The 55,271-nt window shown below is 69.2% G+C and carries 50 protein-coding genes and 1 riboswitch (1 of these 51 running past the window's edge); of the genes, 29 read left to right on the top strand and 21 right to left on the bottom strand.

Going from position 1 to position 55,271, the window contains the following annotated elements:
- Positions 1–251: 251 nt before the first annotated feature.
- Entirely contained in the window at positions 252–1,568 is a 1,317-nt protein-coding gene (locus EDC29_RS14770; protein ID WP_123139794.1) for a TRZ/ATZ family hydrolase, read from the bottom strand.
- Between the two features lie 70 nt (positions 1,569–1,638).
- On the opposite strand from EDC29_RS14770, the gene mtnA reads away from it, so the two are divergent.
- From mtnA to EDC29_RS14815, 8 genes are all read left to right on the top strand, one after another.
- Positions 1,639–2,694 carry an S-methyl-5-thioribose-1-phosphate isomerase gene (mtnA, locus tag EDC29_RS14775; RefSeq protein ID WP_132230513.1) on the top strand — a complete coding sequence of 352 codons (1,056 nt, stop codon included), beginning with the start codon at positions 1,639–1,641 and terminating at the stop codon, positions 2,692–2,694.
- A gap of 109 nt (positions 2,695–2,803) precedes the next feature.
- A complete protein-coding gene (locus EDC29_RS14780) occupies positions 2,804–3,853 on the top strand; it encodes an EAL domain-containing protein (RefSeq protein WP_123139792.1) in 1,050 nt (349 codons plus the stop codon).
- Between the two features lie 651 nt (positions 3,854–4,504).
- Complete coding sequence (gene gyrA, locus EDC29_RS14790; protein WP_123142545.1) at positions 4,505–7,117, top strand: DNA gyrase subunit A; 2,613 nt, start codon at positions 4,505–4,507, stop codon at positions 7,115–7,117.
- Between the two features lie 33 nt (positions 7,118–7,150).
- Positions 7,151–8,236 (top strand): 3-phosphoserine/phosphohydroxythreonine transaminase, encoded by a 1,086-nt coding sequence (gene serC, locus EDC29_RS14795; RefSeq protein ID WP_123142546.1) that lies wholly within the window; start codon positions 7,151–7,153, stop codon positions 8,234–8,236.
- A gap of 53 nt (positions 8,237–8,289) precedes the next feature.
- Entirely contained in the window at positions 8,290–9,474 is a 1,185-nt protein-coding gene (locus EDC29_RS14800) for a 3-phosphoglycerate dehydrogenase family protein (RefSeq protein ID WP_123139789.1), read from the top strand.
- A gap of 2 nt (positions 9,475–9,476) precedes the next feature.
- Positions 9,477–10,577 (top strand): prephenate dehydratase, encoded by a 1,101-nt coding sequence (gene pheA, locus EDC29_RS14805; RefSeq protein WP_123139788.1) that lies wholly within the window; start codon positions 9,477–9,479, stop codon positions 10,575–10,577.
- A 141-nt stretch (positions 10,578–10,718) separates the two neighbouring features.
- Positions 10,719–11,831 carry a histidinol-phosphate transaminase gene (hisC, locus tag EDC29_RS14810; protein WP_132230515.1) on the top strand — a complete coding sequence of 371 codons (1,113 nt, stop codon included), beginning with the start codon at positions 10,719–10,721 and terminating at the stop codon, positions 11,829–11,831.
- Positions 11,828–12,694, top strand: a complete 867-nt coding sequence (locus EDC29_RS14815) for a prephenate dehydrogenase (protein WP_132230517.1) — start codon at positions 11,828–11,830, stop codon at positions 12,692–12,694. Before hisC ends, EDC29_RS14815 begins: the two co-directional genes overlap by 4 nt.
- On the opposite strand, the gene EDC29_RS14820 is transcribed toward EDC29_RS14815, so the two are convergent.
- The 3 genes from EDC29_RS14820 to EDC29_RS17325 form a co-directional block, all read right to left on the bottom strand.
- Positions 12,673–13,371, bottom strand: a complete 699-nt coding sequence (locus EDC29_RS14820; protein ID WP_123139785.1) for a hypothetical protein — start codon at positions 13,369–13,371, stop codon at positions 12,673–12,675. The two genes, EDC29_RS14815 and EDC29_RS14820, sit on opposite strands and share 22 nt — an antisense overlap.
- Before the next feature lie 20 nt (positions 13,372–13,391).
- Positions 13,392–13,763 (bottom strand): Mth938-like domain-containing protein, encoded by a 372-nt coding sequence (locus tag EDC29_RS14825; RefSeq protein ID WP_223806088.1) that lies wholly within the window; start codon positions 13,761–13,763, stop codon positions 13,392–13,394.
- A gap of 69 nt (positions 13,764–13,832) precedes the next feature.
- Entirely contained in the window at positions 13,833–13,997 is a 165-nt protein-coding gene (locus tag EDC29_RS17325) for a phosphotransferase (RefSeq protein ID WP_165913548.1), read from the bottom strand.
- Between the two features lie 107 nt (positions 13,998–14,104).
- On the opposite strand from EDC29_RS17325, the gene gltX reads away from it, so the two are divergent.
- The gene (gene gltX, locus EDC29_RS14830) at positions 14,105–15,520 is read left to right on the top strand and encodes a glutamate--tRNA ligase (protein ID WP_132230519.1); all 1,416 of its coding nucleotides are present in this window, start codon (positions 14,105–14,107) and stop codon (positions 15,518–15,520) included.
- 71 nt (positions 15,521–15,591) lie between these two features.
- On the opposite strand, the gene EDC29_RS14835 is transcribed toward gltX, so the two are convergent.
- The gene (locus EDC29_RS14835; RefSeq protein ID WP_132230521.1) at positions 15,592–16,344 is read right to left on the bottom strand and encodes a PEP-CTERM sorting domain-containing protein; all 753 of its coding nucleotides are present in this window, start codon (positions 16,342–16,344) and stop codon (positions 15,592–15,594) included.
- 138 nt (positions 16,345–16,482) lie between these two features.
- Positions 16,483–16,791 (bottom strand): DUF1840 domain-containing protein, encoded by a 309-nt coding sequence (locus EDC29_RS14840; RefSeq protein WP_123139782.1) that lies wholly within the window; start codon positions 16,789–16,791, stop codon positions 16,483–16,485.
- Positions 16,792–17,312: 521 nt separating this feature from the next.
- Between EDC29_RS14840 and EDC29_RS14850 the strand changes: the two genes are divergently transcribed.
- The 3 genes from EDC29_RS14850 (at position 17,313) to EDC29_RS14860 (ending at position 20,257) form a co-directional block, all read left to right on the top strand.
- Positions 17,313–18,986 carry a glutamine--tRNA ligase/YqeY domain fusion protein gene (locus EDC29_RS14850; protein WP_123139781.1) on the top strand — a complete coding sequence of 558 codons (1,674 nt, stop codon included), beginning with the start codon at positions 17,313–17,315 and terminating at the stop codon, positions 18,984–18,986.
- 62 nt (positions 18,987–19,048) lie between these two features.
- Complete coding sequence (locus tag EDC29_RS14855) at positions 19,049–19,564, top strand: DinB family protein (RefSeq protein WP_243695655.1); 516 nt, start codon at positions 19,049–19,051, stop codon at positions 19,562–19,564.
- Positions 19,565–19,582: 18 nt separating this feature from the next.
- The gene (locus EDC29_RS14860) at positions 19,583–20,257 is read left to right on the top strand and encodes a uracil-DNA glycosylase family protein (RefSeq protein WP_123139779.1); all 675 of its coding nucleotides are present in this window, start codon (positions 19,583–19,585) and stop codon (positions 20,255–20,257) included.
- On the opposite strand, the gene EDC29_RS14865 is transcribed toward EDC29_RS14860, so the two are convergent.
- The gene (locus EDC29_RS14865) at positions 20,236–20,868 is read right to left on the bottom strand and encodes a trimeric intracellular cation channel family protein (protein WP_005220290.1); all 633 of its coding nucleotides are present in this window, start codon (positions 20,866–20,868) and stop codon (positions 20,236–20,238) included. The two genes, EDC29_RS14860 and EDC29_RS14865, sit on opposite strands and share 22 nt — an antisense overlap.
- Positions 20,869–20,905: 37 nt before the next feature.
- On the bottom strand, positions 20,906–21,946 hold the full coding sequence (ruvB, locus tag EDC29_RS14870) for a Holliday junction branch migration DNA helicase RuvB (RefSeq protein WP_123139778.1): 1,041 nt from the start codon (positions 21,944–21,946) through the stop codon (positions 20,906–20,908).
- 170 nt (positions 21,947–22,116) lie between these two features.
- Here ruvB and EDC29_RS14875 point away from each other — a divergent pair, with 170 nt between their 5' ends.
- Positions 22,117–22,434, top strand: a complete 318-nt coding sequence (locus tag EDC29_RS14875) for a hypothetical protein (RefSeq protein WP_123139777.1) — start codon at positions 22,117–22,119, stop codon at positions 22,432–22,434.
- A 26-nt stretch (positions 22,435–22,460) separates the two neighbouring features.
- Here the strand turns inward: EDC29_RS14875 and EDC29_RS14880 are convergent, their stop codons facing one another.
- The 4 genes from EDC29_RS14880 to EDC29_RS14895 form a co-directional block, all read right to left on the bottom strand.
- Positions 22,461–22,886, bottom strand: coding sequence for a type II toxin-antitoxin system VapC family toxin (locus EDC29_RS14880; RefSeq protein ID WP_123139776.1), 426 nt, complete (start codon positions 22,884–22,886; stop codon positions 22,461–22,463).
- Between the two features lie 186 nt (positions 22,887–23,072).
- Positions 23,073–25,586, bottom strand: coding sequence for a glycogen/starch/alpha-glucan phosphorylase (locus tag EDC29_RS14885; RefSeq protein WP_132230525.1), 2,514 nt, complete (start codon positions 25,584–25,586; stop codon positions 23,073–23,075).
- A 74-nt stretch (positions 25,587–25,660) separates the two neighbouring features.
- Positions 25,661–28,045, bottom strand: coding sequence for a phosphoketolase family protein (locus EDC29_RS14890; RefSeq protein ID WP_123139774.1), 2,385 nt, complete (start codon positions 28,043–28,045; stop codon positions 25,661–25,663).
- A gap of 218 nt (positions 28,046–28,263) precedes the next feature.
- Positions 28,264–28,767: an HMA2 domain-containing protein gene (locus tag EDC29_RS14895; RefSeq protein WP_132230527.1), complete on the bottom strand. Its 504-nt coding sequence runs from the start codon at positions 28,765–28,767 to the stop codon at positions 28,264–28,266.
- A gap of 266 nt (positions 28,768–29,033) precedes the next feature.
- Between EDC29_RS14895 and EDC29_RS14900 the strand changes: the two genes are divergently transcribed.
- The 5 genes from EDC29_RS14900 to EDC29_RS14920 all read left to right on the top strand — a co-directional run bounded on the left by EDC29_RS14900 (position 29,034) and on the right by EDC29_RS14920 (position 32,921).
- On the top strand, positions 29,034–29,774 hold the full coding sequence (locus EDC29_RS14900) for a hypothetical protein (protein WP_132230529.1): 741 nt from the start codon (positions 29,034–29,036) through the stop codon (positions 29,772–29,774).
- A complete protein-coding gene (locus EDC29_RS14905) occupies positions 29,771–30,118 on the top strand; it encodes a magnetosome protein MamC family protein (protein ID WP_132230531.1) in 348 nt (115 codons plus the stop codon). Before EDC29_RS14900 ends, EDC29_RS14905 begins: the two co-directional genes overlap by 4 nt.
- The gene (locus EDC29_RS14910; RefSeq protein WP_062276597.1) at positions 30,111–30,287 is read left to right on the top strand and encodes a hypothetical protein; all 177 of its coding nucleotides are present in this window, start codon (positions 30,111–30,113) and stop codon (positions 30,285–30,287) included. Before EDC29_RS14905 ends, EDC29_RS14910 begins: the two co-directional genes overlap by 8 nt.
- Positions 30,284–30,709: a hypothetical protein gene (locus tag EDC29_RS14915; protein ID WP_123139771.1), complete on the top strand. Its 426-nt coding sequence runs from the start codon at positions 30,284–30,286 to the stop codon at positions 30,707–30,709. Before EDC29_RS14910 ends, EDC29_RS14915 begins: the two co-directional genes overlap by 4 nt.
- 73 nt (positions 30,710–30,782) lie before the next feature.
- Positions 30,783–32,921, top strand: coding sequence for a heavy metal translocating P-type ATPase (locus EDC29_RS14920; protein ID WP_132230532.1), 2,139 nt, complete (start codon positions 30,783–30,785; stop codon positions 32,919–32,921).
- 8 nt (positions 32,922–32,929) lie between these two features.
- Here EDC29_RS14920 and EDC29_RS14925 read toward each other — a convergent pair whose 3' ends face one another.
- Positions 32,930–33,280 (bottom strand): cupin domain-containing protein, encoded by a 351-nt coding sequence (locus EDC29_RS14925; protein WP_005220313.1) that lies wholly within the window; start codon positions 33,278–33,280, stop codon positions 32,930–32,932.
- 310 nt (positions 33,281–33,590) lie between these two features.
- On the opposite strand from EDC29_RS14925, the gene EDC29_RS14930 reads away from it, so the two are divergent.
- A complete protein-coding gene (locus EDC29_RS14930) occupies positions 33,591–33,944 on the top strand; it encodes an HMA2 domain-containing protein (RefSeq protein WP_123139769.1) in 354 nt (117 codons plus the stop codon).
- 105 nt (positions 33,945–34,049) lie between these two features.
- Here EDC29_RS14930 and EDC29_RS14935 read toward each other — a convergent pair whose 3' ends face one another.
- Genes EDC29_RS14935 through EDC29_RS14945 form a run of 3 tightly spaced genes read right to left on the bottom strand, consistent with a single transcriptional unit; the run spans position 34,050 to position 36,564 of the window.
- On the bottom strand, positions 34,050–34,982 hold the full coding sequence (locus tag EDC29_RS14935) for a DUF3298 domain-containing protein (RefSeq protein ID WP_165913549.1): 933 nt from the start codon (positions 34,980–34,982) through the stop codon (positions 34,050–34,052).
- Between the two features lie 11 nt (positions 34,983–34,993).
- Entirely contained in the window at positions 34,994–36,226 is a 1,233-nt protein-coding gene (locus EDC29_RS14940; RefSeq protein ID WP_123142559.1) for an EAL and HDOD domain-containing protein, read from the bottom strand.
- Entirely contained in the window at positions 36,226–36,564 is a 339-nt protein-coding gene (locus EDC29_RS14945) for an Hpt domain-containing protein (protein WP_123142562.1), read from the bottom strand. The genes EDC29_RS14940 and EDC29_RS14945 overlap by 1 nt, the downstream gene beginning before the upstream one ends.
- 115 nt (positions 36,565–36,679) lie before the next feature.
- Here EDC29_RS14945 and EDC29_RS14950 point away from each other — a divergent pair, with 115 nt between their 5' ends.
- Positions 36,680–38,773 carry a putative bifunctional diguanylate cyclase/phosphodiesterase gene (locus EDC29_RS14950; RefSeq protein ID WP_123142560.1) on the top strand — a complete coding sequence of 698 codons (2,094 nt, stop codon included), beginning with the start codon at positions 36,680–36,682 and terminating at the stop codon, positions 38,771–38,773.
- Positions 38,773–41,181 carry a hybrid sensor histidine kinase/response regulator gene (locus EDC29_RS14955; RefSeq protein WP_132230533.1) on the top strand — a complete coding sequence of 803 codons (2,409 nt, stop codon included), beginning with the start codon at positions 38,773–38,775 and terminating at the stop codon, positions 41,179–41,181. Before EDC29_RS14950 ends, EDC29_RS14955 begins: the two co-directional genes overlap by 1 nt.
- A gap of 34 nt (positions 41,182–41,215) precedes the next feature.
- On the opposite strand, the gene EDC29_RS14960 is transcribed toward EDC29_RS14955, so the two are convergent.
- A complete protein-coding gene (locus EDC29_RS14960) occupies positions 41,216–41,872 on the bottom strand; it encodes a thiol:disulfide interchange protein DsbA/DsbL (protein ID WP_132230534.1) in 657 nt (218 codons plus the stop codon).
- Positions 41,873–41,956: 84 nt separating this feature from the next.
- On the bottom strand, positions 41,957–42,466 hold the full coding sequence (locus EDC29_RS14965; RefSeq protein ID WP_123141723.1) for a disulfide bond formation protein B: 510 nt from the start codon (positions 42,464–42,466) through the stop codon (positions 41,957–41,959).
- 154 nt (positions 42,467–42,620) lie between these two features.
- On the opposite strand from EDC29_RS14965, the gene EDC29_RS14970 reads away from it, so the two are divergent.
- Positions 42,621–43,601 (top strand): calcium/sodium antiporter, encoded by a 981-nt coding sequence (locus EDC29_RS14970; protein ID WP_123141724.1) that lies wholly within the window; start codon positions 42,621–42,623, stop codon positions 43,599–43,601.
- Positions 43,602–43,703: 102 nt separating this feature from the next.
- On the top strand, positions 43,704–45,617 hold the full coding sequence (locus EDC29_RS14975) for a methyl-accepting chemotaxis protein (RefSeq protein ID WP_123143063.1): 1,914 nt from the start codon (positions 43,704–43,706) through the stop codon (positions 45,615–45,617).
- A gap of 3 nt (positions 45,618–45,620) precedes the next feature.
- Here EDC29_RS14975 and EDC29_RS14980 read toward each other — a convergent pair whose 3' ends face one another.
- Positions 45,621–47,354, bottom strand: a complete 1,734-nt coding sequence (locus EDC29_RS14980) for an OPT/YSL family transporter (protein WP_132230535.1) — start codon at positions 47,352–47,354, stop codon at positions 45,621–45,623.
- 294 nt (positions 47,355–47,648) lie between these two features.
- On the opposite strand from EDC29_RS14980, the gene EDC29_RS14985 reads away from it, so the two are divergent.
- The 5 genes from EDC29_RS14985 to EDC29_RS15005 all read left to right on the top strand — a co-directional run bounded on the left by EDC29_RS14985 (position 47,649) and on the right by EDC29_RS15005 (position 54,019).
- On the top strand, positions 47,649–49,073 hold the full coding sequence (locus EDC29_RS14985) for a KamA family radical SAM protein (protein WP_123143065.1): 1,425 nt from the start codon (positions 47,649–47,651) through the stop codon (positions 49,071–49,073).
- Positions 49,074–49,200: 127 nt separating this feature from the next.
- Positions 49,201–49,426: riboswitch (cobalamin riboswitch) on the top strand.
- A 178-nt stretch (positions 49,427–49,604) separates the two neighbouring features.
- Positions 49,605–51,476: a TonB-dependent vitamin B12 receptor gene (btuB, locus tag EDC29_RS14990; RefSeq protein ID WP_123143066.1), complete on the top strand. Its 1,872-nt coding sequence runs from the start codon at positions 49,605–49,607 to the stop codon at positions 51,474–51,476.
- A 151-nt stretch (positions 51,477–51,627) separates the two neighbouring features.
- Entirely contained in the window at positions 51,628–52,686 is a 1,059-nt protein-coding gene (gene cobT / locus EDC29_RS14995) for a nicotinate-nucleotide--dimethylbenzimidazole phosphoribosyltransferase (protein ID WP_123141729.1), read from the top strand.
- Entirely contained in the window at positions 52,680–53,270 is a 591-nt protein-coding gene (locus EDC29_RS15000; protein WP_123141730.1) for a histidine phosphatase family protein, read from the top strand. The genes cobT and EDC29_RS15000 overlap by 7 nt, the downstream gene beginning before the upstream one ends.
- Entirely contained in the window at positions 53,270–54,019 is a 750-nt protein-coding gene (locus EDC29_RS15005) for an adenosylcobinamide-GDP ribazoletransferase (RefSeq protein ID WP_062276559.1), read from the top strand. Before EDC29_RS15000 ends, EDC29_RS15005 begins: the two co-directional genes overlap by 1 nt.
- A 15-nt stretch (positions 54,020–54,034) precedes the next feature.
- Here EDC29_RS15005 and EDC29_RS15010 read toward each other — a convergent pair whose 3' ends face one another.
- Positions 54,035–54,436, bottom strand: a complete 402-nt coding sequence (locus tag EDC29_RS15010; RefSeq protein WP_132230536.1) for a hypothetical protein — start codon at positions 54,434–54,436, stop codon at positions 54,035–54,037.
- A gap of 184 nt (positions 54,437–54,620) precedes the next feature.
- On the opposite strand from EDC29_RS15010, the gene EDC29_RS15015 reads away from it, so the two are divergent.
- A complete protein-coding gene (locus EDC29_RS15015; RefSeq protein ID WP_132230537.1) occupies positions 54,621–55,160 on the top strand; it encodes a hypothetical protein in 540 nt (179 codons plus the stop codon).
- Here EDC29_RS15015 and EDC29_RS15020 read toward each other — a convergent pair.
- Positions 55,148–55,271: the 3' end of a hypothetical protein gene (locus EDC29_RS15020; protein ID WP_132230538.1), read on the bottom strand. Its footprint extends 1,121 nt past the window's final position; the window shows 124 of its 1,245 coding nt (coding positions 1,122–1,245); its start codon lies off the right edge, out of view; the stop codon is at positions 55,148–55,150. The genes EDC29_RS15015 and EDC29_RS15020 overlap by 13 nt on opposite strands.

Raw genomic sequence — 55,271 nt, forward strand, 5'->3', positions numbered from 1 at the left:
GAATCTTTGCGGCAAGGTCCAGGCCTTCAGTCGCAATCGAGCTGCCTCAATCTCGCGCGGTGGGAGCTAACCACCACGGGGTGGCAAGATACAAGACGCGAAGCGCACGAAGGGATGAAAGGCTGCTGGAGGAGAGGCGATCTGGTGATGATCACAACGCTTGAATACAGGCCCCCAGGCCAAACGGTCGCTTTCTTTGCGTCCTTCGCGTCTTTGCGGTTCAACAGCTTGCAACGGTTCTCCGGCAGCACTCAATCGCTCGCGGCCAGGCGCTCGCCCCAGGTGCGGGCGCGGGCGAAGGTGTCGGCGGTGTCGATCAGGGTCGGGGCACCGTCGCGCAGTACCTGGCGGCCGTTGATCCAGACCTGGCGCACCTGATGGCTGCTGGCGGCGTAGACCAGCTGCGAGGTGGGGTGATAGACCGGCTGGGTGTGGGCATCGCCGAGGTCGACGGCGACGATGTCGGCGGCCTTGCCGGTCTCGAGCGAGCCGATCTCGTCATCGAGCCCGAGGGCGCGCGCGCCGTTGATGGTGGCCATGCGCAGCGCGGCGCTCGCCGGGACGGCGGCGGCCGAGCCGGAGACGCCCTTGGCGAGCAGCGCGGCGGTGCGCATCTCGCCGAGCATGCTGAGATCATTGTTGCTGGCCGCGCCGTCGGTGCCGAGGGCGACGTTGACCCCGGCCTCGAGCAGTCTGGCGAGCGGACAGAAGCCGCTGGCGAGCTTGAGGTTGGACTCGGGGCAGTGGACGACATGGGCGCCGGTGGCGGCGAGACGCTCGATCTCGGCGTCCTCGAGCTGGGTCATGTGCACCGCCAGCAGCGCCGGGTCGAGCAGCCCGAGCCCGTCGAGCCGCGCCAGCGGGCGCTGGCCGTGATCGCGCAGCGACTGCGCGACCTCGTCGCGGGTCTCGTGGACATGGATGTGGATCGGGATCTCGAGCTGATCGGCGAGGGTGCGCACTCGGCCCAGCGGCGCGTCGGAGACGGTATAGGGCGAGTGCGGGGCGAAGGCGACCTGGATCAGCGGATGATCGCGATAGCGTTCGTGCAGCGCCAGCCCCTTGGCGATATAGCCGTCGGCGTCGGCGGCATAGCCGGTGGGAAAATCGATCACGATCATGCCGATGACCGCGCGCATCCCGGCCTCGGCGGTGACCTGGGCGCTGACCTCGGGGTGGAAGTACATGTCGTTGTAGCAGGTCACGCCGCCGCGCAGCATCTCGAGCACCGCCAGGCGGGTGCCGTCGCCGACGAAGGCGGGATCGACCCAGCGCTGCTCGGCCGGCCAGATGTGCTCGTGCAGCCAGGTCATCAGCGGCAGGTCGTCGGCGAGCCCGCGCATCAGACTCATCGCCGCGTGGGTGTGAGCGTTGATCAGCCCGGGGATGAGCACGTGCCCTGGGAGCTCGATCTCGCGTTGCGCCTCGATGCTGGCGCGCGCCTCGGTCGAGGGCAGCAGCGCCTGGATACGCCCCTCGGACACCGCGATCGCATGGTCGTCGAGCTGGCTGTCGGCGGCGTCGACCGGGAGAATCCACGGGGCATGAATGAGGAGCTCGGCTTGCATCGATAGGGGTCCTTTGGTGACGGCGGCAAAATCGGGGACAATGCGCGCAAAATGCCACAAGGAGCCTTTGATGGAAACTGCAACCCCGTTCGTCCCCACCCCCGATGACGCCGTGCGCTGGCAGGACGATCGTCTCTATCTGCTCGACCAGCGGGTGCTGCCCGCGCGCATCGAGGTGCTGGCCTACGATGACGCCGCCGCCGTCGCCGAGGCGATCCGCGACATGGTGGTGCGGGGCGCGCCGGCGATCGGTGTGGCCGCGGCCTATGGCGTGGCGCTTGCCGGGCGCACCGCCTTCGCCGCCGCCGGGACGGACTGGAAGCAGGCCATCGAAGGTGATCTGGAGCGGCTCGCCGGGTCGCGTCCGACGGCGGTCAACCTGTTCTGGGCGATTCGGCGGATGCGCGCGCTGATCGCCACCCTGGGTGCCGACGACCCCTTCGCCGCGCTGCTCGCCGAGGCGCGCGCGGTGCACGAGGAGGACCGCGCGGCCAACCGGCGTATCGGTGAGCTGGGCGCGGCGCTGATCACCGCGCCGACCGAGATCATCACCCACTGCAACGCCGGCGCCCTGGCCACCGGCGGTTATGGCACCGCGCTCGGCGTGGTGCGCGCCGCGCACGCCGCGGGCAAGGTCGAGCGGGTCTACGCCGACGAGACCCGGCCGTGGATGCAGGGCGCGCGGCTGACCGCCTGGGAGCTGATGCAGGACGACATCCCGGTCACCCTCCAGGCCGACTGTGCGGCCGCCAGCCTGATGGCGCAGGGGCGGGTCGGCTGGGTGGTGGTCGGCGCCGATCGCATCACCGCCAACGGCGACGTCGCCAACAAGATCGGTACCTATGGTCTGGCGGTGATGGCGCGTCATCACGGCATCCGCTTCATGGTCGCGGCGCCGACCTCGACCATCGACATGGGGCTGGCCACCGGCGCCGAGATCCCGATCGAGGAGCGCGATCCGGCCGAGCTGCTCGGCTGCGGCGGCAACCCGGTGGCGCCGGCGGGCTGCGCGGCGCGCAACCCGGTGTTCGACGTCACCCCGGCGGCGCTGGTCGATGCCATCGTCACCGAGCGCGGGGTGGTGCTCGAGCCGACCCCTGAACGGATGCGCGCGCTGATGGGCTGAGGTGGGCGTCGGGTTGGACCTTGGGCCGCGCGCCTGTTATCCATAGATCAAGGGGTCGGGCCTGTGCGGTCCGGCCCTTGACCCGCGGTCCTCACAGATGGAGATCCTCATGGCCTGTCCGCGTTGTCAGACACTGCCCCTGACGTCCTCGGCGCGGGGCGAGCTGTTGTTGACCTTTGCGGTGCGCGAGCTGCGCGACAAGTGTCTCGGCTATCTCGAGCAGGCGTTGCTGGTCCACCGGGTCGAGGAGATGGTGGTGCGCCTGCCCGACACCTGCCTGCTCGACTTCCTCGAGCGACTGCGGGTCGATCAACCGTTCAACGCCCTCGAGCGCGAGGGCATCCTGGCACTGTTGCTCGCTCCGGGAGAGGGCCTGGATTTTCACGCCTTCACCCGCGCCCATTCGCTGGAGCGTTGGTTCGCCCTGCTGGCGGCGCGCCCGCTGCTCGAGATCCTCGAATACCAGCGCTTCGTCAGTTGGTTCCAGCCGATCGTCTCGATCGCCGATGGTGCGGTGGTCGGGCACGAGGCGCTGCTGCGCGGACGGTTGCCGGAGGGCGGGCTGATGTTCCCGGGCGAGATCTTCTCGCTGGCTGCGGCCAACGACCTGTTGTTCCAGGTCGATCGTCAGGCGCGTGCCGCGGCGCTGCACTGCGCCGCCGCCCAGGGGCTCGACGGGCTGCTGTTCATCAACTTCCTGCCGACGGCGATCTACGATCCGGTGCACTGTCTGCGCAGCACCGTCGGTTGGGCGCGCAAGCTTGGCATCGATCCCGGTCGGATCGTCTTCGAGGTGGTCGAGACCGAGCGCGTCGGTGATATCGAGCACCTCAAACGCATCCTCGACTACTATCGCGACGCCGGCTACCGGGTGGCGCTCGATGACGTCGGCAGCGGTTATGCCTCGCTCAACCTACTCGCCCAGCTGCGCCCCGACATCATCAAGGTCGACATGGAGATCATCCGCGACATCGACCGCGATCCCGCCCGCCAGTCGATCTATCGCGCCCTCGCCGGCATCGCCGCCGAGCTCGACATCGAACTCCTCGCCGAGGGCATCGAGACCGAGGCCGAACTCGACTACGTCCGCCGTCACGGCGCCGATCTGGTCCAGGGCTATCTGTTCGGACGCCCCGGTCCCGGGGTGGCCGGGGGCTGAGCGGAGGGTCGCTGCCAGTCGCCAGCTATCAGCCGCCAGTTATCAGCCGCCAGCTACCAGCTACCAGCCGCCAGCCGCCAGTCGCCAGTCGCCAGTCGCCAATCGCCAGGAGATTGAACCGCAAAGTCGCCAGCTATCAGCCGCCAGTTATCAGCCGCCAGCTACCAGCTACCAGCCGCCAGCCGCCAGTCGCCAGTCGCCAGTCGCCAATCGCCAGGAGATTGAACCGCAAAGCCGCAAAGTGCGCGAAGAAAGCGACCAGTCTTCAGCAAGCAGCCTCCAGTGTCGGTTTGCGGTCAACCGCGACGCGACGAGACAACCCAGCCCCTTCACTGGAAGCTGGCGGCTGGAAGCCTTTCTCCATCTTCGCGCTCTTGGCGGCTTGGCGGTTCGAACCAGCTTCCAGCGATCAGCTTCCAGCCTCCAGTCGGGGAGGCTGGTGTGCATGATCGGCGATTGACGGGCAAGACGGTATCTTGGCGGTTCGATCCTCTCGGCGGTTCGCTCTTCCCTGGTCGCTGCTTCCCCGCCCAGCCGATCGTCTCCAGCGTGCCTTGGCGCGGCGTGGTAGAATCGACAGGTTCAGAACACGCATCAGGGGCCTCGCTCTGAGGTTCCCTCAAGCACGCTTACAGCCGGTTCACCACACCCATGCCAGAATTCGCCAGAGAAGTCCTGCCCATCAATCTCGAGGACGAGATGCGTCAGTCCTATCTTGATTACGCCATGAGCGTGATCGTGGGGCGCGCGCTGCCGGATGTCCGCGACGGTCTCAAGCCCGTGCACCGCCGGGTGCTCTTCTCGATGCACGAGCAGGGCAACGTGTGGAATCGCGCCTATCGCAAGTCGGCGCGCGTCGTCGGTGACGTCATGGGTAAGTACCACCCCCATGGCGACTCGGCCATCTACGACACCATGGTGCGCATGGCCCAGCCGTTCTCGATGCGCAACCTGTTGGTCGACGGTCAGGGCAACTTCGGTTCGGTCGACGGCGATCCGCCGGCGGCGATGCGTTACACCGAGGTGCGGATGACCCGCATCGCCGATGCGCTGCTCGACGACCTCGACAAGGAGACGGTCGACTTCGCGCCCAACTACGACAACACCGAGCAGGAACCGACGGTGTTGCCGGCGCGCTTCCCGAACCTGCTGGTCAACGGCTCCTCGGGCATCGCCGTGGGCATGGCGACCAACATCCCGCCGCACAACCTCAACGAGGTGATCGACGCCTGTCTGGCGATCATCGACGACCCCCTGGTCGATCTCGAGCAGCTGATCGAGCTGGTGCCCGGCCCGGACTTCCCCACCGGTGCCCTGATCAACGGGGTACGTGGCATCCGCGAGGCCTATCGCACCGGCCGGGGCCGGGTGGTGATGCGCGCGCGCGCCGACTTCGAGGAGCAGAGTCGCAGCGGTCGCGAGGCGATCGTGGTCACCGAGCTGCCCTATCAGGTCAACAAGGCGCGGCTGCTCGAGCGCATCGCCGAGCTGGTCAAGGAGAAGAAGATCGAGGGCATCGCCCAGGACGGGCTGCGCGACGAGTCCGACAAGGACGGCATGCGCATCGTCATCGAGCTCAAGCGCGACACCCATCCCGAGGTGCTGCTCAACAACCTCTACCAGCACACCCAGATGCAGCAGGTGTTCGGCATCAACATGGTGGCCCTGGTCGACGGTCAGCCGCGCACCCTCAATCTCAAGCAGATCCTCGAATACTTCCTGCGTCACCGGCGCGACGTGGTCACCCGCCGCACCCTCTACGAGCTGCGCAAGGCGCGCGATCGCGCCCACGTGCTCGAGGGCTACGCCATCGCCCTGGCCAACATCGACGAGGTGATCGCCACCATCAAGGCCTCGCCGAGCCCGGCCGAGGCCCGCGAGCGACTGATGACGCGGGCCTGGGCGCCGGGCGCGGTCAGCGACATGCTGTCGCGCACCGGGGCCGAGCAGACCCGTCCGGAGACGCTCGATCCCGGCTTCGGCATGACCGATGAAGGCTACCGCCTGAGCGAGCGCCAGGCCAAGGCGATCCTCGAGCTGCAGCTGCACCGACTCACCGGGCTCGAGCAGGAGAAGATCCTCAAGGAGTTCGAGGAGATCCTCGCCCGCATCGGCGAGCTGCTGTCGATCCTCGGCGATCCCGAGCGGCTGATGGCGGTGATCCGCGAGGAGCTGGAGGCGATCCGCGAGCAGTTCGGCAGCGCGCGTCGCACCGAGATCCAGATCGACCACACCGACCTCACCCTCGAGGACCTGATCGCCCCCGAGGACCTGGTGGTGACGCTCTCCCACCAGGGCTACGTCAAGGCCCAGCCGCTCAGCGACTACCAGGCCCAGCACCGCGGCGGGCGCGGCAAGAGCGCGACCTCCTTCCGCGAGGAGGACTTCATCGATCGGCTGTTCGTGGCCAACACCCACGACACCGTGCTCTGCTTCTCCAGCCGTGGTCGGGTCTACTGGATCAAGGTCTACGAGCTGCCCCAGGGCGGACGCAGCGCGCGCGGTCGACCGATGGTCAACCTGCTGCCGCTCGAGCAGGGCGAGCGCATCACCGCGATGCTGCCGGTGCGCGAGTACGAGGACGGTTACTTCGTGTTCATGGCCACCAGCGCCGGCACGGTCAAGAAGACGCCGCTCCAGGACTTCTCGCGTCCGCTCTCGCGCGGCATCATCGCCATCGATCTGCACGAGGACGAGTATCTCGTCGGGGTGGCGATCACCGACGGCAACCAGGACCTGATGCTGTTTACCTCCGCCGGCAAGGCGGTACGCTTCTCCGAGGACCAGGTGCGGGCGATGGGGCGGACCGCGCACGGCGTGCGCGGGGTCAAGCTGCAGCCCGATCAGCGCGTCATCTCGCTGGTGGTGCCCGAGCCCGGCACCGTGCTCAGCGTCACCGAAAACGGGTATGGTAAGCGCACCACGGTCGACCAGTTCCCGACCAAGGGGCGCGGGACCCAGGGCGTGATCGCCATCCGCACCTCGGAGCGCAACGGCGAGCAGGTCGGCGCGGTGCTGGTGCTGCCGGGCGACGAGATCATGCTGATCACCGAGCACGGCACCCTGATCCGGACCTCGGTCGACGAGATCCCGGTGGTCGGGCGCGATGCCCAGGGCGTCAAGCTGATCAACCTCGGCGCCGGCGAGCGGCTGGCCTATGTCGAGCGCGTGGTCGCGCTCGATGAGGAGGAGGCGGCGGAGGCCGAGGCCGATGCCTCGGATGTTGCCGACGAGGCGGGCGCGGATGCCGAGCCGCGCGATTGACAATCCTGATTCTGTGCTAGGGGAAGAGTGAGAATGGCTCGAGTGTACAATTTCAGCGCCGGGCCAGCGATGCTGCCCGAGGCGGTGCTGCAGCAGGCCCGCGAGGAGATGCTCGACTGGCATGGTACGGGGACCTGCGTGGCCGAGATGAGCCACCGCGGCAAGGCCTTCGTCTCCATCGCCGAGCGCGCCGAGGCCGACCTGCGCGCGTTGCTGGGCATCCCGGACAACTACCGGGTGCTGTTCCTCCAGGGCGGTGCCTCGAGCCAGTTCGCGATGGTGCCGATGAACCTGCTGCGCGGCAAGGGCGAGGCCGACTACGTCAATACCGGCACCTGGTCGAAGAAGGCGATCGCCGAGGCGCGGCGTTACTGCGCGGTCAATGTCGCCGCCAGCACCGTCGAGGAGTCGCTCGGCCGCGCCCCGGCGCAGCACGAGCTGGCGCTCAGCGGCGAGCGCGCGGCCTATGTCCACTACACCCCCAACGAGACCATCGCCGGGGTCGAGTTCTCCTACGTCCCCGAGACCGGCGTGGTGCCGCTGGTCGCCGACATGTCCTCGACCCTGCTGTCGCGCCCGATCGACGTCTCGCGCTTCGGGCTGATCTATGCCGGGGCGCAGAAGAACATCGGTCCGGCCGGACTGACCATCGTCATCGTCCGCGACGACCTGCTCGGCCAGCCGCAGGCGGCGACCCCGACCATGTTCGACTACAAGGTCCACGCCGACGCCGATTCCATGTACAACACCCCGCCGACCTATGCCTGGTACCTCGCCGGGCTGGTGTTCCAGTGGCTTCGGGAGAACGGTGGGCTGGGCGCGATGGCCGAGATCAACGCCCGCAAGGCGGCGCTGCTCTATGGCACCATCGACGCATCCGACTTCTACCATAATCCGGTGGACCCGGGGTCGCGTTCGTGGATGAACGTCCCCTTCACCCTGGCCGATCCGGCGCTCGACGGGCGCTTCCTCGAAGAGGCCGCGGCCGCGGGGCTGACCGCGCTCAAGGGCCATCGCTCGGCTGGCGGGATGCGCGCGAGCATCTATAACGCCATGCCCGAGTCCGGGGTCGAGGCGCTGGTCGCGTTTATGCGCGAGTTCGAGCGTCGTCACGGCTGAGGCGCGTCCGGGCGTCGGCGCGCGTCCGTCATCATGCAGGAGGCCGAGCGGGCATGTTCAGGATCCAGACCTTGAATCAGATCGCGGTGGCCGGGCTCGAGCGGCTGCCGCGCGAGCACTACGAGGTGGCCTCGGAGATCGTCCACCCGGACGCCATCCTGCTGCGCTCGGCGCCGTTGCAGGCCGCGGCGGTGCCGTCCTCGGTACGCGCCGTCGGGCGCGCCGGCGCGGGCACCAACAACATCCCGGTGGCGGCGCTGACCGCGCGCGGGGTGGCGGTGTTCAACACCCCGGGAGCCAACGCCAACGCGGTCAAGGAGCTGGTGCTCGCGGCGCTGCTGATCGGCTCGCGCAACATCGCCCAGGCGCTGCGCTTCGTCGAGGGGCTGGATGGCGACGATGCCGCCATCCAGCAGGCGGTGGAGCAGGGCAAGCGCGCCTTCGTCGGCTTCGAGCTGCCGGGGCGTACCCTCGGGGTGATCGGGCTCGGCGCGATCGGGGTCAAGGTGGCCAATGCGGCGCGGGCGCTGGGGATGCGGGTGATCGGCTATGACCCCACCATCACCGTGGCCCGCGCCTGGCAGCTCGAACACGACGTCGAGGCCGCGCACAGCGTCGACGAGGTGCTCGCGCGTGCCGATTGCGTCACCCTCCACGTGCCGCTGACCGAGGACACCCGTCATCTGATCGATGCCACGCGTATCCGCGGCATGCGTCACGGGGCGCTGTTGCTGAACTTCTCGCGGCGCGGCATCGTCGACGACGCGGCGGTGCTCGCGGCGCTCGACGAGGGGCGGCTCCACGGCTACTGCTGCGATTTCCCCAACAACCAGCTCAAGGCCCACCCGCAGGTGGTGGTGCTGCCGCACCTGGGTGCCTCGACCCGGGAGGCGGAGGACAACTGTGCAGTGATGGTCGCCGAGCAGCTGCGCGACTATCTGGAGAACGGCAACGTGACCCATTCGGTCAACTTCCCCGAGATCGTGCTGCCGCGCAACGGCGGTGCACGGATCTCCATCGTCAACAACAATGTCCCCAACATGGTCGGTCAGATCTCGACCCATCTCGGCACCGCCGGGCTCAATATCCTCGATATGCTCAACCGCTCGCGCGAGACCATCGCGGTGACCCTGATCGACGTCGACCGGCGTTGTCCGCCGGAGACGCTCGCCGCCCTGGCGGCGATCGATGGGGTGTGCTCGGCGCGTGCGCTCGACCCGCTGCCGGAGGCGTGCTGACCATGGCCGACAACACACACGACCAGGACGGGCTCGATCAGGTCCGTGGACGGATCGATGCCATCGACCAGGAACTGCTCGATCTGATCAGCGAGCGGGCGCGCTGTGCCCAGCGTGTTGCCCACATCAAGACCGAGACCGATGGCCGCGCGGTACAGTTCTATCGTCCCGAGCGCGAGGTCTCGATCCTGCGCCGGGTCAAGGACGCCAACCCGGGGCCCCTCGACGGCGAGGAGGTGGCACGGCTGTTTCGCGAGATCATGTCCGCCTGTCTGGCGCTCGAGCGTCCGTTGCAGGCCGCCTTTCTCGGGCCCGAGGGTACCTTCACCCAGGCCGCGGCGATCAAGCACTTCGGTCACTCGGTGGTGACCCGGGCGATGGCCACCATCGACGAGATCTTCCGCGAGGTCGAGGCCGGCTCCTGCGACTTCGGCGTGGTGCCGGTGGAGAACTCCACCGAGGGTGTGGTCAGCCACACCCTCGACCTGTTCATGACCTCGCCGCTGGCGATCACCGGCGAGGTCACGCTGCGCATCCATCATCATCTGATGAGCGCCGAGACCGAGCTCGGCGCGATCCGCACCGTCTATTCGCACCAGCAGTCGCTCGCCCAGTGTCGCGAGTGGCTCGATCGCTATCTGCCGCACGCCGAGCGGGTGGCCGTCGGCAGCAACGCCGACGCCGCGCGCACCGCCGCCAAGGAGTCGGGCGCGGCGGCGGTGGCCGGCCATCAGGCCGCCGAGATCTACGGCCTGGCGGTGCTCGCCGAGCGCATCGAGGACGAGCCGGGCAACACCACCCGTTTTCTCGTCATCGGCAAGCAGGACGCACCGCCGAGCGGCGAGGACAAGACCAGCCTGCTGCTCTCGTGTCGCAACAAGGCCGGCGGGCTGCATGCGCTGCTGATGCCCTTGGCCGCCCACGGCATCAGCATGACCCGGATCGAGTCGCGGCCCTCGCGACGCGGTATCTGGGACTATGTCTTTTTCGTCGACATCATCGGTCACCGCGAGGACCTGCCGGTCGCCGCGGCGCTCGAACACCTGGAGCGCGAGGCGCAGCTGTTCAAGGTGCTCGGCTCCTATCCGGTGGCGGTACTCTAGCCGCGACCGACCCCGGCGCAGCCCCTGCGCCGGTCGAGACTGCTACCGGGCGATCGCGCGTCGCCCGGCCTCCGATCATCAATCACGGATCTCGTCCCATCCCCCGGGACGATCAGGACGAGAACATCGCGAGTCTGCATCATGCCCAATCAAGACAACCCCTTCCTCGAGATCGCCGCACCCTGGGTCGCCGGTCTCTCGCCCTATGTCCCCGGCAAGCCGATGGCCGAGCTCGAACGTGAGCTCGGCATCACCGACGCGGTCAAGCTCGCCTCCAACGAGAATCCGCTCGGCCCCGGCCCCAAGGCGCGCGCGGCGATCGCCGAGGCCTGCGGCGACCTCGGTCGCTACCCCGACGGCGGTGGCTTCGAGTTGCGCATGGCGATCGCCGCCCACCACGACGTCTCGCCGAGTGCGGTGACCCTCGGCAACGGCTCCAACGATGTGCTCGACCTGATCGCGCGCGCCTTCCTCCAGCCCGGCACCGAGTCGGTGTTCTCCGAACACGCCTTCGCCGTCTATGCCATCTCCACCCAGGCGGTGGGGGCGAGCGCGCGCATCGCCCCGGCGCGCGACTACGGCCACGATCTCGAAGCGATGGCCGCGCTGGTCAACGAGCGCACCCGGGTGGTGTGGATCGCCAACCCCAACAACCCCAGCGGTACCTGGCTCGACGCCGCCGTGCTCAAGAGCTTCATCGAGGCGCTGCCGCGCACCTGTCTGGTGGTGATCGACGAGGCCTATACCGACTATGTCAGCGAGCCCGACTTCCCCGACGCCACCCTGTGGCTGGAGAAGCACCCCAACCTGATCGTTACCCGCACCTTCGCCAAGGTCCACGGGCTGGCGGCGCTGCGCGTCGGCTACGGGCTGAGCCACCCCAAGGTCGCCGACCTGCTCAACCGGGTGCGCCAGCCGTTCAATGTCAACGCCCTGGCCCAGGCCGCGGCGGTCGCCGCCCTCGACGATCGCGAGCACGTGCGCGCCTCGGTCGAGCTCAACCGTGCCGGGATGCGCCAGTACACCGAGGCCTTCGCGCGTCTGGGGCTCGATTTCATCCCATCGGTGGGCAACTTCATCACCGTCGACGTCGGTCGGCCGGCCGGGCCGGTCAACGACGCCCTGCTGCGCCTGGGGGTGATCGTGCGTCCGGTGGCCAACTACGGGCTGCCCAATCACCTGCGCATCAGCATCGGGCTGGAGGCGGAGAACGCCCGCTGCATCGCCGCACTCGAGCAGGTGCTGGGCCGATGATCGCGCGGCTCGCGGTCATCGGCGTCGGGCTGATCGGCGGCTCGCTGGCGCGCGCGCTGCGCGAGGCCGGGGCGGTCGGCGAGGTGGTCGGCTGCGGCCGCTCGCTGCCCAACCTCGAGCGCGCCCGCGAGCTGGGGGTGATCGATCGCTTCAGCCAGGACCCGGCCGAGGCCGTCGCCGGCGCCGACATGGTCTTCCTCGCCGTGCCCATGCGGGCGATGCGGGGGGTGCTCGAGACCATCGCCCCGGCGCTCGCGCCGGGTGCGGTGGTCACCGACGGCGGCAGCGTCAAGGGCAGCGTGGTGGCCGATGCCGGCGCGGTGTTCGGCGCGCCGCCGCCGTTCCTGGTGCCGGGACACCCGATCGCCGGCACCGAGCGCAGCGGGGTCGAGGCCGCCTTCGCCGAGCTCTATCGCGATCGTCGGGTGATCCTCACCCCGGTGGAGCAGACCGCGCCGGAGGCGGTCGATCGGGTCGAGGCGATGTGGCGGGCCTGCGGGGCCGAGGTGACGCGGATGGACGTCTCCCACCACGACGAGGTGCTGGCCGCGACCAGCCACCTGCCGCACATGCTCGCCTTCGGTCTGGTCGACACCCTGGCGCGGATGCGCGAGAACGACGAGATCTTCCGCTACGCCGCCGGCGGCTTTCGCGACTTCACCCGTATCGCCTCGAGCAGTCCGGAGATGTGGCGCGACATCTGTCTGGCTAACCGCGAGGCGTTGAGCGCGATGCTCGGACGCTTCAGCGTCGAGCTGGCCGATCTCGCGCGGTTGATCCGCGAGGAGGACGGCGACGAGCTGCTGGCGTTGTTCGCGCGCGCGCGTGAGGCGCGCGACCGCTACATCGACGGCGTGCGCTGATCGAGCGCGCGCGCCTCGAGCGGCGCGAGCAGGGTGTCGAAGGCCGCCGGGGCGACGTACTGGATGACGGTCTCGCCGTCGGCGGCGAGGGCGATGTCGATGCCGCGGTCGGGATAAAGGTAGTGGACGATGCCGCCCTCGGACTCGACGAGGCGCTGTGCCGGCTGGCCGAAGCGGCGCTCGATCAGCGCCGGATCGAGCCGCGCCTGGGGCAGGTAGGTGATGGCGCGGATCGGCGCGGCGGCGAACGCGGTCTCGTCCTCGGGGGCGAGACGGACCTTCTTGTCGCCGCTCGGCAGCTGGCTGATGCGCAGCCCGCGGGCATAGGCCGCGGTCAGCCGCTCGGGCGGGATCGCCAGACTGAGGATGAAGTCGGCGCGCAGCCGGTGCAGGTGCAGGCGCGCGAAATAGGCCTCGACGCTCAGGCGCGGCGCCTGCTCGGTGCCTGCGCGAAACAGGTTCAGCTCGCCCGACTCGCCGAACAGCGTGCGGGCGTCGGCCAGGGTGCTGGTGCCGAGGGTCAGACCGAAGACCTCGGTGGCGCCGTCGGCGCTGAGGCTCACCTGCCAGGGCAGACGCGCACCGGCGGGCGCCGGCGGATCGGGCATCAGCAGCGCCAGTCCGAGGATGGCGAGCAGGGCGGCGATGAGGAGACCGGGGACCAGGGCGCGATCCATGGCGTGTGCTCCGGTGCGGGTCAGTAGGGCAGCAGCCCGGCCACCACTCGCCGGTCCTCGGCGAGGAGGATGTTGAAGGTGCGGCAGGCCGCGCCGGTGTCCATGAACTCGACGCCGACCCCGCGCGCGATCGCCTCGCGATAGACCGCGGGGTCGGGGAAGACCTGACGCGCCCCGGTGCCGATGACGATGACCTGGGGATCGCCCTCGAGCAGCGCGGCGATGTGCTCGGGGGTGAGCGCCTCGGCGCGCGCCGGTCCCCAGTCGGGGTCGAGCCGTTCGGCCGAGACCAGCAGGGCATGGGTGTAGCGCCGGTCGCGGATCTGGGTCCCCTCGGGGCCGTAACCCTGTACCCGGTTGCTGTCGGCGTCTTCTGTCTGGGCGAATTTCATGTCTCGGACCATACCCCAGGGCTCGGGGAGGGGACAAGCCGCCAGCCTTCAGCCTTCAGCCTTCAGCCTTCAGCCGCCAGCCTTCAGCCGCCAGCCGCCAGCCGCCAGCCGCCAGCCTTCAGCCGCCAGCCGCCAGCCGCCAGCCGCCAGCCGCCAGCCGCCAGCCGCCAGCCGCCAGCCGCCAGCCGCAGCGCGCTCGGCGTGACGCTGGCGGCTGGCGGTCGGTCGTATCATTTGCGCTTCGCTCGTCTCGATTTTCCGCCGACCGCGCCACCCGGGTTCGCGGCGGTCGGCTCTGCTAGAATCTGCGCTCACTCCCATCACAACCGATCCGGAATCCCATGACCGTTCGTACCCGATTCGCACCGTCTCCAACCGGCTATCTGCACGTCGGCGGCGCTCGTACCGCGCTGTTCAGCTATCTCTTCGCCCGCAGGCACGGTGGGCAGTTCGTGCTGCGGATCGAGGACACCGATCTCGAACGCTCGACCGAGGAGTCGGTCAACGCGATCCTCGAGGGCATGACCTGGCTCGGGCTCGAGTACGACGAGGGGCCCTTCTACCAGACGCAGCGCTTCGACCGTTACAACCAGGTCATCGACGAGCTGCTCGACAAGGGTCTGGCCTATCGCTGCGACTGTCCCAAGGAGCGGCTCGAGAAGCTGCGCGAGGACCAGATGGCGCGCAAGGTCAAGCCGCGCTATGACGGCTGCTGCCGCACCCGTCAGGTCGACCCCGACAAGCCGCACGTGATCCGTTTCAAGAACCCCGCCGACGGCGTGGTGGTGGTCGACGACATGATCCGCGGACGGATGCCGTTCAACAACGCCGAGCTCGACGACCTGATCATCCGTCGCAGCGACGGCTCGCCGACCTACAACCTCACCGTGGTGGTGGACGACGCCGACATGGGCATCACCCATGTCATCCGTGGCGACGACCACATCAACAACACCCCGCGCCAGATCAACATCCTGCGCGCGCTCGGTCGCGACGTGCCGCAGTACGCCCACGTGCCGATGATCCTCGGCGACGACGGCGCGCGGCTGTCCAAGCGTCACGGTGCGGTGGGGGTGATGTCCTATCGCGATCAGGGCTATCTGCCCGAGGCGCTGCTCAACTATCTGGTGCGTCTGGGCTGGTCGCACGGCGATCAGGAGATCTTCTCGCTCGAGGAGATGGTCGAGCTGTTCGACATCGGCGCGGTCAACAAGGCCGCCTCGGCCTTCAACACCGACAAGCTCGACTGGCTCAACCAGCACTATCTGCACCATGCCGAGCCTTCCCGCATCGCCCGTCTGCTCAGCCCGCACATGGGCCGGCTGGGGATCGACCCCAGCACCGGCCCGGAGCTGGCCGAGGTGGTCAAGGCCCAGGCCGCGCGCGCCAAGACCCTCGCCGAGCTGGCCGAGATCAGCGCCTTCTGCTACCAGGACTTCGAGGCGTTCGACGAGACCTCGGCGAAGAAGCACCTGCGTCCGGTCGCGCGCGAGGCGCTCGAGCGGTTGCGCGCCGCCTTCGAGATGATGGCCTACGAGGACTGGAACCCGGACGATCTCAAGCGCGTGGTCGAGCGCGTCTCCGAGGAGCTGGAGGTGAAGATGGGCAAGGTCGCCCAGCCGCTGCGCGTGGCCATCGTCGGTCGCGCCGCCTCCCCGGGGATCGAGGAGACGCTGATGCTGGTCGGCAAGGAGGCGACGCTGCGTCGTATCGACAAGGCGCTCGCCTATATCGCCGAGCGCGAGAGCGCCGCCTGATCGGTCCGTCGTCGGCTTGAACGACCCGCGCGCCGGGGTCCTCGCGGGCCCCGGCGCGCTTGCGTTCGGGCTCAGCGCGTGCGGCGACTCAGCCCCAGCCCGAGGACGCCCGCGAGCAGCAGGGCGAGGCTCGTCGGCGTCGGAATGCTAGCGCCGCTATCGTCCGCGGCGAGCGCGGTGAACTGCAGCCCGGAGTAGATCGCGTTGCGCTGCGAGTAGTTGTAGAAACCGATCCCGCCGTCGGCGAAGTTGCCCGCCAGATCGAGTTCCTTGATGCCGTCGATGAACAGTTCGACCCCGGTGGCGGTGAAGTGCAGGTCGAAGTCGTAGCTGGTGTAGGGGTCCCAGCCGGTATCGCCGAGGGTGAGCCCGCGCGCCAGCTCCTCGACGCCCTGAGCCGGGTCGTGCCACCAGGCGCCGCTGTTCTCGTCGAGCCGATCGGTGACGCGCGAGATGGCCAGACCGCCCTCGGCGCGCCCGCCGTAGCGGCTCTGGTCCGAGCGGCGCCAGTCGATCAGCAGATAGTCGACGTCGCTGGCGCCGAGATCGCCGGCTCGATAGCCGAGGACGAAGCCGATGACATCGTTGTCCTTGGCATAGTCGACCTGGAGCTGTCCGGAGAGGCTCAAGCCCTGGGCCGGGTCGCTGCTGAAGAAAACGGTGGGGGCCTCGTTGCGGGTCTGGGTGACGCTGCCCGGGTCGCCGAGTTGCCACTTGCCGGGTCCCTCGGCCTGCCAGCCGGAGAGGTCGATCGGTGTGGCCAGCGCCGACAGGCTGGTGAGCCCGAGGGTGAGGCCGAGAAGTCGTCTGCTGTGCGTGCGCATGTGCTTATCGTTGTCGTGATCGCCGCCGACCGGTCCCGGCGGTGGGGACCGGGCGCCTTCGCGCCCGTGCCTGGAATCCCTCCAGAACGGATCAGATTACCACTCCGGGCGTGCCGCCTTGAGTGCGCCAGTGCCCGTTCAGTGGTCCCACATCACATTGGCCTCGGCGGCCGCGGCCGCCTCCAGGAGCTCGATGAGCGGCAGGGCGCGATGGGCGAGGCTGACATGGCGGCGCTCGCCGTCGTCCTCATCGCGCCGCGGATCGAGATAAAGCCCGGGGTGATCCGCGACCCCGTCGCGCAGTCGCTCCAGCGCCCGGGGGACATCGGCGGCGAGCAGCGCGCCGGGCACGCTGCCGCTGTGCCCCATCAGCTTGATCAGGGGCACGGCGACCTCGCCGAACATGGTGATGGTGGCATAAGCACTGGTCTGGAAATGAACGAGCATGATCGGCTCCGATGATGGGCGGGTGAAGGGCTAGGCTAGCAGTCGCCAGTCGCCAGTCGCCAGTCGCCAGTCGCCAGTCGCCAGGGGATTGAACCGCAAAGACGCAAAGGAGACGAAGCAAGGGGAAGAGTCTCCAGCCCCCAGCCTCCAGCCTCCAGCCTCCAGCCTCCAGCCTCCAGCCTCCAGCCTCCAGCCTCCAGCCTCCAGCCTCCAGCCTCCAGTTGGATGGTGGCAGCCGGGGCGCGGATCGCAAAATCGCGAAGGGGGGCGCTCTCGGTGGGTGGTGGTGAGCAGATCAACAGCAAGAGCATCACGCAGGTCCTGCTGTGTTTTGGGGCTGACAGCGAGAGGCGGCGTGGGGTGGTTCGTGCCCGCTGCGTTCGTCGAGTCTGTACGCCCACTGGCGGCTGGCAGCTGAGCGCTGCCCGCTGTCGACCGATCAGTCAGGCTGACGCCCAGGGACGCGCGCGATAAAATATCCTGTTCGTCGTCCAATCAATCTATCGCCTGCCCGAGACATCATGACCGACGCTGCCGAGCCGACCCGCACCAACTTCATCCGCCAGATCGTCGAAGCGGATCTGGCCGCCGGGACCCACGACCGGGTGGTGACCCGTTTCCCGCCCGAGCCCAATGGTTATCTGCACATCGGCCACGCCAAGTCGATTGCGCTCAACTTCGGCTTGGCCGAGTCGCTCGGTGGGCAGTGCAACCTGCGCTTCGACGACACCAATCCGCACAAGGAGAACGTCGAGTTCGTCGAGGCGATCAAGACCGACGTGCGCTGGCTCGGCTTCGAGTGGGGCGGGCAGGCGCGGTTCGCCTCCGACTACTTCGAGCGGCTCTATGGCTTCGCCGTCGAGCTGATCGAGCAGGGGCTGGCCTATGTCTGCGAGCTCGACGCCGAGCAGATGCGCGAGTATCGCGGCACCCTCACCGAGCCCGGTCGCCCGAGCCCGTGGCGCGATCGCCCGGTGGCGGAGAACCTCGAGCTGTTCGCGCGGATGCGCGCCGGTGAGTTCCCCGATGGTTCGCGCACCCTGCGCGCGCGCATCGACATGGCCGCGCCCAACATCAATCTGCGCGACCCGGTGCTCTATCGCATCAAGCACGGGGTGATCCATCACCAGACCGGGGACGCCTGGTGTCTCTACCCGACCTATGACTTCACCCACCCGCTGAGCGATGCCATCGAGGGCGTCACCCACTCGCTCTGCACCCTCGAGTTCGAGGACCACCGTCCGCTCTACGACTGGTGCGTCGAGCACGTTTCGGTGCCGAGCCGGCCGCGTCAGATCGAGTTCAGCCGGCTCAACCTCGAGTACACCGTCACCAGCAAGCGCAAGCTCACCGAGCTGGTCGCCGAGGGGCACGTCGATGGCTGGGACGATCCGCGCATGCCGACCATCGCCGGGCTGCGTCGGCGTGGCTACACCCCGACGGCGCTGCGCGAGTTCTGCGAGCGCATCGGCGTGACCAAGTCGGAGAACCGGGTGGAGATGGCGATGCTCGAGAGCGCCATCCGCGACGATCTCGACGCCCACGCGCCCCGGCGCATGGCGGTGCTGCGCCCGCTCAAGGTGGTGCTGACCAACTACCCCGAGGACGAGGTGCTCAACATCAGCGCGGCCAACCATCCCAAGGACGAGTCGATGGGCAGCCGCGAGATCCCCTTCGGGCGCGAGCTCTATATCGATCGCGCGGACTTCGCCGAGGTCCCGCCGAAGGGCTTCAAGCGGCTGGTGCCGGGCGGTGAGGTGCGGTTGCGCAACGCCTATGTGATCCGTTGCGACGAGGTGGTGAAGGACGCTGCCGGCGAGGTCGTCGAGCTGCGCGCAAGCATCGACCCGGCCACCCTCGGCTGCAAGCCCGAGGGGCGCAAGGTCAAGGGGGTGATCCACTGGGTCGCCGCCGCGCACGCGGTGGCCGCCGAGGTGCGTCTCTACGACCGTCTGTTCCGGGTTGCGATGCCCGGCGCCGAGGGGCAGGATTATCGCAACGACATCAACCCCGACTCGCTCGAGGTGCTGGTCGATTGCATGCTCGAGCCGAGCCTCGGTGGGGCACAGCCGGGCGAGCGCTTCCAGTTCGAGCGTGAGGGCTATTTCGTCGTCGATCCCGATTCGACGGCGCAGCGCCCGGTGTTCAACCGCACCGTGGGGCTGCGTGACAGCTGGGGCAAGGGCAACGGGTGAGTAGACGCGAGACCGACGCAACCGATCCGACGGGTCAGCGCCTCCCGGCACACGAGCGCCTGGTGGCCGATCTCGGCCTGCGCGCCTATGCCGCGCTGTCGCCGCCGGGGTCGGTGCTGCGTCTGTTTCGCCGCGAGGCCGAGCAGGCCTGTGCCATCGCCGCCGGGCTCGACGAGGTGCAGGGGCGGCGTGCGGTGCGCATCCGTCGCGTCGCCGGACTCGAGCCCGGTGGACGTGACTGGTCGGTCTACATGGTGCTCGATCACCTGGTGATGGTGAACACCGCCGTCACCGCGCTGGTCCATGCCCTCTGTGTCAGCCAGGGGCACAGCGTCGAGATCGCACCCGCCGATGTCACCCCGCATCTCGACGCCGGACCCGACCGTATCGATGCGCTGCGCGCGAGCGTCGAGCGCCACGCCGAGGTGATCGAACGCCTCGGCGTGCTCAATGGTCGTGAACCCTATCCCCATCCCTGGTTCGGCCCCCTCAGCGCTCGCCAGTGGCACGCCCTGGCGGCGCTGCACAACCGCATCCATCGCGTGCAGATCCAGCGGATCGCGCGCCGTCTCGACTGATCCCGTCTCAGGAGTCCGATGTCTTCAACCCCCTTCACCGTCGCCGCCGACGCCGCCCCGGCCGACCGGCTCGCTGCCCTGACCCGGTTGCACCACGCGCTCGAGGACTGTCGTCGCTGCCCGGCGATGTTCGGCCCCTCGGTGCACAGCGCCACCCTGATCTCGCCGGTGATGCTGGTCGGTCAGGCGCCGGGTACCCGCGAGATCGAGCAGGGGTTGCCGTTCTGCTGGACCGCGGGCAAGACGCTGTTCCGCTGGCTCGGCTCGATCGGCATGGACGAGCCGGTCTGTCGCGAGCGGCTGCTGATCAGCGCCGTGTGTCGCTGCTTCCCGGGCAAGAACCCCAAGGGCGGGGACCGGGTGCCGGATGGCGAGGAGATCGCGCGTTGCGCCGAGTGGTGGCGCGGCGAGCTGGCGTTGTTGCGGCCACGGCTGATCATCCCGGTGGGCAAGCTCGCCATCGCTCAGTTGATGGACTTCAAGCGGCTCAACGAGGTGGTCGGTCAGCAGTGGCGCTATCGCGACCCGGCCGGGTGGGAGGCGGACATGATCCCGTTGCCGCACTCCTCGGGGGCCTCGACCTGGTTCAAGATGGAGCCGGGCAAGACCCTGCTGGCCGAGGCGCTGGCGCTGATCGAGGCGCACCCGGCGTGGCGCGCGCTGCGCGCCGATCACTCCTTGGTGGTGAAGTAGGGCAGGCTGATCTCCCAGCGGATCGCCGCCAGCCGGAGCAGGAACACCAGGCTGCCGCCGGTGACGGCGGCGATGCTGGGGTTGATCTCCAGTTCGAGCATCGCCAGGAGCACCAGTGCGCCGAGCCAGGAGGCGGTGGCGTAGAGGGTGCCCTGGAACACCAGCGGCTCCTCGTTGCAGAGCACGTCGCGGAGGATGCCGCCGACCACCCCGGTGATCACCCCCATGAAGCTCGCCACCAACCAGGGCGCGTCCCAGGCGAGCGCGGCCTTGGTGCCGGTGACGGTGAACAGCGCCAGTCCGAGCGCGTCGGGGATCAGGAACAGCCGCGCCGGCAGCGAGAACACCCGCGCCAGGAAGAAGGTGAAGAGCGCCGCGCCGAGGGCGACGATCGAATAGGTCTGGTCGGCGATCCAGAACACCGGGCGATCGAGCAGCAGGTCGCGCAGCGAGCCGCCGCCGAGCGCGGCGGCGAGCGCCACCACCACCATGCCGAACAGGTCGAAGCGCTTGCGCCCGGCCTCCAATACCGCGGCGGCGGCCATCATCGCCACCGCGGCGAGGCTGGTGCAGTACATCAGCAGATCGAGCGGGATGTGCAGTTGGGGCATGTCGTCACTGATTCCGTCGCCAGGGGGGCGGGCCGTCTCATTCCGTCGGCTGATCGAACAGCCCGGGCTCGGCGTCGCGGCGCGCGCGCAGGCCGAAGTGGTCGTAGGCGATCTGGGTGGCCATGCGCCCGCGCGGGGTGCGCATCAGGAAGCCCTGCTGAATGAGATAGGGTTCGAGCACGTCCTCGATGGTGCCGCGCTCCTCGCCGATCGCCGCGGCCAGGCTCTCGACCCCGACCGGGCCGCCGTCGAACTTCTCGATCACCGCTTCGAGCAGGCGTCGGTCCATGTGGTCGAAGCCCTGGGCGTCGACCTTGAGCATCTCCAGCGCGCGATCGGCGACGGCGGCGTCGATATGGCCGTCGGCGCGCACCTCGGCATAGTCGCGCACCCGTCGCAGCAGCCGGTTGGCGATGCGCGGGGTGCCGCGCGAGCGGCGCGCGATCTCGCTTGCGCCGGCGGTGTCGGCGGCGATGCCGAGCAGTCGTGCCGAGCGCTCGACGATGGTGGTGAGGTCGGCGGCAGAGTAGTACTCGAGCCGCTGGACGATACCGAAGCGATCGCGCAGCGGTGAGGTCAGCAGCCCGGCGCGGGTGGTGGCGCCGACCAGGGTGAAGGGCGGCAGGTCGAGCTTGATCGAGCGCGCCGCCGGACCCTCGCCGATCATGATGTCGATCTGGTAGTCCTCCATCGCCGGGTAGAGCACCTCCTCGACCACCGGGCTGAGACGGTGGATCTCGTCGACGAAGAGCACGTCGCCCTCCTCGAGGTTGGTGAGCAGCGCGGCCAGATCGCCGGGCTTCTCCAGCACCGGTCCCGAGGTCTGGCGCAGGTTGACCTGCATCTCCTGGGCGATGATGTGGGCGAGCGTGGTCTTGCCGAGACCGGGGGGGCCGAAGATCAGCACGTGATCGAGCGCCTCGGCGCGCGCCCGGGCGGCGCCGATGAAGATCTCCATCTGGTCGCAGACCGCCGGCTGGCCGACATAGTCGGCCAACGTGCGGGGGCGGATGGCGCGATCGAGCGCATTGTCGTCGGTGGCGGCCTGGGGGCTGATGATACGGTCTGGGTCGGTCATGTCGGGCGGCGAGGGGAGACAAGGGAGTTGGTCGGGTGCGCCTATGATAGGGGATGCGGACATCTTCGTGCCGGAGATCGCGCCTCGATCGACGTGCGCGCCAGCGTGACGTATGGTCCCCGCGCAGGCGAGAAGCGGGACGCTTTCTGTGAGCGAATTGAGGAGCAAGCATGCCAAACGAAAACAGTCGACTGCTGCTGGAGATCGACGCCGCGATCCGCGAGATCAACCGCCGCCACATCAATCCGGCGATCTCGGCGCTGACCCTGAGCGATCTCAATCCGGTGATCGAGATGGTGGCGCGTGCGCGCGCGAGCTATCTGCAGGCGCTGTTCGAGATCGCCACCAAGAGTAACGGCGAGCTGCCGGGCAAGGAGGCGGTGGCGCGGCTGCATGCGCTGCGGATGCGCTACGAGGAGCTGGTCAAGGGCATGCAGGCGCTGGAGACGGCGGTCGAGCGCGAGTATCTGGATGTGCGCAAGCGCTGATCCAGGGTCCGCCGCCGGCGCTGGCGTCAGCCGTGGAGTTCGCGCAGGAAGGTCTCGGGCGGCTGCACCTTGAGCGCGCTGCCGGGGAAGTCCTCGGGGTTGGCGGTGATCAGGTAGTCGAGTCCCTGGGCGCGGGCGCACTCGTGGGTCAGGGCATCGTCGAGATAGTCCCAACCGAGCTCCATGGCCGCGTCGACGATGCCGGCGTCGACCGGGGCGATCTCGAAGAGCGCGCGCAGCCGGTCGAGCGCGCCGCGCGCCTGGCGCTGGCCCTGGGTGCGGGAGAGGAAGTCGTGCAGTGCGTCGATCGCGCTGGCGCAGATATAGCCGCGTACGCGTCCATCAGTGACCAGGCCGAAGGCCGCGCGTGCGGGGCCGTTGCGGGAGTCCTCCGCGGCCATGGCCGCGGTCAGCACGGTGACGTCGAAGAGCGCCTTGGGGGTGTCGGACATCGTTCGTTCCCTGTGGTATTCGCCTGTCATGGCCGGCGAGCGGTGGGTATGCCGAGCGGATGCCCGGTGTCGCGGTCCATGCCGGAGCGCCCCGCATCTGTCGATGCGGGGCTATCAATCAGGAAACCCTTATAAGTCAAGACTCATCGGTGTGACAAGCGTCACATTTCGTGGCCGGATGAGTGGTCAGCGCGTCGTCTCCGCCCCGCTCTCCACCGGCAATGGCTCGACCGCCCAGATCCGCTCGGCATATTCGCGGATGGCGCGGTCGGAGGAGAAGCGGCCCATGCGCGCGACGTTGAGGATCGACATCCGCGTCCAGCGTGCGGGGTCGCGGTAGGCGCTGCTGACATGCTCCTGGGCCTCCACATAGGCGCGATAGTCGGCCAGCACCATGAAGGGGTCGTGGTTGACCAGCTGGTCGGTGAGCGGGCGAAACAGGCTGGTGTCGCCGTGCGAGAACAGCCCCGAGTTGATCAGGTCGATATCGGCGCGTAGTTCCGGGTCGTTGCGATAGTACTCCCAGGGGTGGTAACCCTCGGCCTGGCGGTGCGCCACGGTCTCGGCGTCCATGCCGAAGAGGAAGAAGTTGTCCTCGCCGACGGCGCGACGGATCTCGATGTTGGCGCCGTCGAGGGTGCCGATGGTCAGTGCCCCGTTCATCGAGAACTTCATGTTGCCCGTCCCCGAGGCCTCCTTGCCGGCCAGCGAGATCTGCTCGGAGAGGTCGGCGGCGGGGTAGAGTCGCTGACCGTTCTTGACGTTGAAGTCGGGCATGAAGGCGACGCGGATGGTGCCGTTGACCTCGGGGTCGTGGTTGATCACCTCGGCCACGGCGTTGACCAGCTTGATCAGCAGCTTGGCGGCGAAGTAGCCGGGTGCGGCCTTGCCGCCGAAGATGAAGGCGCGCGGCACCAGGTCGTGATCGGGGTCCTGCTTGATGCGCTGGTAGGTGCGGATGATGTGCAGCACGTTGAGGTGCTGGCGCTTGTACTCGTGGATGCGCTTGGCCTGGACGTCGAAGAGCTGCACCGGGTCGAGGTCGACCCCGGTGCGCGCGGCCATCCAGTCGGCCAGATCGCGCTTGGCGGCGGTCTTGATCTCGCGCCAGCGGGCCTGGAAGGTGGGGTCGTCGGCGTATTCCTCGAGTCGGCGCAGCTGCTCGAGGTCGCGCGCCCAGTCGGTGTTGCCGCAGACCTCGCTGATCAGCCGCCCCAGCCGCGGGTTGCTGACCATGATGAAACGTCGCGGCGAGACCCCGTTGGTGACGTTGGTGAAGCGCTCGGGCCAGAGGTCGTGGAAGTCGCGCAGGATGGTGGTGCGCACCAGCTCCGAGTGCAGCTCCGCCACCCCGTTGACCTGATGGCTGCCGACCACCGCGAGGTGCGCCATGCGCACTCGGCGCTCGCCGTCCTCGCCGATCAACGACATCCGCGCCACCCGCGCGTCGTCGGCGAAGAAGCGCACCCGCACCTGATCGAGAAAGCGCTGATTGATCTCGTAGATGATCTCCAGATGGCGCGGCAGCAGCCGTTCGAGCAGTGCCACCGGCCAGGTCTCGAGGGCCTCGGGCAGCAGGGTGTGGTTGGTGTAGCAGAAGGTGCGGTGAGTGATCCCCCAGGCCTGCTCCCAGTCCATCCCGTGCTCGTCGAGCAACAGCCGCATCAGCTCGGCGATGGCCAGCGCCGGGTGGGTGTCGTTGAGCTGGGCGACGAACTTCTGATCGAACTGCTCGATCGGTCCGACGGTGTTGAGGTGCAGCCGGATCATGTCCTGGATCGAGCAGGAGACGAAGAAGTATTGCTGCTTGAGCCGCAACTCCTTGCCCGCCTCGGGCTCGTCGTTGGGGTAGAGGATCTTGGAGATGGTCTCGGCCTCGATCTTGGCGTGCACCGCGCCGTAGTAGTCGCCGATGTTGAAGGCCTGGAAGTCGAGCGACTCGGCCGCCTCCGATTTCCACAGCCGCAACAGGTTCACGTTGTCGGTACCGAAGCCGAGGATCGGGGTGTCGTAGGCGACGCCCTGGATCACCATCGCCGGTACCCAGCGGGTGCGCCACTGGTCATCGGCGTCGCGATAGCGCTCGGTGTGCCCGCCGTAGCAGACCGGGAAGCAGATCTTCGGCCGCGGGATCTCCCAGGGGTTGCCGTTGCGCAGCCAGTTGTCGCTGACCTCGACCTGCCAGCCGTCCTCGATGCGCTGGTCGAAGATGCCGAACTCGTAGCGGATGCCATAGCCGATGGCGGGGATGCGCAGGGTCGCGAGCGAGTCCATGAAGCAGGCGGCCAGCCGCCCCAGCCCACCATTGCCGAGTCCCGGCTCCTCCTCCTCCTCGAGTACCGCGGTGAAGTCGAGTTCGAGTTCCTCGGCCGCCTCGCGCGCCGCCTGGGTGATGCCGAGGTTGATCAGCGTCTTGGCCAGGTGCGGACCGAGCAGGTACTCGGCCGAGAGGTAGCAGACGGTGCGCGCATGGCTCGACTTGAACAGCTGCGCCGAACGCACCCAGCGCTCGAGCAACCGGTCGCGCGCGGTGTAGGCCGCGGCCATGTAGAGGTCATGGGGGGTGGCGACCTCGCGAAAGCGTCCCTGGATGAAGAACAGGTTGTCGATATAGGCCTGTTTCAGCGCCTCCTTCGACATCCCGGTGCGGGTCGGCTCGCGGGGCTCGCAGGGTGACTCGGGTCGTTGCGCCTTGCTCATCGGTGACGCCTCAGTGTGGGGAGAGGGGAGATGCGTCGGGGCGGGGCGCGTGAACGCGCCCCGGTCGGATCAGATCAATAGGGCCAAGTCCAGTCGTCGACCTCGGGCTTGTCGACGCCGTGCTCGAAGGCGTAGTTGCGACACTCGATCTGCATGTCGCGCAGCCGCTCCTTGACGTGGGCGCCGGCCACCTGCAGCCGCGGTACCCGATCGATGGCGTCGATGGCGAGGCTGAAGCGGTCGATCTCGTTGTTGATCGCCAGCTCCAGCGGGGTGTTGATGTTGCCCTTCTCCTTGTAGCCGCGCACGTGCAGGTTCCTGTGGTTGGTGCGACGGTAGGCGAGACGGTGGATCAGCCAGGGATAGCCGTGGAAGTTGAAGATCACCGGCCGATCCTTGGTGAACAGGCTGTCGAAATCGGCGTCGTTGAGCCCGTGGGGGTGTTCGCCGGCCGGTTGCAGACGGAACAGGTCGACGACGTTGATGAAGCGGATGCGGATGTCGGCGAAGTGCTCGCGCAGCAGCGCGGTGGCCGCCAGCGCCTCCTTGGTGGGGATGTCGCCGCAGCCGACCATCACCAGGTCGGGTTCGCCGCCCTGGTCGTTGCTCGCCCACTCCCAGATGCCGATGCCCTTGGTGCAGTGCTTGATGGCCGCGTCCATGTCCAGGTACTGCAGATGGTTCTGCTTGTCGGCGACGATCACGTTGATGTCGTCGCGGCTGCGCAGGCAGTGGTCGACGGTCGAGAGCAGGGTGTTGACGTCCGGGGGCAGGTAGATCCGCGTGACCTCGGGGTTCTTGTTGACCACCACGTCGAGGAAGCCCGGGTCCTGGTGGGTGAAGCCGTTGTGGTCCTGGCGCCAGACGGTGGAGGTGATCAGCAGGTTGAGCGAGGAGACACGGGCGCGCCAGGGGATGTCCTCGCAGATCGACAGCCACTTGGCATGCTGGTTGTACATGCTGTCGATGACGTGGACGAAGGCCTCGTAGGTGGCGAAGAAACCGTGCCGCCCGGTGAGGATATAGCCCTCGTACCAACCCTCGAGGGTGTGCTCCGAGAGCATCTCCAGCACCCGGCCATCGGGTGAGAGTTCACCGCCGTCGGCGTCCTCCTCGCGGTAGTCGCACAGCCACAGCTTCTTGCTCACCTCGTAGATGGCGTCGAGCTTGTTGGAGGTGTTCTCGTCCGGGCCGAAGACACGGAAGTTGTCGGTGTTGCGCGCCATCACGTCGCGCAGCATCGCCCCCAGGGGGCGGGTGTTCATCGCCCGCTCGGTGGCCGGACGGCTGATCGGCTGGGCGTAGTCGCGGAAGTCGGGCAGGCGCAGCGCACGTCGCAGCAGGCCGCCGTTGGCATGGGGGCTGGCGCTCATGCGCATCTCGCCCCGGGGCGCGAGTGCCTTGAGCTCGGGGCGCAGCCGGCCCTGCTCGTCGAACAGCTCCTCGGGTTGGTAGCTGCGCATCCACGCCTCGAGCTGTTCGAGATGGGCGGGATTGCCGTGCATCCCCGAGAGCGGCACCTGATGGGCGCGCCAGAAACCCTCGACGCGCTTGCCGTCGACCGTCTTCGGACCGGTCCAGCCCTTGGGGGTGCGCAGCACGATCATCGGCCAGTGGCAGCGGTTGGCCTGGCCGCTCTCGCGTGCCTGCTGCTGGAAGCCGCGGATCTCGGCGAGGCAGCGATCGAGCGTCTCGGCCATGCGCTGATGCATCTCCATCGGGTCGTCGCCCTCGACGAAGTGCGGGGTCCAGCCGTAGCCGCGCATCAGGTTGCTCAGTTCCTCGTTGGGGATGCGCGAGAGCAGGGTGGGGTTGTTGATCTTGTAGCCGTTGAGATGAAGGATCGGCAGCACCGCGCCGTCGCGGATCGGGTTGAGATACTTGCTCGAGTGCCAGGAGGTGGCCAGCGGTCCGGTCTCGGCCTCGCCGTCGCCGACGGCGACCGCCACCAACAGATCCGGGTTGTCGAAGGCCGCGCCGAAGGCGTGCGAGATCGAGTAGCCGAGCTCGCCGCCCTCGTGGATCGAGCCGGGGGTCTCGGGCGTGCAGTGCGAGCCGATGCCGCCGGGGAAGGAGAACTGCTTGAAGAAGGCGCGCAGACCTTCCTCATCCTCGCTCTTGTTGGGATAGACCTCGGAGTAGGTGCCCTCGAGATAGACCGGGGCGAGCACCCCGGGGGCGCCGTGACCCGGGCCGGCGAGAAAGATGGCGCGCTGGTCGTAGGCATTGATGATGCGGTTGAGATGGACGTACATGAACGACAGTCCGGGACTCGCGCCCCAATGACCGAGCAGGCGCTGCTTGAGATGTTCCTCGCGCAGCGGTTCGCGCAGCAGCGGGTTGTCCCGCAGATAGATCATGCCGACGGCCAGGTAGTTGCAGGCGCGCCAGTAGGCGTCGATCCGCTTCAAAAGCTCTGGGGACAGGTTCGCGTCAGGATGCGCGACGGGGGTGACCATTGCAGACTCCTCAATCGGTGATTGCGTGAGTTCAGGTGATCACGATAGTCGATGGTCGGGGGGAAGGCCAGACAGGATGACCGAGTGGGGGCGGATGGGTGCGTGATGGCGCCATGGCGCCGCGACATCACCGGGCCTCGTCAAGGTCATATGGCAATGCGCTGAATATTAAGTTTTTATGGCATCGCCATTCGGGCGTGTGAGCGGTATCGGCTCGGTCAGTGACGCAGCGGCGAGAGCGCCGTGACCATAAGGGTACGAATACGCGCGCGCGTACGCTCCTGCCAGCAGCGCCACACGTCGGCCATGATCCAGCGCGCCGCCCTGAGCTTGAGTCGGCACAGCGGGCAGTCGGCACGCGAGCGCCGGCGCTGTACGCGCTGGGGGTGCGCCCTGTTCCACTTTGGCGTTTTTCGTATAGGATGGACCAGAGGAGCGGCCGCCGGAGGACGCGATTGATGGATCAATGGAGTCAGTGTCGAGAGGATGGTGCTCGCCGCCAGTGGCTGGGACGCGTGATGTCGCACCACCAGGCTGGCGCAGGCCGGGTTGCTGCGTACGCCCTCCACCCCGGGCAGGGCGCGCAGCGCCTTGACCAGCGCCGTCGCCGCAGCGGGTTCGGCGAGCAGCAGCGGCACGCGCAGCCGCACGCGCCCCGGCACCTGATGACAGATCGAGATCGGGGGCAGCTGCCCCTGGCGTGCTGCGGGTACGGACGGCATCGCTGGTTCCTCCGGGGGATACTCCAACCATCTCCAGACCCTCCGAGTCTAACCGCGCCCCGCTCCCCATGCAAACGTAAATCGTTATTGTTTACGACGGGCGGCTGCGTTAACTTTATTCTCCAGTCGGGACCGTCCGCCGTGGCAGTGCGGTGCCCCCACCGCTGCGGTCTCGATCGAGCGGTCCGTGCATCGCGAGGTCGAGGACGACGATGAGCACCGTCTCGAGTGCGGTGCCGCAACCCATCCATCCAAGCGGAGTCACCATGAGCGAACACAAGTCAGAGGCGCAGGCGCGACCGGATATGCCCGGAGGCGGCCAGGAGGGCGCGCAGGCCTGGCAGGCCGAGGGCTGCGACAGCGCTGCGGGCCAGGGTCCCCAGGCCGCCGGTGCACCCTGGTCGGCGCAGGGCCAGGAGCCTGGCATGGGCATGCACCCCGGCCAACAGCAGGCCCCGCAGCCGGCCTGGGGCGCGCCGCCGCCGGGCGTTGCCGCGGCCCAGCCCCAGGGACCACAGACCGCGCAGGGTGGATATGGGCCTCAGGCCGGTGGCCAGCCGCAATGGATGCCGGGGATGCTGCCGCCGCAGCAGCCGTATCCGGGACAGCCGTACCCGGGGGCGCAGCCGCCGCAGTACGGCTATCAGCCCGGTGGCATGCCGCCTGGGGCCATGCCCTATCAGGGCGCGCCGTACCAGGGTGGGCAGCCCGAGTGGGCCGGTCATGGCGCGGCGCCGGGTGGTTATCCCCCGGGGGCCGGTGCGCACCAGGGGTTCGGTGCCCAGCACGGCGCCGGCGCCGGGGTGGCGGAACTGGTCGATGAGCTGGCCAATGGTGGCAACGGACTCAACAGCCTCTCCAAGCTGATCGACTTCAATGACACCGACTTCTGGAAGGGCGCGCTGCTCGGTGCCGCCGCCGTGTTGGTGTTCACCAACGGCTCGGTCCAGCGCACCCTCTTCGGTGGCGACAAGGGTCAGGGTGGTGGCGAGGAGCAGAAGGCATGAGCCAGCCTCCCGTTTTCTGGCCGGGCACGGCGCCCACGGCCCCGGCGATCAGCAGCGATTGCGGGTCGTTGGTGCGGCTCGCCACCCTCGGAGCGGTGATCGGCGGCAGTCTCGCCGCGGCCCGTCAGGTCGATCGCATCCAGGCCGGCGAGCAGCTTCCCAACCTGGCCCTGGTCGAGACCGGCAAGAGCGCGGTGGCCGCGGGTGTGGCCACCGCTGCGGCCGGCGCCGTGGCCTCCACCGTCGCCGATCAGGGGGCGCTGCGGCTCGGGCTGATGTTCCTGGCCGGGTCGGCGGTCTTCTACGGGCTGCGTCAATGGACCGATGGGGATATGCATGACTGATCAACGTCAACGTCATCAGCACGGGGTCACGAAGAACATCGCCGAGGGCATCGGCGGTTTGATCACCGGCGCGGCACTGGTGATGTTGCTGCGTGGCCTGGTCAAGGCGCGCGGCAACCGGCAACCGGCACCGAACAACGCACGACCGACCACAGGAGACTCGGCATGAGCAATCAATACGGCTATCCAGGGCAGGGCGCCCAGGGCCAACCGGGGGGTGCCCCCCAGGGACAGGCCCAGGGTGGGCAGTATCAGCAGTATCACCAGGGCCAGGGTGCGGCTCTTCCGCCTCAGGGACAGGCCTATTACTACCAGGGCTATCATGCGCCCATGGCGATGCAGCAGCCCCAGTGGAACCCCCAGAACCAGCAGGGCACGCTGGCGACGCTGTCGCGTGACCGCTTCCTCAAGGGGCTGGTGATCGGCGCCGCTGCGACCTATCTGCTCACCAACGAGCAGGTGCAGCGCACGGCGATCAACGGCATGGTACGCGCCTGGGCGATGGTCCAGGGCGGGGTCGAGGAGATCAAGGAGCGTTTCGGCGACGCCGAGGCCGAGCTGCGGCACGCCTCGCAGCGTCAGGATCCCTGAGCGTCACCCTCTCCCCCAGCCCACGTGGGCGGGTGCGTCCGCCCGCCCACGCCCAGTTCAGGACCCTGATCTCGTGACCCCTTCCTTGCCCGCGCTGCGCTATCGCGTCGTTCACCAGCTGCCCGGTCGGTTGCGGCTGCGTCTCCCCGCCCTCGGCGCCCCCGGTTATGCACCGGACACCCTTGAACTCTGGCTCGATGCCCTGCCCGAGGTGCGCGAGGTGCGTACCGGGGTGGCGACGGGTTCGCTGGTGATCGAGTTCACGCCTACGCCCGAGGCGCGGGCTCGCGTCATCGAGCGGCTGCGTGCCTATGTGCCCCATGTCGGTCACGACGCGCTGCCGGTGTCCGCCGGCGAGCCGGACTCGGGGCTGGCGCCGGTGGCGACCTCGTTGTTGGCGCTGGCGCTGCTGCCGCTGTTGCCGCCGGGCTGGCGGTTGGCGCTGGCGGTGACCAGTGCCGCGCCGACGCTGGCGCGCGGGGTCGACACCCTGGTCAACGAAGGGGTCAAGGTCGAGGTGCTCGATGCCGTGGCGGTAGGGCTCTCGGCGGCGCGTGGCGAGGTCTATGCCGCCACCGTCACCGACCTGCTGCTGCGTCTCGGCGCCTATCTCGAGGAGCGCACCGCGCGTCGCTCCGATCGCATGCTGGCGCGGCTGCTGCGCCCGGACCCCGCGCCGGCCTGGGTCGAGCGCGACGGTGAGCTGGTGCGCGTGCCCGGCGATCAGGTCGAGGTCGGCGAGATCGTTCAGGTCGGGCCGGGGGAGCGCATCGCGGTCGACGGTCGGGTGATCGACGGGGTGGCGCTGGTCGATCAGTCGGCGGTCACCGGCGAGGACGTGCCGGTGCGCAAGTCGGTCTACCGACGGGTGATCTGCGGCTCGGTGCTGGTCGAGGGGCGGCTGCGCATCGAGGCCACCCAGGTCGGCGCCGAGACCACCTCGGCGCGGGTGGCGCGCTTCATCGGCGATGCGCTCACCAAGCGCTCGGCCACCCAGAGCGAGGCCGACCGGCTCGCCGATCAGCGCGTGGCGCTGACCCTGGGCACGGGGGCGGCGGTCTATGCCGCCACCCGCGACCTGCGTCGGGTGCAGTCGGTGTTCCTGGTCGATTATGCCTGCGCGCTCAAGCTCGGCACCCCGGTGGCGATCAAGTCGGGGATGGCGCGTGCGGCGGGCAATGGGGTGCTGATGCGTGGTGGCGAGGCGATCGAGCAGCTCGCCGGGGTCGATACGCTGGTGTTCGACAAGACCGGCACCCTGACCCACAGCGAGCTGGCGGTCACCGATGTCGAGGTGCTCGCCACCCACCCGGGTTGCGACGAGTGTGACCTGCTCGCGCTGGTCGCCTCGATCGAGGAGCACGCCTCGCACCCGATCGCCAGCGCCGTGGTCGACGCCGCACAGGCGCGCGGACTCGAGCACATCAGCCACGGCGAGGTCGATTATCTGGTCGCCCACGGGCTCTCGGCCGATGTCGCCGGGGGGCGGATCATGATCGGCAGCCGTCACTATCTCGAAGAGCACGAGGGCATCGACTTCTCGCCCTTCGAACCGCGTATCTCGAGCTTCCACGACGCCGGCAAGATCCTGCTCTTCGTCGCCAACCGCGAGGGCCCGGTCGGGCTGATCGCGCTGCGCGACACGCTGCGCCCCGAGACCCCGGAGACGCTGGCGCGGCTGCGTGCGCTCGGCATCGAGCGGCTGGTGATGATCAGCGGCGACCGCCGCAGCAAGGCCGAGGCGCTCGGTCGCGAGCTCGGTTTCGACGCGGTGCACGCCGAGGTCGCGCCCGAGGACAAGGCGGCGATCCTGATGCGCCTGCAGGATGCCGGGGCCAAGGTCGCCTTCGTCGGCGACGGGGTCAACGACGGTCCGGCGCTCGCTGCCGCCGATGTCGGCATCGCCATGCCGCGCGGTGCCGATATCGCCCGCGCCACGGCCGACATCCTGCTCACCGACGATCGGCTCGATGCGGTGGCCGACGCGCGCGCCCTGGCGCTCAGCACCATGCGATTGATCCGCAACAACTTCCGCGCCGCCGTCGGCATCAACACCGCGATCCTGGTCGGCGCGGCGAGCGGTCGGGTCTCGCCCCTGGCCAGCGCGGTGCTGCACAACGGCACCACCCTGGCGGTGCTGCTCAACGCCCTGCGCGGGGTGGACTTCGATGGTGCCGAGGAGCGTCGTCTCGCGCCGCCGGTCGACGACTGAGAGCGGGGTCAGCCGCGCTGCAGGTGTGCGCGTACCGGCGCGCCGAAGAAGGCCAGCACGGTGAGGTCCTCCTCGATGTCGAAGAAGGCATGGCTGCAGGCGGCATGCACGTACATCAGCGTGCCCTTCTCGACCAGCCGCACGCTGTCGCCGACCCGCAGTTGCGCGCGTCCCTCGAGCACCAGATAGAGCTCGTCCTCCTCATGGGCGCTGGCCATGTCCTTGGAGCCTGCCGGGAGGTGATAGACCGAGCAGGAGAGCGACGGGGTGCGCAGGAATTCCTTGAAGGCGACACCGTTGCGATCGACGCTCGAGACCAGGTCGTCGAGCTGGAAGAGGAGCCAGTCTGCTTCTTTCATGAAATCGTTCTAACGCTCCGCGAGCTTGAGGTGGAAGAGGGCGGGCCGATCCCGCTGATTCGATCGAAAATAGCAAGGTTGTCGGCAAGAAACAAACGCGCACAACCCTTGCTTAATGCCTGATCGAGAACTATTATCGATAACCGTTCGCGTTTGCGATGGCGTCGGGACGACGACACTCCGACAGGCCGTTGCAGGAGCGCAGCGACGACGCGAAACGGCACGGATTCGGTTGTTCCCGGGCCGGTGGGCGCCGGCGACAGGCCAGGCACATCGATGACCTTCCAGCGACGAGAGTACCGAGGGTTCCATGAGTCACTACATCCATCATGTTCCAGGGCGACTGCGTATCCGCTCGGCGGCACTGCGCTGTCGCTCGCTGCTCGACGGCGAGGCGCAGCGTGAGCTGCAGGCGCTCGAGGGGGTGACCGAGGTGCGCTTCAATCCGCGCGCATCGAGCCTGACCCTGCTCTATGATCCGGCACGCATCGGTCGTGCCCAGCTGCTCGAGGCCCTCGAGCGTCATGGCTGTGTCGAGATCGACTCACGCTCCGGTGAGCTGGCGACCAGGGCCGGCACCCTGTTCGGCAAGGCGCTCGTCGGCGCCTTCGTCAACAAGGCGGTGGAGCGCTCGGCCTACAAGCTGGTGAGCGTGCTGCTCTGATCGCCGCCCCCATCCCGTCCCCGCCGGTCTCGCAATAGCGGCGGGGCGGGATGCGGGCGATCGCCTTCGACCCGCGCCATCGCGTCCGGTTCCGGCGCGCCTGACTCAAGGCGCCCGCAGGGGGCGTGCGAGCAGGTCGTCGATCTCGGCATAGGGGATCAGCACCCGCTGTGCGCCGGCGGCATAGGCGGCGACCGCATAGGGCGGGAAGATCACCGTGATCCCATCGGGGCCGGGCAGCAACAGTTGATAGTTCTCCGCCACCGGCGCGGTGCCCTGGTTGACCCAGTCGGCATCGGCACCGAGCAGGTCGCGTCCGGCGAGTGCCGCGCGGCTGAGTCGGGCGAGCCGCGCGAGCCAGTCGCTGTCGGCGCGGAAGAGTTCCGCCGGGTCGAGCGCGCGGGCCTCGGACAGATCCAGCAGCAGCGGCGCGAACAGCGGCATGCCGTGCGCCCCGCCGTAATAGGCATAGCCCTCGAACGCGACGACCTGCAGGGTGTCGGTGCGGTGGCCGGCCTCGCCCTCGAGCGCGAACGACCATGCCGGTCCGAGCGGCGGCTCGGGATCGGCCAGGAGCTCCTCGGTGCTGGCGAGGAAGGCATCGACCTGCTCCTGGACGAATGCACGCACCGCGCGGTTGATCGTCTCCGGCGCCCCGGCGAACACCGGATAACTGGCCTCGAGCTGGTAGTGCGGGCCGGTGCGGGTGAGCCGTGCCCGTGGTGGTGCGAGCGTTTCGATGCGCTGCAGATACTGCGCTCGCAGACAGTCTCGATCCGGGCCGCAGCGGTTGCGCGCGGCGAGCCAGCTGCGCTGGGTCTGGCGCAATGCCTCGCGCTCGGCGGGCGCGAGCCGCTCGCGCGCGGCGCGATAGAGCTCGGCGAGCCGGGCGTCGAGCGCGTCGAGCTCGGCGTCGGCGCAGATGCTGTGCTCGATCGGGGTCGAGGCGCGCTCGCAGTCGAACCCGGCGCCGGCAGCGAGTGTCGGCAGGAGCGCGACACCGAGCAGCGCGGCGGTGCAATGACGCGTCACATCCATTCGATCGTCCTTCATTTCAGTGTGTCGAGCGTCTCGCGCGCCCAGTCGATGGCCTGAATATAGCGGGTCGAGAGCGCCTCGGCGGTGACCGTGAGGTCGTCGGGCAAGGGGGTGTCGGGTTGCTCGAATCCCTCGATGATCTCCAGCGCCAGCCCCATGATCCCCTCATGATTGAACAGGGCCGCGCGCAGCTCCGGTCCCAGTCGCACCTGCTCCACCATCTCCTCGAGCGCGACGCCGAGGAAGCGTTCGACGGCCGAGAGCAGCCCCAGGGTGAAGTAGCGCTGGGGTGCATCACCGGGTGCGAGCACGGGTGCGAGCAACTCGCCCATGCGTGCGCGTATCAGGATCTGCTCGATCGCCACCGGCGAGCCCTGGGTGCGGCGCAGCGTGAGCAGCAGCGCCCAGTGACGAATGGTGTCGCGCCCGAGCACGACGATCGCGTGCTCGACCGATTCGATCGGTTCGCGGCGACGGAAGCGGGGGCTGTTGGCGAGCCTGAGGATCTCCAGGCTGAGCGCCGCGTCGCTGGTGATGCTGCGGTTGATCTCGGCCACCGTGGTATCGGGGCGCTGCAGGGTCTCGATCAGGCGCAGCAGCGCGAGCGCCGCGCCGGCCATGCGCTGCCCCTCGATCACGTTGGGGTAGGAGAGATAGAAACCCTGGAAATAATCGAAGCCCAGCGCCCGGCAGCGGGCGAGCGTGGTCTCGTCCTCGATCTTCTCGGCGATCAGGGTGAGCCCGTGGGCGGCGAGCCGGGCGCACTGCGCCTCGAGCTCCGGTGCCGCGGTGGCGCGGGCGTCGAGCTTGACCAGATCGACGGCCTCGAGCGCGTGCGCCGGCAGCGCGCCCGCGCCCGTGCACTGCAGCGCGACCCTGAAGCCCTGGTCCCTGAGCAGACGGATGGCGGCTAGGGTCTGGGGACCGATCCCGGCGCTGACCGACAATTCGAGTACGGTGCGCTCGGCGGGCAGGGCGGCGATCACCTCGCGCCCGATGAAGCGCGGCGAGAGGTTGATGAAGGCGAGCCGGTCACCGACCAGGTTCTCGACGCCGATGTCGACGAAGACGGTACGCAGCAGCTCGGTGGTGGCGCGGTCGCTGTCGTCGATCGCGGCCCTGTCGGTGTGTCCGGCGCGAAACAGCAGCTCGAAGCCGACGATCCCCGCGCTGGCGTCGAAGATCGGCTGGCGACCGACGAAGACCGGGCGCATGGCGCCCGCGCTCTGGAGCGATGTGGGCATCAGGGCGCCTCGCGCAGCGCGCCGAGCGCGCGCAGCTCGTCCAGGGCGGCGCTGGCCAGTGGACGCAATCGCGCGCGGGCCGCGGCGATCGTCTCGGGCTCGCCGGCGCGCGCGGCCTGTTCGAGCGCGCCGGCCGCGCTGGCCAGCATGGTCGCGCCGATGTTGCCGGCGCTGCCCTTGAGGGCATGGGCCAGCGCCCCGCACTCGCTCGGTGAGGCCTGCTCCAGGCGCTCGAGCTGGACGGGGAGCTGTTGGGCGAAGGCGAGCATGATGGCGTCGAGCTCCTCGTCGAGCAGGTCGCGCAGCTCGGCGATCGTCTCGGGGTCGACATGGTGCATGATGATCACCTCGGGCTTGTGGCTGCTGACTGGGTGCCGTTCGAGCCGCGACGGTTTGTATCGGTTGCCCCTGCCTCAACCTTAGATCGCGGGCCATCGGGAGATGGAGGACTAGATGGGGACGCAGGGGGCGGATACGCAGGGGACGGGTGCGCTCGGGCGGGTGTTGGTCGTCGATGACGATGCCCCGACCCGGGGGCTGATCTGTGGCGCGTTGCGCCGCCAGGGGTTCGCCGTCGAGGCCGCCGCCGATGGCGCCCAGGCGCTCGAGTGCTTTGCCCGCATTCAGCCCGATCTGGTGCTGCTCGATGTCTGCATGCCGGGGATGGACGGGCTCGAGGTCTGCCGGCGGATCCGCGCGCTCGAGGTCGAGATCGCCACGCCGGTGATCATGGTCACCGGGGCCGACGAGGTCGAGACCATCGAGGCGGCGCTGGAGGCCGGCGCCACCGATTTCATGGTCAAGCCGATCAACTGGTCGCTGCTGAGCCAGCGGGTCCGTTATGCGCTGCACGCCGGTGCACTCAACCTGCAGGTGCGGCGCAATCGTCAGCACGAGCGGGTGGCGCGCGGCATCGCGCGGCTGACCTTCTGGCAATGGTCGCTGGAGGATGATGCGCTGTCCTGGTCCGATGACGCGGCCGTGTTGCTCGGGGTCGATGCCGGTGCGCTCGAGCGGGTGTCCTCGGTGCTGGCGCTGGTCCACCCCGCCGATCGCCCCCGGCTCGAGCGGATGATGCAGGTGGCGCGCGTCGGCAAGGGCTCCTTCGAGATCGAGTTCCGGCTGTGCGGCGACAATGGCGAGCGGCTGCTGCGGGTGGTCGGCGAGCACTCCGAGCACGACGCCGAGCGGGTGTTGGGCGTGCTCCAGGACGTGACCGAGATGCGCCGCACCGAGGATCTGGTCGACTATCTGTCGCTGCACGACGAGTTGACCGGGCTGGCTAATCGACGGCTGTTCCTGCGCCAGATCGAGCAGGCGCTGCGCCGGGCGGTGGTGACGGGTTCGGTGTTGCTGGTCGGCTGGATCGATGTGGTCGAGTTCCATCGTCACAACGACGCCCTGGGCGAGCCTGCGGGCGATCTGCTGCTGGGTAGCCTGGCGCAGCGGCTCGAACAGTCCGGCGGGTCGTCGGAGCTTGCGGCCAGGCTTGGTGGCGACGAGTTCGGGGTGCTGCTCTGCGGGGCCGATCTGCCGAGGTTGCAGGCGCGCTTCGCCCGTCTGTTGCATGCGCTGGGGCGGCCCTATCCGATCGATGGGCGCGAGCTGGTGCTCACCCTGAGCGGTGGATTCTGCTGTCATCCAGGTCACGGCGACGACGCCAAGCAGCTGCTTGCGCTCGCCGAGCAGGCGCAGCGTCTGGCGCGGCTGCGTGGCACGCTGAGCGAGGAGGCGCCCTCGGCGCCACGGTTGCGTCAGGGGTTGGCCGAGGCGCTGGAGCTGGAGCAGGCGTTGCACGGCGCGCTCGAGCGCGAGGAGTTTCATCTTCACTACCAACCGCAGCTCGATCTCGAGTCGGGGCAGATCGTCGCGGTCGAGGCGTTGCTGCGCTGGCGCCATCCACGCTGGGGCGATCTCTCGCCGGCGCGCTTCGTGCCGCTGCTCGAGTCGCTCGGGTTGATCCGGCCGGTCGGCGCCTGGGTGCTGGAGCAGGCCTGTCGTCAGTGTGTCGCCTGGGAGGGGACGGGCCTGGGGGTCGCGGTCAACCTCTCGGCGCGTCAGTTCCTCGACCCCGGGCTGTTCACGCTGATCGAGCGGGTGCTCGGCGACACCGGCGTCGACCCCGGTCGTATCGAACTCGAGATCACCGAGCGGCTGGCGATGCAGGAGCCGGAGGCCGCCGTCGAGCTGCTCGGTCGCTGTCGCGCGCTCGGGCTCAAGGTCGCGATCGACGACTTCGGCATCGGTTACTCGTCGCTCGAGTATCTGCAGCACTTCCCGCTCGATGTGCTCAAGATCGATCGCGCCTTCGTCGCCACCGTCACCCGGGGACGGCGGGCGCGGGCGATCGTGCGCGCGGTCACGGTGATGGGGCAGAGCCTGGGGCTGACGGTGATCGCCGAGGGGATCGAGACCCAGCGTCAGTGCGACTTCGTCGAGGCGCTCGGGGTCGATCAGGTGCAGGGCTATCTGATCGGACGACCGATGGCGCCACCTTCGCTCGAAGCGCTGCTGCGCGCCTTCGTGCCGCCCGGCGGAGCGCTGTGATGGCGACCTCCCCGAACGACGAGACCGAGGTGCTCTACGCGCTCGCGGTGGCCATCGGTGAAAGCGTCGACCTCGAGCCCATGGTGCGCCGCTTCCTGGTCAGCATGGTGCGCCTGCTCGAGGGCAGCGGCGCGGCGGTGCTCCAGCTCGAAGAGGTCTCGTCGACGGCGCCGCCGCTGAGCTGCATGCTGCCGCGCAACCTCGCGCGCAACCCCTGCTATGCCGCTTTCTGGGAGCGCTGGACGCCACAGGGGCTGTATCAGGCATTGCGCCAGCAGCCCGGTGGCCTGCCGCTGGTGGCGGTCGATTCGCGCTGTGCACTCCACGCCTTCCGTCTCGAGGGGTTCGGGGTGCTGCTGTTGCTGCGCGGGGCCGATGTCGGCATGCTCTCGACCCGTTTCCAGCGGGCCTTCGTGCCGCTGGTGCGTCGTCTCGCCAATGCCGCACGCGGTTGTCTGTTCGAGACCGAGCTGCGTCATCAGCGCGCGCGCCTGGAGCTGGCGGCGGCCACCGCCGGGCTCGGGGTGTGGGAGTGGCACCCGCAAGGGGACCGACTCGATTGGGATGCGCGCATGCTGGCCCTGCATGGTCTCGACGCGGTCGAGTTCGATGGCCGGGTAGAGACCTGGCTGCGCCGTCTCCACCCGGATGACCGCGCGCGGATGGAGACGGCGTTGCGCGCCTCGTTCGACGAGGCGCGCGACCTCGAGGCCGAGTTCAGGGTGCTGCTGCCCGGCGGCGAGCTGCGTCATCATCGCGTTCAGGCCACCCCCTGCGATCAGGGCGACGGTCGGGCGCCGCGCATGACCGGGGTCGCCATGGACATCACCGCGTGGAAGCGGGTCGAGGCCGAGCTGCGCGAGGCACGCGACATGGCCGAGTCGGCCAACGCGGCGAAGAGTCGCTTCATCGCCAACATGAGCCACGAGATCCGCACCCCGATGAACGGCATCATCGGGATGACCGAGCTGGCCCTCGAGACCGACCTGGATCCGACCCAGCGCGACTATCTCACCATCGTGCGCACCTCGGCCGGGACCCTGCTGACGCTGCTCAACGACCTGCTCGACTTCGCCAAGATCGAGGCCGGCCGGGTCGAGCTCGAGCACATCCCCTTCGATCTTGCCGAACTCCTTGCCGGGGCCCTCAAGCCGCTCGGCACACGGGCCGCCGCCAAGGGGGTCGAGCTGGTCCTGGAGCTTGCCCCGACGCTGCCCCGGCGGCGCCTCGGCGATCCGGCGCGGTTGCGCCAGGTGCTGGTCAATCTCTGCGACAACGCGATCAAGTTCACCGCCGCCGGCGAGATCCGGGTCACCCTGGAGCGCCTCTCCTCCGGCCAGGGCGAGTGGGTCGCGCTCGCGGTGGCCGATACCGGGGTCGGCATCCACCCCGACCAGCTCGAGGGGATCTTCGAGGTCTTCGGTCAGGCCGATGTCTCGATCACCCGCCGCTTTGGCGGCACCGGGCTGGGGTTGAGCATCATCTCGCGTCTGGTGGAACTGATGGGGGGGCGGATCACGGTCGACAGCGAGCCGGGTCGGGGGAGCCGTTTCACCGTCGAGTTGCCGTTGTCGCTCGACGAGACCCTCGTCGCCGGAGCCGAGACCGAGGCGTCTCGGTCTCGAGGATGGGCACTGGTGGTCGAGCCGCACCCGCGTGCGCGCCTCACCCTGGTCGACTGGCTCGAGCGGCTGGGGTTGCGTGTGGTGAGTGCCGCTGCGGTCGAGGCCGAGATGCGCGCCCGCGATGCGCGGCCGTTGACCCTGGCGCTGATCGCCGCGCGCGACGGTGGCGTGGCCCTGGCCGAGCGGCTGGTCGAGGCCGGGCTGGTCGAACGTGAGCGGTTGGCGCTGCTCTCCTATGGGCTGCAGGGCGAGGAGGCGCGACGCTGTGCCGCCGCGGGCTTTGCGGTGCTGACCAAGCCGGTGAGTCCGGGCGAGGTCAGCGGCTTGCTGCGGGCGTTGGATGGGCCGCGCCCGGCGCCCTCGGGCGCGCCCGGCGGTACGGCGCTGCTCGCCGGGGTGCGGGTGCTGCTGGTCGAGGACAATGTGGTCAATCAACGTCTGGCGCGGGCATTGCTGGAGCGCTGGGGGTGTGTGGTCACGCTGGCCGAGCACGGTGCCGAGGCGCTCGAGCGCTTTGCGCCCGGACGTTTCGAGCTGGTGTTGATGGACATGCAGATGCCGGTGCTCGACGGGCTCGCGGCGACGCGCGCGATCCGCGCGCGCGAGTCCGGTGCCGGGCAGCGGGTCGCGATCGTGGCGATGACCGCCAATGCCATGGCGAGCGATCGTGAGGCCTGTCTGGCGGCGGGGATGGATGACCATGTGCCCAAGCCGCTGCGACCGCGCCAGCTGCTCGCGACCCTGCGCGAGCAGCTGCTCGCGGGTGCGCCGGGCGGCGACTAGGGCGCGCCGCCCGGCGCATTCCGCGCCGTCCGGGTCAGCCGGCCAGGCCCTGCTTGCGCGTCTGCGCGATCAGGGTCTCGGCGATGCCGAGCAGCTCGCGATAGCTGCTCGCCTCCTTGCCGAGCACGGCATAGCGCCCGGCGACCGTCACCCGCGGCACGGCGTGGATGCGGTAGCGCTGCACCAGGCGGTCGCTGCGCGCGATCTTGGCCTGGATGTCGAAGGAGTCGAAGAGCGCGGCGAAGGCGTCGCGATTGAGCCCGCGGGCCTCGACCCAGTCGAGGATGGCATCCGGGCTGTAGAGTCGGCGCCGCTCACGGTGCAGGGCATCGAACACCGCCTGATCGTGCTGTGCGAGGGCCTCAGATGCCTCCAGGGCGTAATAGAGGCGGGCGAGGTTGGCCCAGGCGGTACGCCCGAAGGTGACCGGGACACGGCGGAAGACGACGTCCTCGGGCTGATCTGCGGCCCACTCCTTGACGATCGGGTTGAAGTCGCTGCAGTGCGGGCAGCCGTAGGAGAAGAACTCGAGCACCTCGATCTTGCCCGGGGCATCGCCCGGCTGCGGTGGGTCGATGGGACGCCAGTCCCGCCCCTCGACCAAGGGTGCCGAGCGGGCCGGCAGCGGTGCGGCGAGGGCGCCCAGTGTGCCCATCAGGGTGAGGTTGAAGTGTCTGCGGCTCAGCGGCATCGATCAGGATCTCCAGGGTGGTGGACGGACGTCCGATGCGTCCGCCTTCTGGGTGTCGGGATGTCCGGGAAGCTCCCGGCGCGATCAGTCGCCCCGGTCGGCACGGGCCGAGGGGCGCTGGGCGCTCGCAACGAGCGCCCAGACGGCGGCGATGGCTCCGAGGGCGAAGGCGATCGCCCCCCAGTTGGCCAGCGACAGCCCGAGGATCTGCAGCCCCGGGTCCTCACAGAAACCGGTGGCGAGGAACAGCTCGGGGGCCTGCTGGCCCAGCCACTCGACCAGTCGCTCGACGGGGCCGAGTTCGCCGCCGATGCAATTGACCGCGCCGGGCGGCTGCAGTTGCAGCCAGCTCTGGTAGAGCGAACTCCAGAGCCCGCCGAGCGCGCTCGCCACCGTCAGATAACCGAGCACCCGTGCGCCCAGTGCCGCGGCGAGGGCGAACAGCCCGGCGAGGCCGAACAGCAGGCGCTGGAAGATGCACAGATGGCAGGGGTCGAGCAGCAGCCACTCGGTGAGCGCCACGCTGAATGCGGCCACGCCGAGCCCCCCGATCGCCAGGATGTACCAGATCGAGCGGGGCGTGGGGCGAAACATCGCGATGACTCCTCGGCGTGTGAGAAAATGATGCGCTTGGCCGGTCGCGCGGGCGGATCAGTTGTCGTGACCGGGCGCCGAAATCATACCGAAAACCCGGTGCAGGCGCGTTCGCGCATCACCGGAAGACGATTGCGAGGTCTGAGAGAGACTGATGAGTTTGGCTTTTGTCGCTGTCATTGCCGGTCTGGCACTCCTGGTCTGGAGCGCGGATCGGTTCGTCGAGGGGGCCGCGGCGACCGCGGGCCATCTGGGAATGCCGGCCTTGTTGATCGGCATGGTGGTGGTCGGATTCGGCACCTCGGCCCCGGAGATGGTGGTCTCGGGCTTTGCCGCCGCCCAGGGCAATCCCGGGCTCGCGCTCGGCAACGCCTATGGCTCGAACATCACCAATATCGCGCTGATCCTCGGTATCACCGCACTGCTCAGTCCGATCGCGGTGCACTCGCGGTTGCTGCGGCGCGAGCTGCCGCTGCTCGCGCTGATCACCGCGCTGGCGGTCTATCAGCTGTGGGACGGTGAGCTGTCGCGGCTCGATGCCTGGGGGCTGCTCGCGGTCTTCGCGCTGGTGATGGGCTGGACCATCGTCCAGGGGATGCGCGGGCGTGGCGATGCGCTCGGCGGCGAGATGGAGCAGGAGCTCGAGCGTCATCCGCTGCCGCTCGGTCGTGCCCTGTGGCTGCTCGCGCTGGGGCTGGTGGTCCTGCTGGCCAGCTCGCGGCTGCTGGTGTGGGGGGCGGTCGAGATCGCCTACGGCTTCGGCGTCAGCGACCTGGTGATCGGGCTGACCATCGTCGCCATCGGCACCTCGCTGCCCGAGCTGGCCTCCTCGATCGCCGCGGTGCGCAAGGGTGAACACGATCTCGCGCTGGGCAACGTGATCGGCTCGAATCTGTTCAACACCCTTGCCGTGGTCGGTATCGCCGGGGCCATCCAGCCGATCGCAATCGCCCCCGAGGTGCTCTCGCGCGATATCCCGGTGATGGTGCTGCTGACCCTGTCGCTGTTCGTGTTCGGCTATGGCTGGCGCCGTCAGGGACGGATCAACCGGGTCGAGGGGGTGGTGCTGATCGGCAGCTATCTCGCCTATATAGGCTATCTGTTCGTCACGGTGAGCGGTGCCGGGTCAGCCTGAAAGACCCCTTGGATAGCGTCGTTTTGATCGCTGACGTGCGCTTTTCGTGTATGTTGCGCCAGCATAACCCTGTGGTACCGACGAAACCGCGAGGAGGGCGATGTGCTGAGCAGAGTCCGCATCAGTGTGCAGCTGGCCGTTGGCGGCATGGCGGCGATCCTGGTCACGGTGGCGCTGATCCTGCCCAGCGTCTTCCACAACCTCGGCGCGCTCTCCGAGCGCGCCGAGCAACGCCGGCTCCAGGACCTCTTCCTCACCCTGCGCTCGGCGCTCGATGAGGAGGCGACACGCGCCGTCTCGCTCGCCGCGGCGCTCTCCAACGTCCCGGATGTCCGCGCCGCCTTCGCCGCCGGCGATCGCGCGCGGCTGCGCGAACTCACCCTGCCGCTGTTCGAGCGGATGCACCGGCAATACGGTCTGGTGCAGTTCCAGTTCCATACCCCGCCGGCCACCTCCTTCCTGCGGCTGCACATGCCGGAGAAGTTCGGCGACGACCTGTCGGGGTTTCGCCACACCGTGCTCGCCGCCAACCGCACCCGCGCGCCGGTCAGCGGCCTGGAGGAGGGGCGCGCCGGGCTGGGGATCCGTGGCATCGTGCCGATGTTCGCGCCCGACGGGCGCCATCGCGGTTCGGTCGAGTTCGGGCTCTCCTTCGGCGAGCCCTTCTTCGTCGACTTCACCGAGCGCTTCGGTGCCCGTGCCCAGCTCACGCTGCGGCGCGGCCAGGACTTCGAACCCTTCGCCGGCACCATCGAGGACGGCACCCGGCTGACCGCCGAGGAGATGCGCCAGGTCATCGCGGGTGAGCGCATCCAGCGCCAGATCCTCTATCGCGACACGCCGATGGCGCTGCTGGCGCAAGCGATCACCGACTATGCCGGCGAGCCCGTGGGGGTGGTCGAGCTGCTGCTCGATCGCAGCGACGACGTCGGCGCCTTCAATCGCGCCATCCGCGACGCCTTGCTCTTCAGTCTGCTGGCGCTCTGTGTCGGCGCCGTGCTGACCTGGCTGCTGAGTCGCGCCATCGCCCGGCCGATTCGCGCCGCTGCCACGCGCATGAACGACATCGCCCACGGCGACGGCGATCTCACCCAGCACCTCGAGGCACGCGGTCGCAACGAGCTGACCGAGCTGGCGGTGGCCTTCAACGCCTTCGTCGACCGTATCCACAACCTGGTCAGGGAGCTGGTCGGGGGTGGCGATCGGTTGAGCGAGGCGGCCGGTGGGCTGTCGGCGACCAGCGAGCAGATCCGCGCTCAGCTCGAGCGTCAGCAGTCGGGCACCGATCAGGTCGCCACCGCCATGACCGAGATGACCGCCACCGTCGCCGAGGTCGCGCGCAACGCCACGCGCGCGGCCGAGGCGACCCGTGACATGGAGCGCGAGGCCGGCGGTGGCGCGGCGGTGGTGCGCGAGACGATCGACGCCATCGAGTCCCTGGCCGCGGCGGTGGAGAACGCCGCGACGGTGATCGCGCGGCTCTCGGACGATGCCGAGTCGATCGGCCGGATCCTCGATGTGATCGGCGGCATCGCCGAGCAGACCAACCTGCTCGCGCTCAATGCCGCGATCGAGGCGGCGCGCGCGGGCGAGCAGGGGCGCGGCTTCGCGGTGGTCGCCGACGAGGTGCGCAGCCTTGCCGGGCGCACCCAGTCGGCCACCCATGAGATCCAGGGCATGATCGAGGCGCTGCAGGGCGGCGCCCGTGAGGCGGTCACGGTGATGGCCGACGGTCGCACCAAGGCCGGCGAGAGCGTTGCCCAGGCCGGACGCGCCGGTGCATCGCTCGAGGCGATCACCGCCGAGGTGGCCACCGTCAACGACATGAACGGCCAGATCGCCAGCGCCGCCGAGCAGCAGCGCGCGGTGGCCGAGGAGATCGACCGCAACCTCTCCGGCATCAGCCACGAGGAGGAGGAGATCGCCGCCGTCTCGCGACGCATCGCCGAGGCCGCCGAGGCGCTCGCCGCGCTCGCCGCCGAGCAGCAGGAGCGCACCCGGCGGTTCAAGGTCTGAGCCTCAGCCGAGGACGCCGAGCAGGGCGCGGGTGACGCCGCTGAGGCTCTCGCCGGCGATCAGCCCGGCGGCCGCGGCGAGCAGGAAGCGCTCGGCCAGTCGTGGGCGGTAGCGGGCGAGGGCGTGCCCGACCAGACTGCCGAGACAGAGGGTGAGCGAGAGCGATGCCGGGATCACCATCGCCAGCCCCAGCGCTGGCGCGCTCGGTACCCGGCGCGGTCCGTGGCGGTGTTCGAGCAGGGTCAGCACGACCCCGCAGCCGGCGGCGAGGAGGAGTGCGGCGAGCGCGCTCGGCGGCAGCGCGGCGAGTCCCTGGTCGAGGGTCTCGGCCACCACCTTCCAGGTTGCTACCGCCGGGGCCGGCCACTGCTCGGTGATCAGCATGGTCGCCGGGTCCGGGATCAGGCGCAGATAGACCAGGCTGCCGACCACACTGCCCACGGCCACCCCCAGACACTGCGCGATCACCTGGTAGCCCGGGGTGGCGCCGATCGCGTGTCCGGCCTTGAAGTCGTTGAGCAGATCGGCGCTCTGCCCGGCCGCGCCGCCGGCGACGTTGGCGCCGACCAGGTTGGCCGTCTGGTCGCCCGGCGCGGTGATGCCGCTGCCGAGCTGCGAGACCTTGCCGATGGCGCCGATCGGCGGGATGCCGGTCTCGCCGACCACGCGCGCCGCCACCATCGCCAGCACGAAGGCGATCGGCACCGCCAGCAGCGCGAGCAGCCAGTGGATGCCGAAGATCTGCGTCTGGGCGAGCACCACCAGGGCGCTGGCGAGCGCCAGTCCGAGTGCGCGGTGCAGTGTGGCCCCGTCGTCGTTTCGCCCGGTGCCGGTGCCCGCGGCATGGGCGGCGCGCAGTTGCAGCACCAGCCGGGTCAGGGTCGCGGCCACCAATAGAGCCACCCCGGGCCACAGCAGCCATTCGATCATGGTTCCGAACCAGCTCGCAGCCGGGTCGGTCGCGCCCGGCAGGATGAACCCCTGGTACAACCCCAGCGGGCCGAGCAGCGCCCAGGCGATGAGCGCGCCGAGCAACAGCGAGAGCCCGGCGCGGACCCCGATGATGGCGCCGAAGCCGGCGAGCATCAGCGAGGGGTCGAGGCTGAGGGTGAGGTTCTTGGCGCTGATCGCCGGGGCGCCGGCGAGTGCGCCGGCGGCGGGCAGCTCGACGCCGAGTCCCGGACGCGGCAGCGCCCAGCGACCGCTGTCGAGCCACTTGAGCGCGGCGGCCAGGGCGCCGGCGCCGAGCAGGACGCGCAGTCTCAGCCGTGCCTCGCGACCCTGGCGGAACATCTCCTGCAATGCCTCGGCGGTGGCGCGACCGGTGGGGAAGGGCAGCGGGGTACGCACGATCAGCCCGGCGCGCAGATACCAGGCGACCCAGATGCCGAGGAAGCTCACCGCGAACACCCAGGCGATCAGCTCGACGGCGGGCAGGTTGCCGCCGGAGAGCATCGCCAGGGCCGGGATCGGCGCGACCAGCCCGCCGGAGATGATGTTGGCCGCGGAGGACGCGGTGGTCTGGGTGATGTTGCCCTCGCCGATGGCCAGCGGCGCGCTCAGGCGCAGTCGTGCAAGCAGTGCCCAGAGTCCGCTGGCGATCAGCAGCGCCACGATCGAGATGTTGAACGACCAGCCGATCTTCAGTCCGGCGTAGACGTTGCACGGGGTGAGCAGGGCGCCGAGTAGCGCGCCGCCGAGGAGCGCCCGGGCGCTCAGCTGTCGATGCCTGTCCATGTCGCTCCCGATGCTTGCGCACCCATCGTCCGGGTGCGGGTGACTGTGCCCCTGTCATGCGATCCGTGTCCCTCGCGCCGGATCGGGCAGGGTTCCTGTGTTAGGATGGTGAAATCCTTTGCAATGGTTTTGCCAGTCCGGGCGGCTGCTCGGATCCTCTGGTGGCGCGCTCACGCGCCCGGCGCCGGCGAAGCGCGTACGACGAATACCGTCACTTCTTTCGCCAACCCCTTTGGATAGCCGTGCCCATTCGGTTCAGCGTCCTCTTCTGACTATCCACAGAGGAGCTTTGTCATGTCCTACAACAATGCCCAGCCCAAGCGGGCGGTGGCGGTCGAGTCCGCCCGCCCGTTCCGTGTCCACACCCAGCGTAATCTCGACCGCATCGATGCGCTGCGTGGACTCTCCGAGGATCGCCGTTTCGCGATGAAGGTGGTCTCGACCGTGCTGCCGTTTCGCGTCAACGACTATGTGATCGATGAACTGATTGACTGGGACAATGTCCCCGATGATCCGATCTTCCAGCTGGTGTTCCCGCAGCAGGGGATGCTCAGCGAGCGTCATTTCAGCCGCATTGCCGATCTGCTGCGCGCCGAGGCCGCGCCCGCCGCGCTCGAGGCCGCGGTGCGCGAGATCCGCGCCGAGCTCAACCCCCATCCCGCCGGGCAGCTCGAGAGCAACCTGCCCAAGCTCGACGGCGAGCGCCCGCTCGAAGGGCTGCAGCACAAGTATCGCGAGACCGTGCTGTTCTTCCCCAGTCAGGGGCAGACCTGTCACGCCTATTGCAGCTTCTGCTTCCGCTGGGCGCAGTTCGTCGGCGACAAGTCGCTGCGCATCGCCTCGAACGAGGCCTCCGGGCTGCACGCCTATCTGCGCCAGCACCCGCAGGTTACCGATCTGTTGATCACCGGCGGTGATCCGATGGTGATGAAGGCGCGCCATCTCGAGGCCTATCTCGAGCCGCTGCTGCGTCCCGAGTTCGATCACGTCCAGAGTATCCGCATCGGCACCAAGGCGTTGACCTTCTGGCCCCAGCGTTTCGTCGGCGACGCCGACAGCGATCAGCTGATGGCGTTGCTCGAGCGGCTGGTGGCCAACGGCAAGCACGTCGCGCTGATGGCCCACACCAACCACTGGCGCGAGCTCGAGACCGCGACCGCCCGCGAGGCGATCGCGCGGCTGCGCGCCACCGGCGCCGAGATCCGCAGCCAGGGGCCGTTGCTCGCCCACATCAACGACGACCCCGAGGTGTGGACGCGGATGTGGCGCACCCAGGTGCGCCTCGGCATCATCCCCTACTACATGTTCGTGCAGCGCGATACCGGCGCCCAGCACTACTTCGAGGTGCCGCTGGTGCGTGCCTGGGAGATCTATCGCGAGGCGATCCAGGGGGTCTCGGGGCTGGCTCGCACCGCGCGCGGTCCGAGCATGAGTGCGGGGCCGGGCAAGATCGAGATCCAGGGCGTGACCGAGGTCGCCGGCGAGCGGGTGTTCGTGCTGCGCTTCCTCCAGGGACGCAACCCCGACTGGGTCAACCGCCCCTTCTTCGCCCGCTTCGACCCCAAGGCGACCTGGCTCGACGATCTGGTGCCGGCCTTCGGCGAGGATCGCTTCTTCTTCACCGACGAGTATCTCACCCGCTGGCCGAGCGCCCAGGCGGCGCGGATCGAGTCGGTCCGCGCGCCCGAGTCTGCGCTGCCCGAGGTCTCCGGACTCTGACCCTCCCCCCGCGGCGCCCGCTCTCTGCGAGCGGCGTCGGCGGTATCGTTCTCGGCTTGACCCCGGTCAGTCAGTCTGTCCCGTGGCGGGGGCGGGCGTTGACTTGCTCCTTCCGATCGGACTTAATCGGCGCCCTCGATTCCGCGGTGGCCCCTGGACCCAGTTCCCGGGGCTGAAACGGGAAGACCGGTGCGCCGATCGTCCGCGATCGGTCAGTCCGGCGCTGCCCCCGCAACGGTAGACGAATCAGGGCGCGACCTGATGCCACTGTGTCGATCACGGGAAGGCGTCGCGTCCGGGGCCATGCCGGCCCGCTCGTGAGCCCGGAGACCGGCCTCGGAATCAGGATCCGCAGTGCCCGCAAAGCGAGGCCGGGCGGGTCCGTCAAGCCGGGGCTGCGTGGGTAGACCGGGTGGCGATCGCGGCTCCTCGCGCATCCAGCGCGTGGCCGGTGACGCTTGCCCGCCGAGCATCCAGCCCCTCTCTGTTGTCGACCCCTGCGGGTGTGCGGGGTCCTGTGAGGAGCATGTGATGAAGAGTCCCTTGATGCTGGCGGCGCTGGCCGCGCCCTTGAGCGCCCAGGTCCTGGCCCAGACCGATTCCCAGGTGTTGGAGCCGACGGTGGTCACTGCCACGCGTACCGCCGAGCCGGCGGGCGAGACCCTGGCCACGGTGAGCGTGATCGATCGCGCCGAGATCGAGCGGCGTCAGGCCCGCTCGGTGCCCGATCTGCTGCGCACCCTGCCCGGCGTGAGCATCGCCCAGAACGGCGGTCCCGGCCAGTCGGCCTCGGTGATGCTGCGCGGCACCAATTCCGATCACGTGCTGGTGCTGATCGACGGGGTGCGTGTCGGCTCGGCCACCCTGGGCACGACCTCGCTGCAGGACCTGCCGGTCGATCAGATCGAGCGCATCGAGGTGGTGCGCGGGCCGCGTTCGAGCCTCTACGGCTCCGAGGCCATCGGCGGTGTCATCCAGGTCTTCACCCGTCGCGGCGGCGGCGCGCTCACCCCGCGCTTCAGCGTCGGTGTCGGCGAGCTGGGCACCGCCAGCGTCTCCGGCGGGCTCTCCGGCGGCGGCGAGCACGCCTGGTTCAACCTCGGCGCCAACTTCGAGCAGACCGACGGCATCAACGCCTGCGCCGGTCGCCCCTTCCCCTATGCCGGTTGCGGCGTCGATCAGCCCGATCGCGACGGCTACAGCAGTCACGGCGTCAGCGCCCGCGCCGGTTATGCCTTCAACGAGCGCGCCGAGGTCGAATTCCACCTGCTCAGCGCCGAGAGTGCCAACGACTTCGACGGCTCGGCCTTCTCCGGCAACAAGGCCCGCTCCTCGCAGCAGGTCTTCGGCGCCAACGCCACCCTGCGCCCGCTCGATGCCTGGACCCTGACGCTCACCGCCGGGCGCAGCTGGGATGATTACCGGGTGTTCTACGACGATGCCGCCGCGGCGGTCTTCGATCAGTTCGTCGACCGCTTCCAGACCGAGCGCGACAGCCTCTCGCTGCAGAGTGATGTCACCATCGCCGCCGGGCAGCTGGTGAGCCTCGGGATCGACTATGTCGACGATCGGGTCAGCGGGACCGTCGACTATGCCGAGGACGCGCGCGACAACCTCGGCGTGTTCGGTCAGTACCAGGGCAGCTTCGGCGCCTTCGATCTCAAGCTCAGCCTGCGTCAGGACGACAACCAGCAGTTCGGCAGCCACACCACCGGCAGCGCCGCGCTCGGTTATCTGTTCGCCAACGACATCCAGGTCGCGCTCTCCTACGGCACCGGCTTCAAGGCGCCGACCTTCAACGAGCTCTACTACCCGGGCTTCGGCAACACCGCGCTCGATCCCGAGGAGTCCGAGAGCATCGAGCTGATGGCCAACGGCCCGCTGCCGCTGCCCGGGCGGATGCGCGGCGACTGGCAGCTGAGCCTCTACCAGACCGAGATCGACGACCTGATCGCCTATGACTCGGCCATCTTCGCCCCGGCCAACGTCGACTCGGCGCGGATCCGCGGCCTCGAGGCCGCGGCCGATCTCCGCTGGGACGACTGGACGCTGGCCGGCAACCTCACCCTGCTCGATCCCGAGAACCGCTCCGAGGGCGCCAACGACGGCAATCTGCTGCCGCGTCGCGCCGAGCAGAGCCTGCAGCTCGATCTCGATCGCACGCTCGGACGCTGGCGCGCCGGTGCGACCCTGCAACTGGTCGGCGAGCGCTACGACGACCTCGCCAACCAGGTCGATCTCGACGCCTATGCGCTGCTCGATCTGCGTCTCGAATACGCCTTCAACCCGGCGCTGCGCCTCCAGGGACGGCTCGCCAACGCCCTCGACGAGACCTATGAAACGGCCTATCTGTACAATCAGCCCGGTCGCGCGTTCTACCTGACCCTGCGCTACCAGCCCTGACCCCGGACGTCGCTCCGCCCCGCGTCGGGGCGGGGCCGCCCGGCGAGCAAGGCCGTCGTGTCCTCGATCCCTTCCCGCCGCCCCGTGCGGCATTCGACCCGTCGCGCCGGTAGTGCGCGACGCTCATCGCTCCCATCCATGAGGTGCGCCCATGACCCCGACCCTCGACTGGCTCGCCGAGCCCTGTCCCCCGATCGATCAGACCGCCGTGCAGCATGCGCTCGCGCGTCAGGACCAGCTCACCAAGCCACCGGGCTCGCTCGGTCGGCTCGAGGAGCTGGCGGTGCGTCTGGCCGGCCTGCAACGCACCGCCACCCCGGAGGTCGATCCGGTGCGGGTGCTGTTGTTCGCCGCCGACCACGGGGTTGCCGCCGAGGGTGTGTCGCGCTATCCCCAGGATGTCACCAAGCAGATGGTCCGCAACATCGCCAATGGTGGGGCGGGGGTCGCGGTGATGGCCAAGGCGGTCGGCGCTAGGCTCGATATCATCGAGCTGGGCCTGGCCACCGGCTCGGAGGTCGTCGAGGGCGTGCGCTCCGAACCCCTCGGGCCGGGGAGCGGCAACATCGCCCGCGAGCCGGCGATGACCCCCGAGCAGCTTGCGCGGGCGCTCGACATCGGGCGCGACGCGGTCGATCGCGCCGTCGCCGAGGGCGTGCGGCTGATCATCGGTGGCGAGCTCGGTATCGCCAACACCACCGCCGCCGCCGCGCTGGGCTGCGCGCTGCTCGATCGCGCCGCCTCCGAGGTGGTGGGACCGGGGACCGGGCTGGACAGCGCCGGGGTCAACCGCAAGGCCGAGGTGGTGGCGCGTGCGCTGGAGCTGCACGCCAGCGAACCGCGCGACCCGCTGGAGATGCTGCGCCGGCTCGGCGGTTTCGAGATCGCCGCGCTCGCCGGCGCCTATCTGCGTGCCGCCCAGCGTGGCGTGGTGATGCTGATCGACGGCTTCATCGTCTCCTCGGCGGCGCTCGCCGCGGTGCGTCTGCAGCCTGCGGCGCGCGACTGGATGCTGTTCTCGCATCGCTCGGCCGAGCCCGGTCATCGGCTGATGATGGAGGCGCTGGAGGCCAACCCGCTGCTCGATCTCGGCTTCCGTCTCGGCGAGGCGACCGGCGCCTGCGCCGCGGTGCCGCTGCTGCGTCTGGCCTGTGCGGTGCATCGCGACATGGCGACTTTTGACGAGGCCGGAGTGAGCAACGCGTGCTGAGCCTGCGCGGCCGGCTGATCGACCTGCTGCGTCACGGCGAGGTCGAGGGCGGGAGCCGCCTGCGCGGCAGTTGCGATGATCCGCTGAGCGCGCGCGGCTGGTCGCAGCTGCGCGCGGCCACCGCCGGGCTCGACGAGCCGCGGCTGGTGGTCAGCTCGCCATTGCAGCGCTGCGCGGCCTTCGCCCGCGAGCTGGCCGCACAGCGCGGGCTCGAGCTGGTGCTCGAACCCGCGCTGGCAGAGCGTCACTTCGGCGATTGGGAGGGGTGCTCGGCCAGCGAGCTCCCCGAGGATGAACTCTGGCGGCTGTGGGATGACCCGCTCGGCTTCACCCCGCCGGGGGGCGAGCCGATGTCTGACTTCCTCGCCCGGACCCGCGCGGCCTGGCGCGCGCTGCTCGAGGGCGGCGGGCCGGACGCGCTGGTGGTGACCCACGGCGGGGTGATTCGCGCGATCCTCGCCGAGGTGCTGGAGATGCCGCCGCGAGCGATGATCCTGCTCGAGGTCGCCCATGCCGGGCGCAGTCGCGTCCGTGTCCCACCCTCACCGGGCCGCCCCAGCCTGGTGACCCATCGAGGTCCCTGATGTCCCATCTCGTTCCCTTCTATGCCGCCGGGCGGCTGTTGACCCGGCTGCCCTTTCCCGACCCCGGCGTGGTCGACCCCGTCGACCAGGGCCGCTCGGTGGCCTGGTACCCGGTTGTCGGGCTGGTGCTCGGCGCGCTGCTCGCGCTCGCCGCGCTCGCCGCGCAGCACACCGACCCGCTGCTCGGCGCGGCACTGCTGCTCGCCTTCTGGACCTGGTCGACCGGCGGGCTGCACTGCGACGGCCTGGCCGATAGCGCCGACGCCTGGATCGGCGGACTCGGCGACCGCGCCCGCACCCTGGAGATCATGAAGGACCCGCGCAGCGGGCCGATGGCGGTGGCGGTGCTGGGGCTGGCGCTGCTGCTCAAGTGGAGCGCGCTGCAGCTGCTCCTCGATGTCGAGGCGGCCTGGCTGCTGCTCTGGGTGCCGCTGCTCGCGCGCGCGGTGCTGCCGCCGCTGATGCTCACCACCGCCTATGCCCGCGCGCAGGGCATCGTCAGCGATCAGGTCGCCCATCTCGGGCGCACCTGGGCGTGGACGGCGAGCGGCGCGGCCTTCCTCGGCTGTGTGCTGGTACTCGGTGGGCTGGGGCTGGTGCTGGCCGGGTGTGCCCTGGCGGTGTTGTGGCTGGCGCGTCGCGCCATGCGCGCCCGGCTCGGCGGCTTCACCGGCGACACCGCCGGCGCCCTGGTCGAGCTGACCGAGATCGCCCTGGTGGTGCTCGCGGCGCTGCTGCTCGGCGGCTGAGCGGCGCCGCGGCTCTCAGCGCACCAGCTGGTGCGGGTCTGCGGCGCAGGCCTCGCGGCACGCGCGATGGCGATTGGTGCAGTAACCGTAAAGGTTCTCGGCGCACGACCACCAGGGATAGCCGCAGTCGAGTTCATCGTTGAATGTGCCGACCTCGCTGAGACACCAGCGATAGTCGCGGAAGGCCTCGGTATGGTCGGCCTCGCAGTCGCGGTAGTCGGCGCGCGCGCTCGCGCGACAGTGCTCGCGCGCGCTGTCGCACTGGCCGATGCAGGCGGCGATGGCGAGCTGACGGTGCAGGGGCTGGTCCTTCAGCAGCGGGTCGCTGCAGGCGCCGAGCAGGCTCAGCGCCAGGGCCAGCACGACACCACGTCGCGATCGACGAAAGGGATGCGGTGACGATTGGCGCAGTCTCATCGGGAGGCTCCGGGGATGTGACGGTCGCGCCTCGACCCTGGCGCGGTTGCGGTCACTGTAGCGGCAATCGCGCCCCGGCGCATCCGCATGACATACAATGGGCGCTCGGGAGCCGCGCCTGACCGCGGCCGGTCGAGGGTCGAGGCGGGCGCGGGCCGCGCCGCCGTCGCCGAGGGAGAACGTCATGTCCAGAATCGTCGTGCCCGTCGTGTTGCTCGGTCTGCTTGCAGGGTGTGCGCTGATCTCGCCGCAGCGTCTCGGTGGCATCGCCGTCGAGGTGCCGCCGGAGGAGTACGGCAGGCGGCTGTGCGAGCACCTCGAGATCGAGGTCTACGCCACCTGCGTCAGTCAGGTGATCGACAATCTCGAACGTCCCCGTCCCGAGGTGCCCTCGCCGGGTCGCTCGACCTCGGGGCCGGTGGTGGCGGTGGTCGATGGCGAGGTGTTCAGCGGTGACTACCGTTCGACCCTGTTCACTGGCGAGCTGAATCTGACCAGCCCGAAGACCCGTTGTCGCGGTGGTTACAGCGCCTTCTCCGGTGATCCCGCCGCGATCTACGAGCTGTACTGCGAGGACGGGCGCAGCGGCTGGGCGGATCTGGTGCGCGATCTCAGCGGTCGCAACGGTATCGGCCGGCTCGCCTTCAGCGACGGCGCCGCCGGCCAGCTGGTGTTCGGCCACGCCCCGCTGGGCAGCGCCGAGCCCTATCCCTACCTGCCCTGATCGGGGCCGCGCAGACGCTCGGTCAGGCGCAGCATCTCGCGCTGCATCTCCAGGTTCTCGAACGGGCGCAGCGCCGGGAGCTGGCGCTCCATCAGCGCCTCGAGCAGGCGC

This window comes from Marichromatium gracile (genome assembly GCF_004343155.1).
Lineage (GTDB): Bacteria > Pseudomonadota > Gammaproteobacteria > Chromatiales > Chromatiaceae > Marichromatium > Marichromatium gracile.

Bases quoted from the DNA above. Each gene is read 5' to 3' on its own strand.
- EDC29_RS14770 (WP_123139794.1), bottom strand. From the start codon at position 1,568: ATGCAAGCCGAGCTCCTCATTCATGCCCCGTGGATTCTCCCGGTCGAC.
- mtnA (WP_132230513.1), top strand. From the start codon at position 1,639: ATGGAAACTGCAACCCCGTTCGTCCCCACCCCCGATGACGCCGTGCGC.
- EDC29_RS14780 (WP_123139792.1), top strand. From the start codon at position 2,804: ATGGCCTGTCCGCGTTGTCAGACACTGCCCCTGACGTCCTCGGCGCGG.
- gyrA (WP_123142545.1), top strand. From the start codon at position 4,505: ATGCCAGAATTCGCCAGAGAAGTCCTGCCCATCAATCTCGAGGACGAG.
- serC (WP_123142546.1), top strand. From the start codon at position 7,151: ATGGCTCGAGTGTACAATTTCAGCGCCGGGCCAGCGATGCTGCCCGAG.
- EDC29_RS14800 (WP_123139789.1), top strand. From the start codon at position 8,290: ATGTTCAGGATCCAGACCTTGAATCAGATCGCGGTGGCCGGGCTCGAG.
- pheA (WP_123139788.1), top strand. From the start codon at position 9,477: ATGGCCGACAACACACACGACCAGGACGGGCTCGATCAGGTCCGTGGA.
- hisC (WP_132230515.1), top strand. From the start codon at position 10,719: ATGCCCAATCAAGACAACCCCTTCCTCGAGATCGCCGCACCCTGGGTC.
- EDC29_RS14815 (WP_132230517.1), top strand. From the start codon at position 11,828: ATGATCGCGCGGCTCGCGGTCATCGGCGTCGGGCTGATCGGCGGCTCG.
- EDC29_RS14820 (WP_123139785.1), bottom strand. From the start codon at position 13,371: ATGGATCGCGCCCTGGTCCCCGGTCTCCTCATCGCCGCCCTGCTCGCC.
- EDC29_RS14825 (WP_223806088.1), bottom strand. From the start codon at position 13,763: ATGAAATTCGCCCAGACAGAAGACGCCGACAGCAACCGGGTACAGGGT.
- EDC29_RS17325 (WP_165913548.1), bottom strand. From the start codon at position 13,997: ATGATACGACCGACCGCCAGCCGCCAGCGTCACGCCGAGCGCGCTGCG.
- gltX (WP_132230519.1), top strand. From the start codon at position 14,105: ATGACCGTTCGTACCCGATTCGCACCGTCTCCAACCGGCTATCTGCAC.
- EDC29_RS14835 (WP_132230521.1), bottom strand. From the start codon at position 16,344: ATGCGCACGCACAGCAGACGACTTCTCGGCCTCACCCTCGGGCTCACC.
- EDC29_RS14840 (WP_123139782.1), bottom strand. From the start codon at position 16,791: ATGCTCGTTCATTTCCAGACCAGTGCTTATGCCACCATCACCATGTTC.
- EDC29_RS14850 (WP_123139781.1), top strand. From the start codon at position 17,313: ATGACCGACGCTGCCGAGCCGACCCGCACCAACTTCATCCGCCAGATC.
- EDC29_RS14860 (WP_123139779.1), top strand. From the start codon at position 19,583: ATGTCTTCAACCCCCTTCACCGTCGCCGCCGACGCCGCCCCGGCCGAC.
- EDC29_RS14865 (WP_005220290.1), bottom strand. From the start codon at position 20,868: ATGCCCCAACTGCACATCCCGCTCGATCTGCTGATGTACTGCACCAGC.
- ruvB (WP_123139778.1), bottom strand. From the start codon at position 21,946: ATGACCGACCCAGACCGTATCATCAGCCCCCAGGCCGCCACCGACGAC.
- EDC29_RS14875 (WP_123139777.1), top strand. From the start codon at position 22,117: ATGCCAAACGAAAACAGTCGACTGCTGCTGGAGATCGACGCCGCGATC.
- EDC29_RS14880 (WP_123139776.1), bottom strand. From the start codon at position 22,886: ATGTCCGACACCCCCAAGGCGCTCTTCGACGTCACCGTGCTGACCGCG.
- EDC29_RS14885 (WP_132230525.1), bottom strand. From the start codon at position 25,586: ATGAGCAAGGCGCAACGACCCGAGTCACCCTGCGAGCCCCGCGAGCCG.
- EDC29_RS14890 (WP_123139774.1), bottom strand. From the start codon at position 28,045: ATGGTCACCCCCGTCGCGCATCCTGACGCGAACCTGTCCCCAGAGCTT.
- EDC29_RS14895 (WP_132230527.1), bottom strand. From the start codon at position 28,767: ATGCCGTCCGTACCCGCAGCACGCCAGGGGCAGCTGCCCCCGATCTCG.
- EDC29_RS14900 (WP_132230529.1), top strand. From the start codon at position 29,034: ATGAGCGAACACAAGTCAGAGGCGCAGGCGCGACCGGATATGCCCGGA.
- EDC29_RS14905 (WP_132230531.1), top strand. From the start codon at position 29,771: ATGAGCCAGCCTCCCGTTTTCTGGCCGGGCACGGCGCCCACGGCCCCG.
- EDC29_RS14910 (WP_062276597.1), top strand. From the start codon at position 30,111: ATGACTGATCAACGTCAACGTCATCAGCACGGGGTCACGAAGAACATC.
- EDC29_RS14915 (WP_123139771.1), top strand. From the start codon at position 30,284: ATGAGCAATCAATACGGCTATCCAGGGCAGGGCGCCCAGGGCCAACCG.
- EDC29_RS14925 (WP_005220313.1), bottom strand. From the start codon at position 33,280: ATGAAAGAAGCAGACTGGCTCCTCTTCCAGCTCGACGACCTGGTCTCG.
- EDC29_RS14930 (WP_123139769.1), top strand. From the start codon at position 33,591: ATGAGTCACTACATCCATCATGTTCCAGGGCGACTGCGTATCCGCTCG.
- EDC29_RS14935 (WP_165913549.1), bottom strand. From the start codon at position 34,982: ATGGATGTGACGCGTCATTGCACCGCCGCGCTGCTCGGTGTCGCGCTC.
- EDC29_RS14940 (WP_123142559.1), bottom strand. From the start codon at position 36,226: ATGCCCACATCGCTCCAGAGCGCGGGCGCCATGCGCCCGGTCTTCGTC.
- EDC29_RS14945 (WP_123142562.1), bottom strand. From the start codon at position 36,564: ATGCACCATGTCGACCCCGAGACGATCGCCGAGCTGCGCGACCTGCTC.
- EDC29_RS14950 (WP_123142560.1), top strand. From the start codon at position 36,680: ATGGGGACGCAGGGGGCGGATACGCAGGGGACGGGTGCGCTCGGGCGG.
- EDC29_RS14955 (WP_132230533.1), top strand. From the start codon at position 38,773: ATGGCGACCTCCCCGAACGACGAGACCGAGGTGCTCTACGCGCTCGCG.
- EDC29_RS14960 (WP_132230534.1), bottom strand. From the start codon at position 41,872: ATGCCGCTGAGCCGCAGACACTTCAACCTCACCCTGATGGGCACACTG.
- EDC29_RS14965 (WP_123141723.1), bottom strand. From the start codon at position 42,466: ATGTTTCGCCCCACGCCCCGCTCGATCTGGTACATCCTGGCGATCGGG.
- EDC29_RS14970 (WP_123141724.1), top strand. From the start codon at position 42,621: ATGAGTTTGGCTTTTGTCGCTGTCATTGCCGGTCTGGCACTCCTGGTC.
- EDC29_RS14980 (WP_132230535.1), bottom strand. From the start codon at position 47,354: ATGGACAGGCATCGACAGCTGAGCGCCCGGGCGCTCCTCGGCGGCGCG.
- EDC29_RS14985 (WP_123143065.1), top strand. From the start codon at position 47,649: ATGTCCTACAACAATGCCCAGCCCAAGCGGGCGGTGGCGGTCGAGTCC.
- btuB (WP_123143066.1), top strand. From the start codon at position 49,605: ATGAAGAGTCCCTTGATGCTGGCGGCGCTGGCCGCGCCCTTGAGCGCC.
- cobT (WP_123141729.1), top strand. From the start codon at position 51,628: ATGACCCCGACCCTCGACTGGCTCGCCGAGCCCTGTCCCCCGATCGAT.
- EDC29_RS15005 (WP_062276559.1), top strand. From the start codon at position 53,270: ATGTCCCATCTCGTTCCCTTCTATGCCGCCGGGCGGCTGTTGACCCGG.
- EDC29_RS15010 (WP_132230536.1), bottom strand. From the start codon at position 54,436: ATGAGACTGCGCCAATCGTCACCGCATCCCTTTCGTCGATCGCGACGT.
- EDC29_RS15015 (WP_132230537.1), top strand. From the start codon at position 54,621: ATGTCCAGAATCGTCGTGCCCGTCGTGTTGCTCGGTCTGCTTGCAGGG.